The 44,290-nt window shown below is 55.8% G+C and carries 41 protein-coding genes and 5 tRNA genes; 29 read left to right on the plus strand and 17 right to left on the minus strand.

Annotated elements, in window-relative coordinates; translation table 11 throughout:
• Positions 1-92: 92 nt before the first annotated feature.
• A complete protein-coding gene (locus NE562_RS13790; RefSeq protein WP_280963017.1) occupies positions 93-968 on the minus strand; it encodes an SIR2 family NAD-dependent protein deacylase in 876 nt (291 codons plus the stop codon).
• Positions 919-1,713, minus strand: a complete 795-nt coding sequence (locus NE562_RS13795) for a protein-ADP-ribose hydrolase (RefSeq protein ID WP_280963018.1) — start codon at positions 1,711-1,713, stop codon at positions 919-921. The genes NE562_RS13790 and NE562_RS13795 overlap by 50 nt, the downstream gene beginning before the upstream one ends.
• A 132-nt stretch (positions 1,714-1,845) precedes the next feature.
• Here NE562_RS13795 and NE562_RS13800 point away from each other — a divergent pair, with 132 nt between their 5' ends.
• The 8 genes from NE562_RS13800 (at position 1,846) to NE562_RS13835 (ending at position 9,129) form a co-directional block, all read left to right on the plus strand.
• Entirely contained in the window at positions 1,846-2,184 is a 339-nt protein-coding gene (locus tag NE562_RS13800) for a winged helix-turn-helix transcriptional regulator (protein ID WP_280963019.1), read from the plus strand.
• A gap of 115 nt (positions 2,185-2,299) precedes the next feature.
• On the plus strand, positions 2,300-3,043 hold the full coding sequence (rpsB, locus tag NE562_RS13805) for a 30S ribosomal protein S2 (RefSeq protein ID WP_280963020.1): 744 nt from the start codon (positions 2,300-2,302) through the stop codon (positions 3,041-3,043).
• A 183-nt stretch (positions 3,044-3,226) separates the two neighbouring features.
• The gene (gene tsf, locus NE562_RS13810; RefSeq protein ID WP_280963021.1) at positions 3,227-4,159 is read left to right on the plus strand and encodes a translation elongation factor Ts; all 933 of its coding nucleotides are present in this window, start codon (positions 3,227-3,229) and stop codon (positions 4,157-4,159) included.
• Positions 4,160-4,263: 104 nt separating this feature from the next.
• Positions 4,264-4,800, plus strand: coding sequence for a YcxB family protein (locus NE562_RS13815; RefSeq protein ID WP_280963022.1), 537 nt, complete (start codon positions 4,264-4,266; stop codon positions 4,798-4,800).
• Positions 4,801-5,171: 371 nt separating this feature from the next.
• Positions 5,172-6,926: a threonine--tRNA ligase gene (gene thrS / locus NE562_RS13820; protein ID WP_280963024.1), complete on the plus strand. Its 1,755-nt coding sequence runs from the start codon at positions 5,172-5,174 to the stop codon at positions 6,924-6,926.
• A 23-nt stretch (positions 6,927-6,949) separates the two neighbouring features.
• A complete protein-coding gene (locus tag NE562_RS13825; protein WP_280963025.1) occupies positions 6,950-8,749 on the plus strand; it encodes an S-layer homology domain-containing protein in 1,800 nt (599 codons plus the stop codon).
• A 13-nt stretch (positions 8,750-8,762) separates the two neighbouring features.
• Complete coding sequence (locus NE562_RS13830; RefSeq protein WP_280963026.1) at positions 8,763-8,924, plus strand: hypothetical protein; 162 nt, start codon at positions 8,763-8,765, stop codon at positions 8,922-8,924.
• A gap of 25 nt (positions 8,925-8,949) precedes the next feature.
• Positions 8,950-9,129 (plus strand): hypothetical protein, encoded by a 180-nt coding sequence (locus NE562_RS13835; protein ID WP_280963027.1) that lies wholly within the window; start codon positions 8,950-8,952, stop codon positions 9,127-9,129.
• On the opposite strand, the gene NE562_RS13840 is transcribed toward NE562_RS13835, so the two are convergent.
• The gene (locus tag NE562_RS13840; RefSeq protein ID WP_280963028.1) at positions 9,126-9,428 is read right to left on the minus strand and encodes a carboxypeptidase-like regulatory domain-containing protein; all 303 of its coding nucleotides are present in this window, start codon (positions 9,426-9,428) and stop codon (positions 9,126-9,128) included. The genes NE562_RS13835 and NE562_RS13840 overlap by 4 nt on opposite strands.
• 115 nt (positions 9,429-9,543) lie before the next feature.
• On the opposite strand from NE562_RS13840, the gene proS reads away from it, so the two are divergent.
• Together proS and NE562_RS13850 are read left to right on the plus strand one after the other, a co-directional pair.
• Positions 9,544-10,983, plus strand: a complete 1,440-nt coding sequence (proS, locus tag NE562_RS13845; protein ID WP_280963029.1) for a proline--tRNA ligase — start codon at positions 9,544-9,546, stop codon at positions 10,981-10,983.
• Between the two features lie 15 nt (positions 10,984-10,998).
• Positions 10,999-11,877: a mechanosensitive ion channel family protein gene (locus tag NE562_RS13850; protein WP_280963030.1), complete on the plus strand. Its 879-nt coding sequence runs from the start codon at positions 10,999-11,001 to the stop codon at positions 11,875-11,877.
• A 187-nt stretch (positions 11,878-12,064) separates the two neighbouring features.
• Here the strand turns inward: NE562_RS13850 and NE562_RS13855 are convergent, their stop codons facing one another.
• Positions 12,065-14,416 (minus strand): M13-type metalloendopeptidase, encoded by a 2,352-nt coding sequence (locus tag NE562_RS13855; RefSeq protein WP_280963031.1) that lies wholly within the window; start codon positions 14,414-14,416, stop codon positions 12,065-12,067.
• Positions 14,417-14,691: 275 nt separating this feature from the next.
• Between NE562_RS13855 and NE562_RS13860 the strand changes: the two genes are divergently transcribed.
• A complete protein-coding gene (locus tag NE562_RS13860) occupies positions 14,692-16,065 on the plus strand; it encodes an S-layer homology domain-containing protein (protein WP_280963032.1) in 1,374 nt (457 codons plus the stop codon).
• 306 nt (positions 16,066-16,371) lie between these two features.
• On the opposite strand, the gene NE562_RS13865 is transcribed toward NE562_RS13860, so the two are convergent.
• Positions 16,372-17,322, minus strand: coding sequence for an L-lactate dehydrogenase (locus tag NE562_RS13865; protein ID WP_280963033.1), 951 nt, complete (start codon positions 17,320-17,322; stop codon positions 16,372-16,374).
• Positions 17,323-17,494: 172 nt separating this feature from the next.
• On the opposite strand from NE562_RS13865, the gene NE562_RS13870 reads away from it, so the two are divergent.
• Together NE562_RS13870 and NE562_RS13875 are read left to right on the plus strand one after the other, a co-directional pair.
• A complete protein-coding gene (locus NE562_RS13870) occupies positions 17,495-18,790 on the plus strand; it encodes an S-layer homology domain-containing protein (protein ID WP_280963034.1) in 1,296 nt (431 codons plus the stop codon).
• Between the two features lie 61 nt (positions 18,791-18,851).
• Positions 18,852-19,850, plus strand: coding sequence for a copper amine oxidase N-terminal domain-containing protein (locus tag NE562_RS13875; protein ID WP_280963035.1), 999 nt, complete (start codon positions 18,852-18,854; stop codon positions 19,848-19,850).
• A 99-nt stretch (positions 19,851-19,949) separates the two neighbouring features.
• Here NE562_RS13875 and NE562_RS13880 read toward each other — a convergent pair whose 3' ends face one another.
• The 3 genes from NE562_RS13880 to NE562_RS13890 all read right to left on the minus strand — a co-directional run bounded on the left by NE562_RS13880 (position 19,950) and on the right by NE562_RS13890 (position 20,883).
• Positions 19,950-20,267, minus strand: a complete 318-nt coding sequence (locus tag NE562_RS13880) for a hypothetical protein (protein ID WP_280963036.1) — start codon at positions 20,265-20,267, stop codon at positions 19,950-19,952.
• A gap of 5 nt (positions 20,268-20,272) precedes the next feature.
• Complete coding sequence (locus NE562_RS13885; protein ID WP_280963037.1) at positions 20,273-20,689, minus strand: hypothetical protein; 417 nt, start codon at positions 20,687-20,689, stop codon at positions 20,273-20,275.
• Between the two features lie 103 nt (positions 20,690-20,792).
• Positions 20,793-20,883: transfer RNA gene (locus NE562_RS13890), tRNA-Ser, on the minus strand.
• A gap of 201 nt (positions 20,884-21,084) precedes the next feature.
• Here NE562_RS13890 and gltX point away from each other — a divergent pair.
• On the plus strand, positions 21,085-22,743 hold the full coding sequence (gene gltX / locus NE562_RS13895; protein ID WP_280963038.1) for a glutamate--tRNA ligase: 1,659 nt from the start codon (positions 21,085-21,087) through the stop codon (positions 22,741-22,743).
• Between the two features lie 186 nt (positions 22,744-22,929).
• Entirely contained in the window at positions 22,930-24,588 is a 1,659-nt protein-coding gene (locus tag NE562_RS13900; RefSeq protein WP_280963039.1) for a glutamine--tRNA ligase/YqeY domain fusion protein, read from the plus strand.
• 291 nt (positions 24,589-24,879) lie between these two features.
• Here NE562_RS13900 and NE562_RS13905 read toward each other — a convergent pair whose 3' ends face one another.
• From NE562_RS13905 to NE562_RS13935, 7 genes are all read right to left on the minus strand, one after another.
• Positions 24,880-26,142 (minus strand): cation:proton antiporter, encoded by a 1,263-nt coding sequence (locus tag NE562_RS13905; RefSeq protein ID WP_280963040.1) that lies wholly within the window; start codon positions 26,140-26,142, stop codon positions 24,880-24,882.
• 148 nt (positions 26,143-26,290) lie between these two features.
• Entirely contained in the window at positions 26,291-27,613 is a 1,323-nt protein-coding gene (locus NE562_RS13910) for a replication-associated recombination protein A (RefSeq protein WP_280963041.1), read from the minus strand.
• Between the two features lie 117 nt (positions 27,614-27,730).
• On the minus strand, positions 27,731-29,047 hold the full coding sequence (locus NE562_RS13915; protein ID WP_280963042.1) for a hypothetical protein: 1,317 nt from the start codon (positions 29,045-29,047) through the stop codon (positions 27,731-27,733).
• Positions 29,040-29,564: an RNA polymerase sigma factor gene (locus tag NE562_RS13920; RefSeq protein ID WP_330646017.1), complete on the minus strand. Its 525-nt coding sequence runs from the start codon at positions 29,562-29,564 to the stop codon at positions 29,040-29,042. The genes NE562_RS13915 and NE562_RS13920 overlap by 8 nt, the downstream gene beginning before the upstream one ends.
• 145 nt (positions 29,565-29,709) lie before the next feature.
• Positions 29,710-30,978: a hypothetical protein gene (locus tag NE562_RS13925; protein WP_280963043.1), complete on the minus strand. Its 1,269-nt coding sequence runs from the start codon at positions 30,976-30,978 to the stop codon at positions 29,710-29,712.
• 28 nt (positions 30,979-31,006) lie between these two features.
• A complete protein-coding gene (locus tag NE562_RS13930) occupies positions 31,007-31,522 on the minus strand; it encodes an RNA polymerase sigma factor (protein ID WP_280963044.1) in 516 nt (171 codons plus the stop codon).
• A 129-nt stretch (positions 31,523-31,651) separates the two neighbouring features.
• The gene (locus NE562_RS13935) at positions 31,652-32,893 is read right to left on the minus strand and encodes a 6-phosphofructokinase (RefSeq protein ID WP_280963045.1); all 1,242 of its coding nucleotides are present in this window, start codon (positions 32,891-32,893) and stop codon (positions 31,652-31,654) included.
• A 257-nt stretch (positions 32,894-33,150) separates the two neighbouring features.
• On the opposite strand from NE562_RS13935, the gene fba reads away from it, so the two are divergent.
• Positions 33,151-34,083, plus strand: a complete 933-nt coding sequence (gene fba / locus NE562_RS13940) for a class II fructose-1,6-bisphosphate aldolase (protein WP_280963046.1) — start codon at positions 33,151-33,153, stop codon at positions 34,081-34,083.
• Positions 34,084-34,291: 208 nt separating this feature from the next.
• Here the strand turns inward: fba and NE562_RS13945 are convergent, their stop codons facing one another.
• Both NE562_RS13945 and NE562_RS13950 read right to left on the minus strand, forming a co-directional pair.
• Entirely contained in the window at positions 34,292-34,645 is a 354-nt protein-coding gene (locus tag NE562_RS13945) for a helix-turn-helix domain-containing protein (RefSeq protein WP_280963047.1), read from the minus strand.
• Positions 34,646-34,795: 150 nt separating this feature from the next.
• The gene (locus NE562_RS13950) at positions 34,796-35,176 is read right to left on the minus strand and encodes a helix-turn-helix domain-containing protein (RefSeq protein WP_280963048.1); all 381 of its coding nucleotides are present in this window, start codon (positions 35,174-35,176) and stop codon (positions 34,796-34,798) included.
• A gap of 248 nt (positions 35,177-35,424) precedes the next feature.
• On the opposite strand from NE562_RS13950, the gene NE562_RS13955 reads away from it, so the two are divergent.
• The 13 genes from NE562_RS13955 (at position 35,425) to NE562_RS14015 (ending at position 44,186) form a co-directional block, all read left to right on the plus strand.
• A complete protein-coding gene (locus NE562_RS13955) occupies positions 35,425-35,718 on the plus strand; it encodes a YerC/YecD family TrpR-related protein (RefSeq protein ID WP_280963049.1) in 294 nt (97 codons plus the stop codon).
• Positions 35,711-36,451 (plus strand): class I SAM-dependent DNA methyltransferase, encoded by a 741-nt coding sequence (locus NE562_RS13960; RefSeq protein WP_280963050.1) that lies wholly within the window; start codon positions 35,711-35,713, stop codon positions 36,449-36,451. The genes NE562_RS13955 and NE562_RS13960 overlap by 8 nt, the downstream gene beginning before the upstream one ends.
• A gap of 6 nt (positions 36,452-36,457) precedes the next feature.
• Positions 36,458-37,339, plus strand: a complete 882-nt coding sequence (gene hslO / locus NE562_RS13965) for an Hsp33 family molecular chaperone HslO (RefSeq protein ID WP_280963051.1) — start codon at positions 36,458-36,460, stop codon at positions 37,337-37,339.
• A gap of 83 nt (positions 37,340-37,422) precedes the next feature.
• Positions 37,423-37,499 (plus strand) — tRNA-Asp (locus NE562_RS13970).
• A gap of 284 nt (positions 37,500-37,783) precedes the next feature.
• A tRNA-Phe gene (locus tag NE562_RS13975) sits at positions 37,784-37,859 on the plus strand.
• A 140-nt stretch (positions 37,860-37,999) separates the two neighbouring features.
• Positions 38,000-38,075 (plus strand) — tRNA-Gly (locus tag NE562_RS13980).
• A gap of 60 nt (positions 38,076-38,135) precedes the next feature.
• Positions 38,136-38,209 (plus strand) — tRNA-Cys (locus NE562_RS13985).
• Between the two features lie 93 nt (positions 38,210-38,302).
• Positions 38,303-39,187 (plus strand): DMT family transporter, encoded by an 885-nt coding sequence (locus NE562_RS13990; RefSeq protein ID WP_280963058.1) that lies wholly within the window; start codon positions 38,303-38,305, stop codon positions 39,185-39,187.
• Between the two features lie 191 nt (positions 39,188-39,378).
• Complete coding sequence (locus NE562_RS13995) at positions 39,379-40,074, plus strand: response regulator transcription factor (RefSeq protein ID WP_280963052.1); 696 nt, start codon at positions 39,379-39,381, stop codon at positions 40,072-40,074.
• Between the two features lies 1 nt (position 40,075).
• Positions 40,076-42,178: a sensor histidine kinase gene (locus NE562_RS14000; RefSeq protein WP_280963053.1), complete on the plus strand. Its 2,103-nt coding sequence runs from the start codon at positions 40,076-40,078 to the stop codon at positions 42,176-42,178.
• Between the two features lie 135 nt (positions 42,179-42,313).
• Positions 42,314-42,691 (plus strand): GntR family transcriptional regulator, encoded by a 378-nt coding sequence (locus tag NE562_RS14005; protein WP_280963054.1) that lies wholly within the window; start codon positions 42,314-42,316, stop codon positions 42,689-42,691.
• The gene (locus NE562_RS14010; RefSeq protein ID WP_280963055.1) at positions 42,691-43,539 is read left to right on the plus strand and encodes an ABC transporter ATP-binding protein; all 849 of its coding nucleotides are present in this window, start codon (positions 42,691-42,693) and stop codon (positions 43,537-43,539) included. The genes NE562_RS14005 and NE562_RS14010 overlap by 1 nt, the downstream gene beginning before the upstream one ends.
• A complete protein-coding gene (locus tag NE562_RS14015) occupies positions 43,539-44,186 on the plus strand; it encodes an ABC-2 transporter permease (protein ID WP_280963056.1) in 648 nt (215 codons plus the stop codon). Before NE562_RS14010 ends, NE562_RS14015 begins: the two co-directional genes overlap by 1 nt.
• The last annotated feature ends 104 nt before the right edge of the window (positions 44,187-44,290 follow it).

Consider the following 44,290-nt stretch of genomic DNA (forward strand, 5'->3'; position numbering starts at 1 on the left):
CGGCAAAATTCGATTTTATGCGCGCTGCGGCGCGAGGGGTTCTTTGACACGCTGAGAAGTACGCTTTCATACCAACGAAAGCGTACTTCTTTTTATCTTGCGGCGAGCGCGGACAGGGTATCCTTCATATCGCCCGCGAGGGAAACCCCGCGTGACTTTAGCTCGTCGGGCAGCCGCGCTTCCGACAGGTTGACGCGGATGAGCGAAAAATTCTCATAGGCGAGAGCAAGGCGCTCAAACGGGTAGCGGATAATGCCGGGGGTGTTGAAGCCCACGCCAAGCTCAAGCAGCACGGTGGGCACGTCGATACAGGCGCGCAGAAAATCCTCATATCGCGCGCACGCCTCATGCCACGTATCGTCCTCCACAAAAGATTGGTCTACCCGCAGGTGGACCGCCATCTTGCCGCCGCAGACCGGGCAGCGCGGCACCAGCGCGCCGGGTACAAGGCAATCCCTTGTCGCGGCCGACAGCGCCCGGACGACCGGCTCGGCTGGGTACAGGCCGCCGTGGCAGGCGCGGGCGCATTGCAGCTCCCCATAGTCACCCTGCACGGCGAATACGCGCGCCGGGGCAAACCCCGCCTTTTGAAACTGGTGATCCACATTGGTGGTAATCACGAAATGCTCGCGCGCGCCAACAAGGCCGTATAGCTGCCGGTACAGCGGCAGGGCGGGCGGCTCGATGCGGTTGACCAGAATGTGCTGCGCCCAATAGGCCCAGCGCGCCCGCTCGTTCGGAAAGGGATAGAAGCCGGCGGAATACATGTCGGTCAAGCCGTATTTGGCAATGAAGGGCGCGAAACGCCCGGTAAAGCGCGGGCCGCTGTACAAAAGGCCCGCGGCGGCGGATAGTCCGGCCCCGCTGCCGATCACCACGCGGCGGGCGCTTTGGAAAAGCGCGGCCGCGCGGCGTATTTCAGGCGAGCAGCAGCCGGTAGAGCGTTTCGTCCCGTTCTGTGAATACATTGAAGATCACCCTTTTCAGCGTATGGTCTTTTTTTAGAAAATCGCGCACGGTTCGGACGGCGATCTCGGCGGCAGGCTCGTTTGGAAAATGAAACACGCCCGTGGAGATGCAGCAGAATGCAAGGGACGCGAGCCCGTGCTCCACGGCGCGGGTTAGGCAGGCGCGGTAGCACGCAGCAAGCGCCTCGCGGTCCTCCCGCGTCGGCTGCGGCCCTTGCACGATGGGGCCGACCGTATGCACGACATAGCGGGCGGGCAGGTTAAAGCCCGGCGTGAGCTTGGCCGCGCCGGTGGGTTCGGGCGCGCCTTGCTGTTTCATCAAATCATGACAGGCGAGCCGAAGCTGTACGCCGCTGGCCGAGTGGATGGCGTTGTCGATACACGAATGGCAGGGGATAAAGCAGCCGAGCAGCGCGTCGTTTGCCGCGTTAACGATCGCGTCCACGCGCAGCGTGGTGATATCGCCGCGCCAAAGGCCCAGCCGGTCCGGCGTAAGGGGCAGGGCGGCGGCGTCCGTCACGTCTTTGTGACAAAGCGCCGTTTGCAGGTATGCGTCCTGCACGGCCAAAAACTCCGGCCCGATCGGTGCGGGCGGGCGCACGTTCATCAGGCCGCGCAGCAGGCGGCGCTGTCCGTCCGCATCCGGCGGCACAGGCGCGTCCGCGAGCGGGCCGCCCTCTTCCTTTAAATAATGGATCAGCCACAGGCGGCGTTCCGCCTGCGTCATCACACCGTTTATATGCATGCTTTGCCGCCTTTCGTCCATACTACTCTTGCGCCTTACGCTTCTTATCTGTATAATAGGCCTGCAAGCGAAAAAAGTAAAGCAGGCACTTTTATGTGCGGTAGGTACCCAAAGGATACCAAGGAGGAAGCGATGGAGAGAAAGCTGCCGGCCTGTCCGGTTGAAACCACGCTGACGCTGATCAGCGACCGATGGAAAATTTTGATTATCCGCGACCTGATGGCGGGCACCCGGCGGTTTGGCGAACTGAAAAAATCGCTCGGCGCGATTAGCCAGAAGGTGCTTACCGCAAACCTTAGGAAAATGGAGGCGGACGGACTCGTCACGCGCACCGTTTACGCCGAGGTGCCGCCCCGTGTGGAATACGCGTTGACCGAGCTGGGACGCAGCCTTGGACCTGTGATCGACGCGATGAAGGAATGGGGAAAAGGATACCAAAAAATGATTGACAAAGAAAGCGCAAAGTGCTAAACTATTAGAGCACGAATTCACACATCCCGTGATGAAAGCGGCTGGTGACCTGTAAAGCAGGTTGCCGCTGTCAGATGACCCGGGATGGAGGAAACAACCGAGGAGGAAATTAAAAATGGCAGTAATCTCTATGAAGCAGCTGCTGGAGGCTGGCGTGCACTTTGGCCACCAGACCCGCCGCTGGAACCCGAAGATGGCGACCTACATCTTCACCGAACGCAATGGTATCTATATCATCGACCTGCAGAAGACGGTCAAGAAGCTTGAGGAAGCTTACTTCTTCGTTCGCGACATCGCCGCAGCCGGCGAGTCCATCCTGTTCGTCGGCACCAAGAAGCAGGCGCAGGACGCGATCAAGGAAGAGGCGGAGCGTTCCGGCCAGTTCTTTGTCAACGCCCGTTGGCTCGGCGGCATGCTGACCAACTTCAAGACCATGCGCACCCGTATCGCCCGTCTGAACCAGCTGCAGAAGATGCAGGCCGACGGCACCTTTGATCTGCTTCCCAAGAAGGAAGTTATCAAGCTCCAGCTCGAAATCGCCAAGCTCGAAAAGTACCTCGGCGGCGTTCGCGAGATGAAGAAGCTGCCCGGCGCGCTGTTCGTAGTCGATTCCCGCAAGGAAAAGAACGCGATCGCGGAAGCCCGCAAGCTGAATATCCCGATCGTTGCAATCGTTGATACCAACTGCGATCCGGACGAGGTCGATTATGTGATCCCCGGCAACGACGATGCGATCCGCGCAATCAAGCTGATCTCCCAGACCATGGCCAACGCCGTTCTGGAAGGCAAGCAGGGCGAGCAGCTCGAGGTTGAGGCCAAGGCCGAGACCGCCGAAGCTCCCGCAGCGCAGGCTGAATAAGATTCTTTTTAATTAGTAATTAGGAATTAGAAATTAGTAATTTGGTCGATGGCCTTTCAGCTCGCGCCTTGATGACCCCGCATGCTTGTGCGGCACAGTAATTACTAATTACTAACTACTAATTACTAATTTGTTTTACCCACCAAGCAAGGTGACTATCGATATTTGAGGAGGAATTATAAAATGGCTTTTACCGCTGCTGATGTAAAAAAGCTTCGTGAAATGACCAATGTAGGCATGATGGACTGCAAGAAGGCGCTGCAAGAGGCTGACGGCGACTTCGACAAGGCAGTCGAGCTGCTGCGTGAAAAGGGCCTTGCCAAGGCCGCTAAGAAGGCCGGCCGCATCGCGGCTGAGGGCGTTGTCTGCGCGACCGTGTGCGGCGATTGCGGCGTAGGCGCGATCATCGAAGTCAACTCCGAGACCGACTTCGTTGCCAAGAACGCTGATTTCCAGAAGTTCGTATCCGATCTGGCCGGTGTGGTCATGAAGGAGAACCCGGCTGACGTAGAGGCGCTCAAGACCTGCAAGCTGGGCGACGTGACCGTACAGGAAGCGTTGCAGGAAAAGGTGCTGACGATCGGCGAGAACATCCAGATCCGCCGCTTCGAGCGCTACGACGACTCCACCGTTAACGTAGCCTACACTCACATGGGCGGCGTTATCGGCGTGCTGGTCGGTCTGTCCGTTTCGGATAACCTGAAGGACAACGCCACCGTCAAGGAGCTGGGCAAGGATATCGGCATGCAGGCGGCCGCGATGCGTCCGTCCTTCATGGATAAGTCCGAGGTAGATGCCGCGACCCTCGACAAGGAGCGCGAAATCCTGATGGCGCAGGCGATCGAGGAGAACAAGACCGCCGCCAAGCCCAAGCCGGAGCAGATCATCGCCAAGATGGTAGAGGGCCGCGTGGGCAAGTACTACGAGGAGAACTGCCTGCTGCAGCAGGCCTTCGTCAAGGAGAACAAGCTCTCCGTTGAGAAGCACATCGAAGAGGTCGCCAAGACGCTGGGCGGCGAGATCAAGCTCGTCAAGTACGCTCGCTTTGAAAAGGGCGAGGGCATTGAAAAGAAGCAGGACGATTTCGCGGCCGAAGTCGCTTCGATGGCCAAGTAAGCGAATTTTTTACAAGAGCAGCCGTTTTCGGCTGCTCTTTTTTCTTGCTTTTGGGCGCGCCTTTCGCTACAATAGGAACAGTACGTACAAAGGAGTTTTGACAAATGGAGCTGCAATATGAAATCACAAAGGATGATTTTATCGCCTTTAATCTGGATTACTGGAGCAAAAACGCGCTGGTGCAGCGCAGCATTCTGATGACGCGCATCGCGACCGCGGTGATCGTGCTGCTTGGCGGCACGGCGCTGATGGTTTGGCTGAAATCGCTGAACGTCATATCGGTGGCGGTTTATGTGGCGCTCGCGGCGGTATGCTTTTTCGGCACGCCTTGGTATATGAAGCGCAAGGTCGTAAAAAACGTAGAACGCATTTTGAAAAATCCAAACAGCAAAAATGCCTGCGGCGAGAAGAAAATGGTGCTGGGCGACGATGAATTCCGCCTGACCGGAGAAAATGAGGATACGAGCTATCCCTATGACGCGGTGCAGCGTATCGCTACGGACGCGGGGCACTACTTCGTATTCGTCGATCAGTATTCGGCGCTGATCGTCCCGTTCCGCGCGTTCCGCGACGACGCGCAGAAAAAGGAGTTTTACGGCCGCATCACCGCCCATATCGAGGATGAAGCGCTTAAATGCTGAAAACCGCCGATTGCCGCAAAAAAGCGAATGATGGTTGACAAAGCCGCGTTTGGGGTATAAAATAGTACCATTCATAAGTAAAAAGCGATGAAGGAAATCCTGTGATTACCCTAAAGCGTTTGACAGAGAGCGGGCGACGCGGCTGAAAGCGTCCGCAGGCGCGGGGAAAGCAGCACCGATTCCAGAGCTTCGCGGCGGAACCCCTAAGTATGTCGCGACGAGTCGTTCCCGTTAAGAACTCCGAGCGGCAGGCCTTGTCATGTATGGCCTGCAAGCAGGGTGGAACCGTGGGCCTATCTATGCTCACCCCTGATTTTATGTCGGGGGTGGGCTTTTTTCGTTCTCCCCGCAATTTCAAAGGAGGAAAAATCATGTCTGAAGAAAACAAGTTCACGTTTGAAAACGAGGAATACCGCGATACCTACCGCCATACGGTGTCCCATATCCTTGCGCAGGCCGTCAAGCGTCTGTATCCGGAGGTAAAGCTCGCGATCGGTCCGTCGATCGAAAACGGCTTTTACTACGATTTTGACGCGCCGTTCTCGCTGACCGAGGAGCACCTTGCGGCGCTGGAAGCGGAAATGCGCAAGATCTGCAAGGAAAAACTAAAGCTCGAACGTTTTGAGCTGCCCCGCGCAGAGGCGATCAAATTCATGCAGGAGCGGGACGAGCCCTACAAGGTCGAACTGATTAACGATCTGCCGGAGGACGCTACGATCTCTTTCTATAAGCAGGGTGATTTCACCGATCTGTGCGCGGGCCCGCATCTGGATTCGACCGGCCGCGTCAAGGGCAACGCGATCAAGCTGCAAAACGTCACCGGCGCTTACTGGCGCGGCGATTCCAAGAACAAGATGCTCCAGCGCATCTACGGCACCGCTTTCCCGAAGAAGGAAGAGCTGGACGCTTATCTGGAGCGCTTGGAAGAAGCGAAAAAACGCGATCACCGCAAGATCGGCAAGGAGCTTGGCCTGTTTATGCTGACCGAGGAGGGCCCCGGCTTCCCGTTCTTCCTGCCAAACGGCATGACGCTCAAGAACACGCTGATCGATTACTGGCGCGAGGTGCACAAGCGGTACGGCTATGTCGAGGTTTCGACGCCGATGATCCTCAACCGTTCGCTCTGGGAACGTTCGGGGCACTGGGGCCATTACAAAAACAACATGTACACCACGGTCATCGACGAAGAGGATTATGCCATTAAGCCGATGAACTGCCCGGGCGGCATGCTGGTCTACAAGAGCCAGATGCACTCCTACCGCGACCTGCCGCTGCGCGTGGGCGAGCTCGGCCTTGTCCACCGCCACGAGCTGTCCGGCGCGCTGCACGGCCTGTTCCGCGTGCGCTGCTTCACGCAGGACGATGCGCATATCTTCATGACGCCCGACCAGATCAAGGATGAGATCAAAAACGTCGTCAAGCTCTTTGACGAGGTTTACTCCACCTTCGGCCTGACCTACGAGATCGAGCTGTCCACCATGCCCGAGGACCACATGGGCGATGAAAAGGTATGGGAATTCGCACAGGAGACGCTCAAGGACGCGATCACCGAAATGGATAAAAAGTATGTCGTCAACGAGGGCGACGGCGCGTTCTACGGCCCGAAGCTCGATTTTCATCTGGCCGATTCGCTGGGCCGCACCTGGCAGTGCGGCACCGTCCAGCTCGATTTCCAGATGCCCGAGCGGTTTGAACTGGAATACACGGGCGCGGACGGCGAAAAGCACCGTCCGGTCATGATCCACCGCGTCGTGCTCGGCTCGATCGAGCGTTTCATCGGCGTCATCACCGAGCATTTTGCCGGTGCGTTCCCGACGTGGCTCGCGCCCGAACAGGTGCGCGTCATGCCGATGACCGACCGCAATGTCGGCTGCGCAAAAATGGTGCTTGACCAGCTTAATCATGCGGGTTTCCGCGCCACGATGGATGAGCGCAACGAAAAGATCGGCTATAAGATCCGTGAAGCCCAGCTGCACAAGGTGCCTTATATGATCGTCATCGGCGACAAGGACGAGGAAGCGGGCCTGATCTCCGTGCGCGACCGCAAGACCGGCGAGACCACGCAGATGGAGCTGGCCGAATTTCAGGAAAAGCTTGCCTATGAAGTAAAGGAAAAGCTGCGGTGATTCTCTGAAAGGGGAGGGGCGGCATGAAAAAGCTGCTTTGCGCACTGGCATTCATGGCGTGTGCGACCCTGTCCGCCGCCGCGGCGGATGTGGGGACGATCCGGAACGATTACTCTGGCGACACCGAGGCGCAGGCGCAAATGCTGCATGAGCTGGGTCTGTTTAACGGTACGGAAAAAGGCTTTGAACTGGAAAAGCCGATGACCCGCGCCGAAGCCGCCGCCATGCTCACGCGCTTTTTGGGCGCGGAGCAAACGGCTCGCGTGGGCACATGGGAGCACCCCTTCACCGATGTACCCCAATGGGCCGCCCCATATGTCGGCTGGCTGTATGAGAACGGGCTGACCAAAGGCGTATCCGCGACGCGGTACGGCGCGGAGGAAAATACTTCTTGTGAGCAATTCGGCACTTTTTTAGCGCGCGCGTCTCGGAATGGTGAGGAGCCATTCTGGATCGTGGATTCGGAAGAAATTGCGGTATGCGATGCGGTGGGATTTGTGCGTGGAGATGCGGTCGCTTTAGCCGCACGAACGCTAACAACAACGGAGCGGGTTCAGGAATTATATCTAAATAGTGACGCTCATATAACTGTGGCACAACGGCTTATCGATGAGGGTATATTTACTGAGGAAATGCTGAAAACGGCTGCTTGGAGGGTATTGCCGCGTCTTTATGATTGTGTACCCACACGTCAGGACGACAAATCAGAGGAACGCCTATCCTGCGTGATTGCAGGCGTTACGGTTATGAGAAACGAGCATTCGGATGTAAAGCCGCTAAATTACGATCAAGGTTTTGCTAATTCAATATATGGTCTTGCGCCTAACGCGCAAGGGAAAAACATGCTCCATACCATTGATACGGAAACACTTGCAACAAAAGAAATTGCGCGTCTTGACGGTATTGTGGATCTGTTTGTTCTTGGAAAATCGGGTCTAACGGATTATATTAAAGGATCCCATAATGGGAAACAATACGTGCTTATCGTTACCGAGGATAAGCAAGTACGTGTGCTAGAAACGCCGCCTGCATTATTAGAAGACGGAGTATTTTCTTATTATCTGGATGAGAACGCTTTGGTATTTGAGGCTGCGGAGATGCTTTGCATTATACAGGGAAGTGAGATGCAAACGCTGGCTTTGTCCTCAAATGAAAAGTTGTTTGTCATAAATAACAATTTGATCATCACACAGCGCGTAACGAATGAACAAACTACAGTGACCGCATGGACACTGAAAGGCAAGGTGATCAATCAGTATACGCTTCAAAACGATGATCCGTTACAAGATGAACGCCAAAAGTTTGAGAATGTGGTTTGGTTTCACGCACCGCATCTGGAGAACCAAAGTGAAAATTTTCTTTGGGGCAGCGCGGGTCTGTATCAAATGGAAAATGACGAACTCAAACAGATTACAGGCAGGCCGGTATATGATTACGCCTTTGACCCAGCCGATGGCAGCTATGTGCTGATTACGCACGACGCGGGTAAGCGGGTGGAATACACCGAATACGCCGTGCAGGCGCAGACCGGCGATACGCTTGTTCGTTTGAACGCGGACGGTACCGAAACCGCGCTACTGCCCGAACTGCCCGACGGCAGCCTGCTGCTGGGCGAGGTGCTAAGCACAATGAACGGTAGGGTAGAGTTTACGACTTTAAAGGCCGCGGAGCCGCATTTCATGAGCCGGTTTACCTGCGTGCTGGAAAACGGCCGCATAAAGGTAACAGACGCGGACGCGGGCATCACAATGATCTACGGCGAAAACGCTGTGGAAGAGGAGCAGCGTCGCCTCGATGCCCTAGGCGCGGGCGTGGGTGCATGATGGAGGGGATATCATGAAAAAGCTGTTATCTGCCTGTATCGCGGCCGCGCCGCCCATGAGCATCGCGGCCGCATACGAAGTGCCGAACGCGGGAACGTATTATCCGAATACAGTCTATCTATGCAGCGACCGGATCAACAACGACCCGGCATTGCAGGCAGATTTTCTCCATTGATTATATCGATCTGACAGCGATCACAGTGACTGCGCCGGAGGGCATATATCTCATCCGCACGGACGATGCAACGCCTTTACTGCTCGATACTGACGACGATAGGGAAACCGTATCGCAGAGCGAGCCGGATACCGGCACGGCGGACGAAGACACGATGTGCGCCGCCGAGCAGGCACGGCTGCAAGCGCTAGGAAACAGGACTTAAGTATTTTGCTCGAGCGCGCGAATATTGTCCGAGCGCTTGAATACCTTGACATGGTAAAGCTTGCCGGGTTCGAGCGGACCGAAGGAGAAGCGGCCGAGTTCGTCTGTGTACAGCGCGCCGATGGGCGAGTCCGGCGCGTCCGCGCGGTAAAAGGTGACGAGCGCGGCCTCCACCGGTTTGTCATCCCCCGAAACGACCGTGCCGATGAGCGCGGGCCGCTGATCGGCCGAAAGTGAGACCGTGGTTTGCACCACTTCGTGGCTGGCGGGCTTGACATAGAAGGATTGCGTATAATTCATGGCAAAAACCCTTTCAGGAAATCAAAATTAGTTAAGGCAGCGCCGTGGGCGCAACGGTGCGGTGGTGCCTTAAAATAATCTATGAAATACAAAAAGAAAAGGTGAGTGTTCACAAATGGCAGACAAGAAGAAGCTGGTAAGCGAGATTACGTCCATGGACGTGGATTTTGCGCAGTGGTATACCGACATTGTAAAAAAGGCGGAAATGATCGATTATTCCTCGGTCAAGGGCTGCATCATCATGCGCCCGTACGCGCAGGCGCTGTGGGAGAACATCCAGTCGGCGCTGGACGGCATGTTTAAGGAGACCGGACATGAAAACGTGGCCATGCCGCTGTTTATCCCGGAAAGCCTGCTTCAAAAGGAGAAGGACCATGTGGAGGGCTTTGCGCCCGAGGTCGCGTGGGTAACGCACGGCGGCAGCGAAAAGCTGGAGGAGCGCCTTTGCGTGCGCCCCACCTCGGAAACGCTGTTCTGCGAGCATTACGCAAAGATCGTCCGTTCCTGGCGCGACCTGCCCAAGCTGTATAACCAGTGGTGCAGCGTGGTACGCTGGGAAAAGACGACCCGCCCGTTCCTCCGCTCGCGCGAGTTCTGGTGGCAGGAAGGCCACACCGTGCACGCGACTTCGGAAGAGGCCATGCAGGAGACCCTGCAAATGCTGAACATTTACGCGCAGTTTGCCGAGGAGTGGCTTGCCATTCCGGTTATCAAGGGCGAAAAGACCGCTAAGGAGCGCTTTGCGGGCGCGGAAAAAACCTATACGATCGAAGCCATGATGCACGACGGCAAGGCGCTGCAATCCGGCACCAGCCATTACTTCGGCGATGGATTCGCCCGTGCGTTCGGCATGCAGTACACCGATAAGAATAATACGCTGCAGTATATGTACCAAACCTCGTGGGGCATGTCCACCCGTATGATCGGCGCCATCATCATGACGCACGGCGATAACGAAGGTCTGGTGTTGCCGCCCCGCATCGCGCCCACGCAGCTGGTCGTTATTCCGGTCGCTTCGCACAAGCCGGGCGTGACAGAAAAGGCGGAGGAGCTGTTAGGGCTTGTTAAGAACGCGGGCGTGCGCGCCAAGATTGATCTTTCCGAGAACAGCCCCGGCTGGAAGTTCGCGGAGTACGAGATGAAGGGCGTGCCGCTTCGTCTGGAAGTCGGCCCCCGCGATATCGAGCAGGGCCAGTGCGTGCTGGTGCGCCGCGACAGCCGCGAAAAGACCGTGGTCAAATTCGAGGAGCTGGCAGCAGTCGTTCCGCAGCTGCTGGAAGAGATTCAGCAAGCGCTTTACAACAAGGCGCTGAAAAACCGCGAGGAGCACACCTACACCGCAAAATCTCTGGATGAGATGCAGGAGATATTGAAGGAAAACATCGGCTTTGTCAAGTCCATGTGGTGCGGCGATCTGGCCTGCGAGGAGAAGATCAAGGAAGTCACGGGTATGCCGTCCCGCTGTATTCCGTTCGAGCAGGAGAACATCGGCGACGTATGCCCCGTTTGCGGCAAGCCCGCGCACCAGATGGTCGTTTGGGGCATCGCTTACTAAGCAAAAGGAGCTTTTATGGCGGATTTTTCTGAGCAGGTCAGAGCTTTTTTCTCGACAGACGCGGGCAGGCTGATCGGCACGGTGTGGCTGATCGTGGTGGTCGTGCTGCTTACACTATGGGGCGCGCGGCTGGTGAGCCGCTTTATGCGGCGCATGATCGAGCTGCAAAAACAGAAAAACAGCGCGAATGCAACGGTTTTGGCCTTTTTCCGCTATGTGGCGATCGCCGCGGTCTATTTTGCAGGCTTCGCGGTGATCGTATCCAACATTCCGTTTTTAAGCGCGGGCCTGAACAAGGTGCTGGCCGCCGGCGGCGTGATCGCGGTGGTCGCGGGCTTTGCCGCGCAGGAAGCGCTGGGCAGCGTGGTCAGCGGTATGATGATCCTAGCGTTCAAGCCCTTTGTCATCGGCGACGTGGTGCGGTATCTGGATAACGATATTTCCGGCGTGATCGAAGAGATCACGCTGCACCATACCACCATCCGCACGTGGGAAAACAAGCGCGTCATCATCCCCAACAGCAAAATGAACAGCGCCATTATAGAGAACGCCGACTATGCGGACAGCCGCGTGTGCGTGTTTCTGGAGATCGGTATCACGTATGAATCCGATGTGGATCTGGCCAAAAAGCTGCTGGCGGAGGAGGTCGCGCGCAATCCGGAATTTCTGGATGTACGGACTCCGGCGCAGCGTGCGGCGGACGCGCCGGAGGTGCCGGTCGTCGTGCTGGAGTTGGCCGCGAGCGCGGTCAAACTGCGCGCCTCGCTATGGGCCAAGGACAATGGCAGCGCGTTTGCCCTAAAGTGCGCGGTGCAGGAAAACATCCTAAAGCAATACGCGCAAAACGGCGTGGATATTGCGTATCCGCACCTTGTTATAGTAGAAAAAAACTAAAAAATTAGGAAGTAGTAAGTAGTAATTAGTAATTATAGAACCGCACAGGTGGGGGATCGGATGATCGGCCACCGTGCCGTGTCTCAACTACTAATCGCTAGATGCTACTTCCTAATTTTATTTTTGCTGCTTAACGTTTATTTCAAAATTACTAATTACTACTTCCTAATTGCTAATTACTCTGTCGTTACCAGATCCGAACACGGTTTTCGGGGGCGAGCCACATGCCGTCGCCTTCCTTGATATCGAAGGTGGTATAGAAATCATCCATCGATTGCAGCACGCGGCTGCCGCGCAGCTTGGCGGGTGCGTGTACATCGATCGTCGCGGCGTACTGCTCGTATTCGCGCGTCGCGGTCGAAGCCCAAGTTTCGGCCATGGTGCGGAACAGCAGTGCGAGGTCGGGGGCCTTTTCGCGCTTCGCCGTCTCCAGAATGCACGCGGCCGCGCCAAGGTCGGCAATGTTCTCCGAAAGAGTCAGCGTGCCGTTGCAAACGATGCCGGGCGCGGATTCCACGCCGTCGTAGTAAGAGATAGCCTTTTCGCACAGCTTTTGGAACGCGGCGTAATCCGCGGACGTCCACCAGTCGGCGGCGTTGCCGTTTTGATCGAATTTGGCGCCGTTGTTATCAAAAGCGTGCGTGATCTCGTGAGCAATAACGTAGCCGATCGCACCCAGATTTTTTTCGCGCGGGGCCTTTACATCGTACATCGGCGCTTGCAGGATGCCGGCGGGGAAGACAATCTCGTTGTTCTGCGGCACATAGCAGGCGTTCACGGTGAACACGCTCATCGCCCACAGGCCCTTATTCACCGGCTTACTCTGCCAGCTTTGCAGAAGCTTTTTCTGCGCCTTTTGAATGGTCAGCATGTTGTCGAAATAGCTGCCGCCATCGGCCTTGGATTTGAGGGTCACATCCTTCAAAAGGTCGTTCCACTGGCCCTCGTCTGGGTAACCGACCTTGATGCCCATGGTATCCAGCTTGGCGATCGCCTTTTGCTTGGTTGTGTCGCTCATCCAGTCTATTTTTTTGATGCGCTCTTCATAGATGGAAATAAAATCGCGCACCATGTCGGTCACGTCGGCTTTGGCTTCCGCGGAAAAGTATTTTTCCACATACAGCCGGCCGAGCTCGTCGGAGAGCAGCGCCATCACGATGTTAGTCGCGCGCTCCTTGTCGGACAGCGTGCCGCTGATGCCGAGGAATGCCTGCTGGTATTCGTTGGCGGCGTCCTCAAAGGCGCGGCCCAGATAACTGCCGAAGCTCGAGATTACGGCGAGCTGCGTGTAGGCCTTGAGCATGGGAACGTGCGCGTCGTCGAAATAAGCGGCCTGCGCCTTTAAAAGCCCCGGGTCAATGACGATGATCTGGTCGCTTTTCGTCAGGCCGGACTGCGCGTATACCTTGTCCAGATCGACGTGCGGGAACAAGGCCTGAAGCTGATCCATCGTGTACGGGTTGTAGATCTTATCAACATTGCTGTAATCCTGCCGGTCCAGCATATGGGGGGCAAGCGCCTTCTCAAACTGCCAGACAAGCGACGCGTTTTCTTTAGCGGTGGCCTCGTCATAGCCGCCGAGGGTGAAAAGCTTTTGCACATAAGCGATATAAGCGTCCTTCTGGCTGCCGCTGTCCGCCGCGTAGATCTCCTTGGTCAACGAAACGCCGGGCCCTGAGAGGGCGACCGTGTAGCGGTTGGAATCCTTCATGTCCGTTGTGAGCGAGAAGGTGAGCAGAAGCGAGCCGCCTACCTCGTCGGAGAGCTTTTGCTGTACGTCCATCAAATCGGATAGCGTTTTTGCGTTATCGAGGGCGGTGAGATACGGCTTGATCGGTTCGATGCCGAGCGCGTCGCGCGCGTCATAATCCAAAAAGTTATTGTAGAGCGCGGCAATGCGCCTCGCGTCCTCGTTCGTCGGATTCTTGGCCGCTTGTTCGATCAGCTCGGTCAGCGGTTCGGTGTTGGTCATCATTTCATTCAGCGTGCCGTTCGACGTGTAGCCGGGCTTGATGGCCGAACTGTCCAGCCAAGATTTGTTGACCGTCGCGTAAAAATCATCTTTTTCATTTGTGCCGAATAGGGCATAGGTGCGGCGGATGAATTTATTCATCTGCTCCATGGTGACAAATTCCTCGGGCGAAAAGGTGGTGGCCGAGGTGCCCGCCACGATGCCCGCGTCGAATACATTTTGTAATTCATCCTTGGCCCAGTTCGGGATATCGGTAAAATTCGCGGCCGGGTAAGCTTTGCGCGCATTATCGCCCACGGGCGCGGGCAGCGTGCCGAAGGCCCGCTGCAGCATCACCAGCGCCTCCGCGCGGGTGACGGGTGCCTGTTCGCGCAGGTCTCCGTTGGGGTCGCCGTGCATGATGTCGCTTTTGGTCACGGCCGGGTTGTAGTCATCCGCCGCCTGAATCAGTGCGGCGCATACCTCGCCGCGGGTAGCGGCGTTGGGCTCCGCGGCAAGCGCCGTGGGCAGCGTACCGGCCAGCATGGCGCTGCTAAGCAGCGCGGCCAACAATCGTTTGGTTTTCATAAGATTGTCCTTTCTCACTGTGTGTTGGTTGGAATCGTGCATGGACGACGAAATGGTGGAATGTCTCGTCTGCAATATGTGCATATTGAATATATACAACATAGCGCGAACCACCGCGATTGTCAATAGGCAGACCGCGCTTTCTTAAAATATTTTAAAGATCGCGACGGCAGGCAATTTGTCGTTTACTTCCGATGGATTCGGTGCTACAATAAGGGACATATAGTGGGGTGATTGTATTTTATCAAACACCTTATAAAAATGGAGGAGTCATTATGAAAAGATTGCTGAAAACCCTTTCCGCATCACTGCTGATCGTCGTATCGCTGGCTGTTTCGGCTGCTGCGGCGAGTTTTGACCATTGTGCGGATACGCTCAAGGATCTGGGCTTGTTTCAGGGCACGGCGCAGGGCTACGAGCTGGACCGCGCGCCGACACGCGGCGAAGCGGCCGCCATGCTGGTGCGGCTGCTCGGCAAGGAAGCGGAGGCAAAAACGCTTACCTATTCCGCGCCCTTTACCGATCTGGACGGCTGGCAGAAGCCCTATGTGCAATACCTGTATGATAACAAGCTGACGAGCGGCGCGAGCGCGACCACCTTTGAGCCGGAAGAAGCCTGCACGGCGAACATGTACGCCGCGTTCCTGCTGCGCGCGCTCGGCTACAGCGAGACTGAGGACGGCTACACCTACAAGCAAGCGGTGGAAAAGGCGTATTCGATCGGCCTTGCCGACTTTGCCAACTGTGATATCAACGCCCCCTTCCTGCGCGACAACGTCGCCGCGATGAGCTACACCGCGCTGGCCTGCCCGCCCAAGGGCGAGACCGAGACGGTGCTACTCGAAAAGCTGGTAGAGGACGGCTCTGTGGACAGCGCCAAGGCAGCGCCGGTACTCAAAACATTTGAGACCGTTGCCGAATATGCAGCCGACGCATACCTGACCAGCCAACAGACCAAGGTCGATATGGACGCTGATATTTCCATGAACCTTTCCATGAACGATCAGAAGCTGATGAGCCTTTCCATGCCCATGAACATGAAGATGGATATGAATCTGGCGAACATGGATCAGTCTAAAATGTCCATGAAGGGCACGATGAAGGCCGTGCTTGATCCCTCACTGGTAGAGGAAGGCGCAAGCAACACGCAGGAAGCCGCGATCGAGTATTACTACGCGGACGGCGTGTATTACATGAACGGCATGGGCGAGAAAATCAAGATGGATATGTCCTTTGAAGATTCGCTGGGCGGCATGACGGAAATGACCCAGATGCAGAACAACCCGATCAGCATGATCAAGAGCATTGAAAAATCTGGCGATACCTACACCGTGACCTATGCGAGCGGCGCGCTTGGCTCCATGGTCAATTCGATCTTGGGCGCGACCGGCATGGGCGACGCAGTGGCCGATCTCTCGTTCAATATCGACGAGATGACCGCGAAGGAAACGGTAAAGAACGGCCAGCTTTCCGCAATGGATATGACCATGCGCCTGTCCGTTACCGTGTCGGACGTTAAGGCGTCGATGGATATGACCATGAAATGCAAGGTGAATGCGACGGGCGATAGCGTCAAGGTTACGCTGCCGACCGATCTGAGCACTTATCAGGAGATGACCGGTACCCTTCCGACAACCCCGGCAGCCTAAAACATAGCTTGAAAAGGAACCGAAACTGTTTTGTTTCGGTTCCTTTAGACTGTCAAAAAACTATTTTTGACAGTCTGTCGATCGAAACAAAGCCCCATTTCGATCGAGAATTCCGACTTCTGCGCGCGCCTTACAGGCACACTTGAAGCCGGTTTGTATAAAAAACCACGCACATGTCGCGGCTTTTTATGGATTTTGCCGCAAGCGGCAAAATCCTATTTTATGCGCGCTGCGGCGCGAAGGGGTTCTTTGACAAGCTTAAGGAACCGAAACTGTTTTGTTTCGGTTCCTTTTTTCGGTCTCTTGTCAGCCTATGGTCTCCAATTCGCCGATCAGTTCGCCGAGCTTGTCCGCCGAGGTTTGCAGCTGCCGCAGCTCGTCGTAGGAGAGCGGGATGTCCAGCACCGATTCCACGCCGCCCCGGCCCACGACCGAGGGCAGGCCCAAACAAAGACCGTTTACGCCGTAATGGCCGCTAATCAGGGAAGAGACCGGCAGTACCGAGTGCTCGTCCCGCACGATGGCCTCCGCGATGCGGCGCACCGCCATGCCGATGCCGTAATACGTCGCGCCCTTGCCGTCTATGATCGAGTACGCCGCGTCGCGTACATTTTCATAGATGCGCTGCATTGCGCCAAAGGAATAATCCTTGCCCGTGATGCGGCAGTAATCGGCAAGGTCGACGCCGGAGATGTTGGCCGAGGACCAAACGGCAAGCTCACTGTCGCCGTGCTCGCCAATGATAAAAGCGTGCACGTTGCGCATATCGACGCCAAGGTGCTGACCCAGCAGGTACTTTAGGCGCGAGGTGTCCAGCACCGTGCCCGAGCCGAGCACGCGCCCCGCGGGCAGCCCGGAGATCTTGTGCGCCATATAGGTGAGCACGTCCACCGGGTTGGATACGATCAGCAGGATCGCGTCCTGATTGACATTCATAATTTCGTTAATAATAGAGGACATGATCGCTTGGTTGCGGCCCAGCAGCTCGACGCGGGTCTCGCCCGGTTTTTGGTTTGCGCCCGCCGCTATGATGATCAGCCCGCAATCCTTCAGTTCGGCGTAGCCGCCCGCGCGCACGTGGCAGGGCCGGGCAAAGGAAATGCCGTGGTTGATATCGGCCGCCTCGCCCTCGGCCTTTTTCTGGTTCATATCGACAAGGGTGATCTCGGAAAACAGGCCGCTTGTCGCAAGGGTAAAGGCCGAGGTCGCGCCGACGAAGCCCACGCCGATCACACCGCATTTTTGAATACTGCTCATGGCAAAGACACCTCTTTTTTAATTCGTTTGGTTTAGTATGCCCGTAAATCACAAATCCTTTCGGTTGGCAAGGCACAGAGAATATGCTATAATGATGGCACGGATTTGACTATTTTCTATAAAAAACGCGCGCCGGCGCGCGAGTCTTTGCGACAGATAAGGAGAAAAAACGATGAAAAAAATGTTTCGTATCGCGTGCGCGGGCGCAGCGCTCTGCGCCGCGCTTTCCACAGCCGCTCTGGCGGCTGATTTTACCCAAAGCGCGGACCGTTTGCACGAACTGGGCCTGTTTCAGGGCACGGAAGACGGCTACGAGCTGGACCGCGCGCCCACACGGGCTGAAGCGGCCGCTATGCTGACCCGTCTGCTCGGTAAGGAGAGCGAGGCAAAGAGCCTGACCTATTCCGCGCCCTTTACCGATCTGCAAAACTGGGAAAAGCCTTATGTGCAGTACTTATATGAAAACGGCCTGACCACCGGCGCGACGGCTACTACCTATGAGCCCGAAGCGCCGCTGACCGCGAATATGTATGCTGCTTTTCTGCTGCGGGCGCTCGGCTATAGCGATACGGCGGGCGATTTTACCTATCGCGGCGCTTCCGACTATGCGGAAGAACTCGGCGTGTACGATGAAACCATTGTGGATGCCGGCCATTTTTTGCGCGACCATGTGGCCGCGGCGAGCTATACCGCGCTGGCCGCGCAGCCCAAGGGCAGCGACAAAACGTTATTGCGCACACTGACCGAGCAGGGCGCGGTGGATAAAACGGCGGCCGAGCCTTATCTTGCGCAGTTCGCGGTCTATCAGGAATACCGCGAGGCGACCGCCGGAATGGACGATCTAAAAGCGCTGGAGGTGACGCACACCTTGACCGGCTCGATCAGCGCTTCGTGGGAGAACCGCGAAAAAGATAAGCTGTTCGACCTGACCAGCGCGGAGACCTTAAAGCTTGACCGCGTTTCGCCCGCCCTGCTTTCGGAGCGCACCGTTACCATGCGCGCGCCGGACGGAACGGAAAAGACCTTTATCGCCGAAAGCTATACGGCGGACGGCATGCGGTATGTTTCGCAGAACGGTGTGAAAGCCCGCACCGCGCAGACGGCCGAGCAGATGCATGCGCTCACCGGCTCCTACGCCCGCGTGCCGGCGGCTTTGGTGGAGAATATCGCGAAAAGCGGCAACGGCGGCTATGTCATTACCTATAATAAGGCTGGCCTGAACCGCCTCGACGGCGCGCTGGGCGCCGCCGCGGATGCGGTGGGCCGGCTGGGCGATATGACGATCTACTCCGTTTTCGTCAAGCACAACGTGTCCGGCGGCCGCATCGTATCGCAGGGCACCACGGTGGAGTTCGACGGCGGCACGGTGGCCGGTACGCTGTTTAGCGAAATGGAGCTGGTCGCGGTGGACGACAAAGTCGTTTTGACGCCGCCGGAAAATTTATCTCAATATCCCCTCGCAAAATAGGAACAAAAGGAGACCCCTGCCGTCTAAGATTGCAGAAGCCTATTAAAGGAGGATATTGATTATGAAAAAGAGATTTTTAGCAGCAGTGCTTGGCGCTGCCATGCTGGGCGCTACCGCCTTTGCCGCCGACCCGGCGGCGCCTGAGGACACGACCCCGGCCGAACCCGGCAACTACCCCTATACGATCGGCGAGGAAGCCACCGTGCTTGAAATGCAGCAGGGCTCCGGCGAGTATGCGGATATGCTGGTTAAAACCGATACGCATGAGGAACTGGTACTGCATTTTTCCGAAAACACGCTGCTCATGGATACGCAGACCGGATTTTTGGCCAATGAAACCGACCTGAACAAGGGCGACAAGGTATACGTTTACTACGGCGCCGCGATGACCCGCAGCCTGCCGCCGCAGGTCACGGCCGAAGCCGTGCTGGTCAATCTGGACGATAAGCATTCGCCCGCGCACCTGCTGACCGCGGAAGAGGTCGTGCGCAATCAGGACGGCAGCGTTACCATTCTGGCCGAATCCGGCAGCATGTTCGTGACCATTCCGGCTGAGACCGACATCCGCCCGCTGGCTACCAAGAATATTGTTTCCTTGGAAGATATCCACATGGGCACCCAGCTGTTCGCTTGGTATGATTTTATGGCGCTTTCCATGCCCGGTCAGGCCACTGCGACCAAGGTCGTGCTGCCGCCCCAGCAGGATCGCGCATTCACCATGATCCATGAAGGCGACATCGCGATCGGCGAGGGCAAGGTGGAAAACGGTATCGCGATGGTGCCGCTGCGCGCCGCCGCCGAAGCCAAGGGCTTTACCGTTACTTGGAACGGCAAGGATCAGAGCGTTCAGCTCTCGAACGGCGAGATCCAGACCACGGTAACGCTGGGCGAGGATCTGTACTACTATGCCTCTGCCAAGGCTGTCGGCATGTCCAAGCCGAGCCCGCTCGGCGCTGCCTCCTATGAGCAGGACGGCACGACTTGGGCTCCGGCTCAACTCATAACCCTGCTGTGCGGCGAAAATTCCGCCGTGCTGATGGGCAGCGTAATGTATCTGTAAAGATCAAAACATGAAAAAAGAGCTTTCCCCAAGTTTTTGGGGAAAGCTCTTTTTTTATGCCCTTATAGGGCTTGTTCATGCCGCCCCGCTTTGGGGTGGTCATGACTTTCGTCCCGTAAGGGCGGCTCGTACAACACCCTTGGGGTCGCGGATCAGCAGAGAGACCACCCAAATGACCAGCCCCAGCGCGACAGCGGAAAGGCCAAGGTACAGATCGTTCAGCATGTCCGGCAGGGCGGGGGTGAAAAAGGCCGCGCCCTGTTCCGCGTATGAAAAGATCGCGTCCACCAGCCACATCAGGGAAGCGCCCCAATACATCCAGCACAGAATGCCGACGCGCAGATCGTTATTCGGCGCGTTTTTATACCAAACAGCGGTGCTGATGACCGCGGCAAAAACGGTGATAAGTAAGGTCATCCGGTTTACCTCTGTTCGGAGGCAGGCTCCGGCAGCCGGGCCTTTTTCTCCATGGCGTTCGTAACCAGCACCATGGCGCCCCAGACCGCCGTGACGAGCAGCGCCATGCTAACGCCCACCGTGGCCATTTCATGCATCATCACGGAAGCGTCCGCGGGGTTCGCGGCCGCGGTGAGGAAGGGAAACCACGGCACGATTTCACCGTGCCAAAGGTGCTCGAACGCAAGCAGGACCGAACCGCCCCAGAGCAGGCTCGAAAGCCACTTCAGCTTGCGCGAGAAGGGAATTTTCGTCTGTGTTTCCGCGTGCGCGAGCTCCGCGCCGCCTATGCGCACGGACGCTTCCTTTTCCTTCGATTTCATGATGCGCGCGGCGATCGTGGTAACGACGGCCTCGGCGACAGGAACGACAAAACATGCCATGATAAATCCCCCTTATTTCAATGATCCTTAAAAAATAGTACAAACCTAGATAATAAAGAAAAGTTGACAGATTTCCCAAAACGGCAACCTGTCAACTTCTTCTTGGCGGAGAAGGTGGGATTCGAACCCACGTGCCGTGTTACCGGCAACTCGATTTCGAGTCGAGCTCGTTATGACCACTTCGATACTTCTCCGGATGCTGGGTGGTCACACCTGTTCTCACAAGTGCCTATATAGTTTATCATAGATTTTAGCGGGATACAAGAGGCTGGAACAAAAAAAATCGTCTAAATTTGTCGAATTATGTCGACAACCTTGCAAGGGGCAGGTTTACGTGATAAAATATCAATATCGCGGAAAAATATGCCCGCAGACACGTTTTTGGAGTGAAAAGAATGGATCATACTATACTGGCGGAACGACTGTTTCCGCATATTACGGAAACGCCCGAACAGGTAGAAGCGCGCTATCCCCAAAGAGAGTTGCCCGAAGGCGCTAAGGTGACCCGCATGGGCCCCAGCCCGACCGGCTTTATGCATTTGGGCAACCTATTTGGCGCGCTGGTGGACGAACGGCTGGCGCACCAATCCGGCGGCGTGTTCTACCTTCGCATCGAAGATACCGATAAAAAGCGCGAGGTCGAAGGCGGCGTGCAGACCATTCTTTCCGCTTTTTCGTCCTTTGGCCTGCCGTTCGACGAAGGCGCGACCCTGACGGGAGACAATGGCGCTTACGGGCCCTACAGACAGAGCCAGCGCGCCGAGATCTACCAGACCTTTGTAAAAAGTTTGGTGCAGCGCGGCCTTGCATATCCGTGCTTTTGCACCGAGGACGAGCTTGCCGCCGCGCACGCGCGACAGGAGCAGAATAAAGAAAACTTCGGCTATTACGGTTCCTACGCGGTCTGGCGCGACCGGCCGATGGAGGATATCGAGGCGGCGCTCGCGCAGGGCTTACCCTATGTGATCCGCTTCCGTTCAGAGGGCTCAATCGAAAACAAGGTGCGCCACGAGGATCTGGTCAAGGGCAAAATGGAACTGACCGAGAACGATCAAGATATCGTGATCCTGAAATCGGACGGCATACCGACCTACCATTTCGCCCATGTGGTGGACGACCACCTGATGGGCACGACCGTGGTCGTGCGCGGCGAAGAGTGGCTCGCCACGCTGCCCGTTCATTTACAGCTGTTTCGCGCCATGGGCTGGAAGGCGCCCAAGTACGCGCACACCGCGCAGTTGATGAAGATTGACCCGGAGACCGGCGGCAAGCGCAAGCTGTCCAAGCGCAAGGACCCGGAGCTAGCGCTCGATTTCTATTACGCGGAGGGTTACCCGGTGCCCGCCGTGCTCGAATACCTAATGACGCTTCTCAATTCCAACTTTGAGGAATGGCGACGCGCCAACCCGGATCTGCCGATGAACGATTTCCCGTTCACAACCAAGAAGATGAGCGGCTCCGGCGCGCTGTTCGATATCGAAAAGCTGCGCGACGTGTCGAAAAACGTCATCTCCCGCATGTCGGCTGAGACCGTGTACGACTATGTGGCCGATTGGAGCCGCGATCACGACGCCGCGTTCCACGCCCTTTTCACGCAGGAGCCGGAAAAGAGCAAGGCTTATCTCGCCATTGGACGCGGCGGCAAGAAGCCGCGCAAGGATCTGGCGCTTTGGTCGGACGTCAAACCCTATATGGACTTTTTGTTTGACGAGCTGTTCCAGCCCGATTACACCATGCCGGAGCGCGTTTCGGCAGAGGATGCGAAGGCCATTCTGGCAGCCTATGCCGCGGAATTTGATGGTAGCGACACGCCGGACGCCTTCTTTGAAAAAATGAAGAAGCTGGCCGACCGGTTTGGCTTTGCCAGCGATACCAAGGCCTACAAGGAAAACCCGGATCAGTTCAAGGGCCCGGTGGGCGACGTTTCAATGGTCATCCGTGTTGCGGTGGCGGGGCGGCAGAATGCGCCCGACCTGCAATCGGTCATGGGCATTATGGGGCGCGAAGCCGTATTAAAGCGGCTGAAGAAATGCGAAAGAGCAATTAGTAATTAGTAATTAGTAATTATGGAGTCCGGCGGAGCCGGACATCTTGAGAATTTTTAGGAGGTAGGAGTTAGGAAGTAGGAAGTAGGAGTTAGGAAAGCGGTATTTGCGCGCAGCGCATTAATTTCATGCCGGCTATGCCGGCGTTCCGCAATTTCTAATTTCTAATTTCTAAATCCTAATTTAAAAGAGAAAATGTTGGAAAACGTAAACAACTTTTTGACTGAGATCATCGACGAGGATCTCGCGGCGGGCCTTGCCGAAAGGATACACACCCGCTTCCCGCCGGAGCCGAACGGCTATCTGCACATCGGCTCGGCCAAGGCGATTTTTATCAACTGGTCGATCGCCAAGAAGTACGGCGGCCTGTTCAACCTGCGTTACGACGATACCAACCCGGTCAAAGAGGATACGGAGTACGTCGATTCGATCTGGGAGGATATCAAGTGGCTGACCGGCGAAGAGCCGAACGGCGGCGTTTACTACGGTTCGGACTATTTCGAGACTTGCTATGAATGCGCCGTGCAGCTCATCCGCGACGGGAAGGCCTTTGTGTGCGACCTGACGCAGGAGGAAATGCGCGCCTACCGCGGCTCGCTTAAAGCGCCGGGGAAAGAAAGCCCCTACCGTGACCGTTCGGTCGAAGAAAACCTGCGCCTTTTTGAAGAGATGCGCGCGGGCAAGTATCCGGACGGTTCTAAAACGCTGCGCGCCAAGATCGACATGGCGAGCCGCAACATGAACCTGCGCGACCCCGCGATCTACCGTATCGTACGGGCGCATCACCACCGGCAGGGGGATGCGTGGTGCATTTATCCGCTGTACGATTTCGCGCACCCGATCCAAGACGCGATCGAGGGCATCACGCATTCGATGTGTTCGATCGAGTTTGAAAACCACCGGCCGCTGTATGAGTGGGTCGTGGACAACTGTCCGTTGCCGCACCACCCCAAGCAGCGCGAATTTGCCCGCCTGAATGTGACCAATACGGTCATGAGCAAGCGCTACCTGCGCGAGCTGGTAGAGACCGGCCGCGTCGAGGGCTGGGACGATCCGCGCATGCCCACTCTTTCCGCGCTGCGCCGCCGTGGCTATACGCCCTCCGCGATTTTGGACTTTGTGCAGCGCGCGGGCATCGCCAAGGCGAATAGTCTGGTCGATATCAAGCTGCTGGAACACTGTATCCGCGAGGAGCTGAACAAGACCGCGCTGCGCCGCATGGCCGTGCTGGAGCCGATCAAGCTGACAATTACCAACTATCCGGAGGACAAGCAGGAGTCGTTCGAGATCGCGAACAATCCACAGGATGAAGCCACCGGCACCCGCATGGTGCCGTTCACGCGCGAGCTTTATATTGAAAAAAGCGACTTTGCCGAGGTGCCGCCTCCGAAGTTCCAGCGCCTCAAGCCGGACGGCGAGGTCCGCCTGATGGGCGCGTATATCGTGAAGTGCAACGAGATCGTTAAGGATGAGAACGGCGAGGTCGTTGAGCTGCGCTGCACGGCCGATCTGGAAACCGGCAACGGCATGCCGGCGGATGGCCGCAAGGTGCGCGGCACGATCCATTGGGTATCCGCGCCGACCGCGATCGACGCGGAGGTCTATCTGTATGAAAACCTCTTCACGCTGGAAAACACGGCGGACGTACCGGAAGGCACCAATTACCTCGATTTCCTTAACCCGGATTCGCTGAAAAAGCTGTCCGGCTGCAAGCTGGAGCCGTCTGTTGCCGAAGTGGAAACGGGCGCGCACATGCAGTTTGTCCGTATGGGCTATTTCGTAAAAGATCGTGAACCCGGCCGCTTCAACCGTGTCGTCACGCTTAAGGATAGCTTTGCGAAAACATTAAAATAATGCATAAAAAGCGCCTTGCAGTTTTCTGCAAGGCGCTTTTAGGCTGTCAAAAACGGGTTTTTGACAGCCTTCGATCGAAACAAAGCCCCATTTCGATCGAGTATTCCGGCTTCTGCGCGCGCCTTACAGGCACACTGGAAGTCGGTTTGTATAAAAACTCACGCACATGTCGCGAGTTTTTATGGCTTTGCCGCAAGTGGCAAAAGCCTATTTTATGCACGCTGCGGCGTGAGGACTGTTTTAACAGGCTAAGGCGTCTCTTGCAGTATTCCGCAAGGCACTTTGGGTATTTTAGGGAGTTTCTTCGTCGTCTGTTTCGTCCGGCGAATGGGGGGGCGGGTTTTTCAGATGCTCCTTGGGGATCGCGCCGGAGAGGGTGAGCGCCAGCTTGGCGCAGGCCGGGCCGATCAGTTCGTATAGCACGGACGAGGCTAGAATGATCGTCAGCAGCATGTTGCCGACGGCGGGCGGCAGCAGCCGCTGGCCAAGGAACGCAAGGCCGATCGCAACACCCGCCTGCGGGATCAGGGCAAGGCCGAGGTATTTGCGGATCTCCGGCGGGGCGTGCGTTGCTCGCGCGCCCAGATAAGCGCCGCCGTATTTGCCCAGAATACGGATGAAGAAATAGGAAACGCCGATGATGCCCACCGTGCCAAGCAGGCGAATGTCCAGATTCATACCGGACACGATGAAGAAAATACTCATCACGGGCGGCGTGAAGCCGTTTAGTTGGTGGAACAGCGCCTTGTCGCGCGTCAGGTTGATGTAGGATGCGCCAAACACCATGCAGGAGAGCAGGGGAGAGATATCGACCAGCGCGCACAGGCCGGAAAGACCGAGCAGCATGGCCACCACCAAAATGAGCCGGTTGTCGCGCGAGCGGGTCGTCGGGCGAAGCAGCCGCGCGAGCAGCCAGCCGCAAACAAAACCGAGGCAGATGGCGAGCAGGTTGTAAACAATGGGTAAAACAATATCGAGTACCGCCGTTACGCCGGTATCGTGGCTGTTGACAAGCGCGGAAGCAACGCTAAAGGCCAGTAGGCAAACAACATCGTCCAGCGCGGCCACTTGCAGCAACGTATCGACAAATTCGCCCTTCGCGTGGTATTGGTTGATGGTCATCATCGTGCTGGCGGGCGCGGTGGCGGTCGCGATCGCGCCGAGCAGCAGGGAAAAAGCGCTGGGCAGGCCGAAAATGAAGTACATTGCCAACGAAATGAGCACGCCTGCCAGCAACGATTCCATCACAGTAATGACGATAACGCCCCAGCCGGTCTTTTTCAGCGTTTTCTTACGGAAAAACTTGCCCACGCCAAATGCGATAAAGGCCAAAGCAATATCGCTGACAAAGCCCATACGGTCGACGATTTGATGGGGCACGAGGCCGAGCGCATGTGGGCCGATGATCATACCGGCCAGAATAAAGCCGCTTACATTGGGCAGATGCAGCCGCTTGGTCAGGCGTGTGAGAAGAAAGCCTGAAAAAAGGATCAGGCTGAGTGCGATCAGGACAGAAGTATTTTCTGTCAAAGGTTCATAAAGTGCAGATAACATGCCGCTCACCTCCTATTGAATATTAAAATATTACTATCATGATATACTGTTCTGTGGTTAAAAGCAAATAAATCGTGAAAAAAACAACAAACACGCAGGAAAAACCGGCCGATTATCCAAAAATAACGGCCGGTTTTTGATAAATATGCTATTTATCGCGGTGCGCTTTTTTCCATGCTTTAATCTGTTCCAAACGCTGTTTGTACTTGGCTTCGGAGCCCTGATCGGTGGGGCGGTAGTAGGTGCGGCCCTCCAGCGAATCGGGCAGGCACTGCATGTTGGTCAGCTTTTCCTCGGTATCGTGCGCGTATTGGTAGCCCGCGCCGTAGTGCAGTTCCTTCATCAGCCTCGTGGGCGCGTTGCGGATGACAAGGGGGACCGGCTCGGCAAGCTGTTGCAGCGCATCTTTCTTCGCGCTTTCGTAAGCCATATAGAGGGCGTTCGACTTAGGCGCGAGCGATAAATACGTGACCGCGTGCGCTAAATGCACGGTGCATTCCGGCATGCCGATGAAGTGGCACGCCTGATAGGCGGCAACGGCGACTTCCAACCCGCGCGAATCGGCCATGCCGACATCCTCGCTTGCAAAGCGGACAACGCGGCGGGCGACGTACAGCGGGTCTTCTCCGGCTTCCAGCATGCGGGCAAGCCAGTAAACGGCGGCGTCCGGATCGGAGTTGCGCATGGACTTATGCAGCGCGGAGATGATGTTATAGTGCTCCTCACCGTTTTTATCATATAAAAGCGATTTTTTGGAAATGCACTGTTCCAGCGTTTCTGGGCGCACAGTGACCACGCCGCCCTCCGTATCGCCGTTTAAAACGACCATTTCAAGGGTGGAGAGCGCGGTGCGCGCGTCACCGTTCGCGAAGGCGGCGATCATACCGAGCATGTCGTCCTCCATGTGGATCTGCTGGCCGCCAAAGCCGCGCTTGCTCGTCAGCGCGCGACGAAGCAGACCGGTCAGCTCGTCCGCGGAGAGCGATTGCAGCACAAACACCTTACAGCGGGATAATAGCGCGCCGTTTACCTCGAACGAAGGGTTTTCAGTCGTCGCGCCGATCAGGATGATGCTGCCCTTTTCCACAAAGGGGAGGAAGGCGTCCTGCTGGGCTTTATTGAAACGGTGTATCTCGTCGACAAATACAATGGTCCGCTCGCCAAAACGGCGGTTGTCCTCCGCGCTCTTCATGACCTCGCGTATCTCCTTGATGCCGCTGGTGACGGCGGAAAAATCGATAAAAGAGGACTTGGTGCGGTTTGCGATAATGCGGGCGAGCGTCGTTTTACCAACGCCGGGCGGGCCCCAGAAGATCATGGAGGATACCTGATCGTTTTCGATCAGCCGTCGCAGAACCTTGCCTTCGCCAAGCAAATGCGTTTGGCCAAAAAAATCGTCCAGCGTTTGCGGGCGCAGCCGGTCGGCCAAGGGCCTTGTCGCATCGCCGCCGAACAGGGTCTGCTGTTCCATCCTTTCACCACCATTTCTGTTTTATCTGTATTATAACACCGAACAAATGTTCTGGCAAGATGGATAAAGAAAAATCCCCTTTCTCGTTGCCGTCAGGCTGAGAAAGGGGAACTGCTGCTATTGCAGCGGCACGGTCACGCCGTCAAAGTTCATGGATACGATTTCGGCTGGGTCGATCGGCTGATCGAAGGTCCATTGGTCGTAGGCCTTATCCTCGGTATGCAGACCACCGATGGAGTTGTTGCTCAGGATTAGCTTGGTGCCGTCTCGGAGCATAGCGTAGGTGGGACGACCGCCAAGCACCGTGGCCTTGCTCTCGGAAATAGCGCGAACAGACAACTGGGACACCTTGATTTCTTGAACAAGTGCGCCGCCTACCTGAACGGCTGTGGAATAGGAAATGGATTCAACCGGCTGAATGGTAATGTCGGCCGACCAGTCTCCCCTTACCGGATCGCAAAGGCTGTATTTTCCTTTTAGGCCGTCGAAGGTCGCGTAGGGAAGTTCATCGGGCGATATCTCAAACATATTGTCGCAATACCACGTACCGTTATAAAAGAAACAAATTGTTTGACTATTGGCTAACCGTTCCTCACGGAAGGGAGCCTGCATAAAGGAAGTCAGATGGCTGCCTTCATGGTTCGCATCACCGATAAAGGCCGTTTGAATATGCAATTTACCATCTGTACCAAAACCGACCGAGGATAACCGCGCGTATTCGGTATCGAGCGCAAGCGGCGTTTGTTCAGGAACCAACACAAAATCGGGATCGATATCGAACAGACCCGAGATTTCAGGACGGCCGACCATCGTTTGCAGGCTGGTTTTTTGTAGCAGCTCGTGTGGAAAAGCTAGATCCGTTTGCTCAATATATTCGCGTGGATGAAAGCTGTGCAAGCGGATCGTTGCAGGGGTGTCCTCCGCCAATTCATTGCCTGTTTCGGACAGCTCAATTAATGCGGTATGAGTTTGCTCGTCATAAGAAATTATTTGATTGCCGATAACTTTTGCGCCTACGTTTGGGAGATCCTCAATGCTGCCTCCTACGGTCATATCGCCGCTCAACCGGTCGCCGGTCTTATCCTGCACTTCGCAGTAAACCTTGATCATGCCACTGTCCGACAGGGCGGAAACGGGGCGCACCTCGATACCGTCGTCCTCAACGGCAACGCCGCTGATCGGCTGGCTTTGCTCGGTGAAGCTGCCAAGCGCTTTGGCAAGCGCCTCTCTCAGTGCGGGGCTGACGGCGGCAAAGGCCGAAACCGTTAAAACGATCGTCAAAGCCGCGGCCAGTACGATCTTGCCAGCAGTCCAGCGCATGGACGGGCGGCGTCTCTTTACGCCCTGTCGCAGGATATCGGCGCGGCGCGCGGGTGAAAGCGTTAAGTTTTCGAGCGTCATGTCAAGCTCCTTCCTCATATTACGTTCATGCATCGTAATACCATCCTTTCAAGCTCTCGCGCAGCTTTGCACGCGCGCGGGACAGTCGGGCGGTGACGGTGGGCACGGATATGTTCAGCGCCTCGGCGATCTCGCGCACTTTCAGCTCCTGATAGTAATACAAGAGGATGACCTCACGGTAGGGCCGTGAAAGAGCCATAATGGCGCGGGGCAGCGTATCGTCTACCTGCGGACGGTCTGGCGGCGCGAGCAGCGCGTCGAGCTCCTCCGCCGGGGCGCGCCGGCGTTTCCAAGGCGAACGCAGATAGCTTTTGCACACGTTCACCGCAATCCGCGTGATCCATGTCGTTTCGCTGCTTTCGCCGCGAAAGCGTCCGGCGGCTTGCCACGCGCGCAGAAGGGTCTCCTGAACAGCGTCCTCCGCTAAGTGCGCGTCCCGCAGATACAGCGCGCATAAGCGCAGCAGGCGGTCGCCCCAATCATCCATAAGGCGCACAAGGCCTGCTTCGTTTTCCAAATACGAAACGGGTACATGCTCGGTCTGCTCCACGGCGAAATCACTTCCTCTCTATGGTTTGACGCAATGAAACGGCAAAATGCTGCAAAAAAAATTTGAGCCCGCAAAACAGGCTCAAACTTTTCTAATTTGGTTCATTATAACACGGTATGGACGCTAAAACAAGCGGAATGGAAAACTATTGCAACGGGACGGTCACGCCGTCAAAGTTCATGGATACGATATCGGCGGGGTCGATCGGCTGGTCGAAGGTCCATTGGTCGTAGGATACCGCCCCAGTCCCCATGGACTGCACACAATTATTGGTCAGGATCAACTTAGTACCATCGCGCAGGGTGGCATAGGTAGGACGATAGCCCAGTCTGGTGCGCTTGCTGTCCGAAATGACGAGCACGGAAATGGCAGATACCTTGACCTGCTTTACGCGCGCACCGCCCACCTGCGTGTTTGCCTGAAGTGTGATCGAGGGTGCGGGCTCGATTGTGATGTCAAGCGACCAATCCCCCTCAACCGGCGGTTTTACATACATACGTCCGTACAGGTCGTCGAACGCAAGGTCTTCAAGATCGTCCGGTGTGACGCTGTAGGAAGCGTCCGCGTACCAAATGCCATTTTGCTGGAACGTGGCGCCGGTAAGGTTTTGATTATAGATGATATCGTCTTTTCCGGAACGGCTGCGCGCGGTGGTGAGCACACGATTGTTTTCACGATTGGCACATCCCAAATAAGCGTATTGAATATGCAGGCGTCCATCGCTCCCAAAGCCGAAAGAAGATAGACGGATATACGCCGCGCCATCCAGCGCGCTAGGGGTTTGCTCCGGTACGAGAACGGTTTCGCCTTTTTCTGTTTGCATCGTTTCCAGTGTAGCTGTGGTCAGAATATCCGTAGGCACAGATACGGCGCCGTCCTTTATAGATTCCTCTGCCTGAAATTTTTGGAAGTGTATGGTCGCGGGCGTATCGCCCTCTAATACAGCGCCGGACTGTAGCAGTTCGACCAGCGCGGTACGTGTTTCCGCGTCATATGCGATCAACTGCGTCCCGCCGCTGGAAGAATCCTCGGCCCAAGGCAGGCCGTCGATCCATCCGCTAATCCTCATTTCAGAGCCGAGCCGGTCGCCGGTTTTGTCCTGCACCTCGCAGAAAATGCGAGTCATAGAGCTGTCTGACAGTGCGGAGACCACACGGATCTCAATCCCGTCCTGCTCAACGGCGACGCCGGTGATCGGCTGGCTTTGCGCGAGGAAGCTGCCAAGTGCATTGGCGAGCGCTTCTCGTATCATGGGGCTGACGGCGGCAAAGGCCGAGACCGTCAGCACGGCGGCCAGAACCGCCGCCAGCAGGATCTTACCGGCAGTCCAATGGATGGGGCGTCGTTTGGCTTCCAGACCGCGTAAGATCGCATCGCGTTTGGCGGAGGTTAGCGTTATATTAGCCATGGTCATGTCAAGATCACTCCTCATGTTCCGGTGGTTATTCTTCATCGTAGTACCACCCTTTCAGTGTGTGCCGCAGCTGCTCCCGCGCGCGGGAGAGACGCGCGGTAACAGTGGAAATGGGCAGGTGAAGCATATCGGCGATCTCCCTCGCCTTCAGCTCTTGATAGTAGTACAGGATGACGACTTCGCGGAGGGGACGGGAAAGACTCATGACGGCATGCGGCAGGGTATCGTCTACTTGTGGATCGTCCGCCGGGGCGAATAACGTATCCAGCTCCTCGGCCGGGGCGCGCCTGCGCTTCCAAGGCGAGCGCAGATAATCCCTGCATACGTTGACCGCGATATGGGTGATCCAGGTCGCGGCGCCACTGTCGCCGCGGAAGGTATCGCGCGCGCGCCAAGCGCGCAGCATGGTATCCTGCAACGCGTCCTCCGCGAGATGGATATCCCGCAGATAGAGCGTGCACAGGCGCAGCAGCCGATCGCCGTACGTATCAAGCAGCTGGGGGATCATTTCGGGATCCGGCCGCTGCGATCGGTCCTCTGCCATTAGTCCTTCACATCCCTTCCTAATGAATTGACGGTGCAGCGCCCGTTTTTGCCGCATAAAAAAGAATTTTTTTCAAAAAAAACGCCCCCACGAATTTCGTGGGGGCGTAAAGGGACTTGCTAGAAAACCTTACGGCTTGGCAATGATCTTCTTGAGCTGGGCGAAGCGCGGCAGGCCGTTTACCTTGGGGCCTACGTTTTCGCCGTTTACCAGCGGCAGTGCGTATTCGATAAACTTCTCGGTCACGCCGTTGCCTTCCTCGTTGATCCACTCGCGCGGAACCTTCTTTTCGGTGTTTGCAACCTCGGAGAGGGGCAGAAGCTCGATCTCGCACTTGTAGCCGTTCGCGTCACGGGTGCACTTGAAGCCGGGCATAAAGTCGGTCTTGCCTGCAACGGCGTTCTCGACAGCAGCCTTACCGGCCATATAGGACTCGTCCACGTCGGTCTTGGAAGCGCAGTGCGCGGCGCAGCGCTGCAGCAGAGAAAGCTCGATGCCGCGAACCTTGCAGCCGAGTTCGTTCTTAACAGTGTCAGCCAGCATGGCGGCCAGACCGCCCAGCTGCGCGTGGCCGAAGCCGTCGGTAGCGGAGGTTTTCGCTTCGGAAACGAAGGTGCCGTCGGCATAGTGAATGCCTTCGGAAACGGCGACAAGGCAGTTGCCCTTTTCGTCGTAAATGCGCTTTACGTCCGCGAGGAACTTCTTCATGTCGAAGTCGGTCTCGGGGAGGTAGATCAGGTCGGGACCTGCGCCCTGCGCGGTCGCAAGACCGGCGGCGGCGGTCAGCCAGCCGGCGTGACGGCCCATGATCTCAACAACGCAAACCATGCCGATGTCGTATACGCGCGCGTCCTGATAGATCTCCATGCAGGAGGTAGCGATATACTTGGCGGCGGAGGAGAAGCCGGGGCAGTGGTCGGTGCCGAACAGGTCGTTGTCGATCGTCTTCGGGATACCCATGACGCGGCACTCGTAGCCGGACTTCATCATATACTTGGAAACCTTGTTGCAGGTATCCATCGAATCGTTGCCGCCGTTGTAGAAGAAATAGCGGATATCATACTTTTTGAAGATTTCGAGGATGCGCTTGTAATCGGTATCGTCGATATCGGGATCGGCCAGCTTATAGCGGCAGGAGCCGAGGGCCGAGGACGGGGTATAACGCAGCAGCGCGAGTTCGTCGCGATCTTCCTTGTCGATGTCGTACAGTTCGTCATTCAACAGGCCCTTGATGCCGTGGGCCATACCGAACACGCGGGTGATGGACGGATTGTCCAGCGCAGTCTCCAGTGCGCCGAGAACGGAAGAGTTGATCACCGAGGTCGGGCCGCCGGACTGGCCGATGACGCATGCGCCTTTCAGTTCACTCATGATTTTGAAAACCTCCTAACAAATTAAAACACATTGGTTTGTTACCTTGCCACTGCATTTTCTTTCACTTTAAAGGTTACCATAAAAACGGAATAAAATCAATGGAATTTTGGGTTTTTTGGGCAGGGGGCGGCGAATAGCCGAGAAAAGCAAAAAATGGGGGGCATTTGGATTATGGACTTGATTTTAGGCCGACATACTGGTAGAATAGTGGTGGAATTCTTTATTAATTTCATTTATAGAAAGGAAGTTTATCCATGTCATTAGTTACTTCTGCAGAGATGTTCAAGAAAGCTTATCACGGCGGCTACGCTGTCGGCGCTTTCAATGTGAACAACATGGAGATCGTGCAGGGCATTACCGAAGCTTGTCAGGAGCAGAAGGCTCCCGTTATCCTTCAGGTATCCAAGGGCGCCCGTGCATATGCAAACCACACCTACCTCGTTAAGATGGTAGAGGCCGCTGTCAAGGAGTGCCCGGATATTCCGATCGCGCTGCATCTGGACCACGGCTCTGATTTTGAAATTTGCAAGTCCTGCATCGACGGCGGCTTTACCTCCGTTATGTTCGACGGTTCCGCCATGCCGTACGATGAGAACGTTAAGGTTGCCAAGCAGGTTGTTGAATACGCGCACGCGCACGGCGTTGTCGTAGAGGCCGAGCTCGGCCAGCTCGCCGGCGTTGAGGACGACGTTGTCGCTGAGGATCACCAGTACACTGATCCGGCGCAGGTTGAGGATTTCGTTACCAAGACCGGCGTTGACTCTCTGGCAATCGCGATCGGCACCTCGCACGGCGCTTACAAGTTTAAGCCCGGCCAGAACCCGCAGCTCCGCTTCGACATTCTGGCGGAAGTTTCCCGCCGTCTGCCGGAGTTCCCGATCGTGCTGCACGGTTCCTCCTCTGTTCCGCAGGACATGGTTGCTAAGGTCAACCAGTACGGCGGCGCTATGCCGGACGCTATCGGTATCCCGGAGGAAATGCTCCGCGAGGCTGCCAAGGGCGCGGTCTGCAAGATCAACATCGACTCCGACATCCGTCTGGCCATGACCGCCGCGATCCGCGAGCACATGGCGCTGCATCCGGCGGATTTCGATCCCCGCCAGTACCTGAAGCCTGCCCGTCAGGCCGTCAAGGACATGGTTGCGCACAAGCTCGTCAACGTGCTTGGCTGCAACGGCAAGGCCTAAAAGTAGATATGAAAGAAAGCGCGCCGGATTTTCCGGCGCGCTTTTTGCATTCGCGTTTGAATGCGCGGCGGGGTGAGGTCACCCCGCCCTACGTATAAAGAAAACAGCCGACCTCCATGTAGGGCGGCGTGACCGCACGCCGCCGAACTCATTTCGTTCACAAAATTGCCCGTTGCATACGAGAACTGCAACGGGCACTTTTCTTATATTATTCTTTCATGTGAGCTAAGGCATGAATGATCTTCGCTATAAATTCCCTATCTTCTGCTGATAGTTGAAGCAAATCGTTTAACAAGGATTCATAAGCCGCATCCATTGCGGCATCGTCTGTTTTGGAAACTACTTTGCTCCACGGCGTCTGAATGGCAGTCATTTCAAGCAGGTAATCGGTGCTAACGTTATAAAGCTGAGCAAAGAATTTTATGCTGGCAATAGAGGGCTCGTTAATATTCGTTTCATAAGCTCCTATAGCAGCACTGGTTAAATTCATTTTATCGGCAACTTCTTTTTGTGTTAACCCAATATCTTTTCTAAGCTCTTGCAATAATTCGCCTATAGCCATTTTATCACCTCTTGTTTACTTAAATATAGTGCAAACGAGCACGGAATCTTTGAAATACAACAAAACATATGCGAAAGCAATGTTTAGTTGATTACGCTGGTGATTCGTTGCTTATTACACGCGGCGGTCGCCCGTGTCAAGGAAAGTATATCACATAAACGCCAATGCGCCGCGGATCATGGCGGTAATCAATTCGATTTGATGAGGGGAAGCGGCCAGCCAAAGATCGGAGAGTATGGAGAAATCGCTTAGCTCATGAACAGCCAGCGAATCTTGCAACACGTAAGTGGGAGATACCGAAAGTTCGTTACATAACGTGATAAAAACCGGTAGGCTGGGCATTTTGCGCCCGGCTTCGATCTGCCGCAGATAAGTCGCATTGATGTGGCATCGTTCAGCCAGCCGTTCGCCGGTCAATTCCTTATCTTTGCGCGCGGCTTTAAGGCGTTGTCCCATATATCTATGAAAACATATTTGCGGAATCTGCGCGTTGGCACCTTCTGCCGCCGCCGGACTGTTATGAGCTTTCATTTAAAAATACCTCCGTTACCCTTAGTGTTGATGCGAATATTATAATCACACCAAACTGGATGATGGTGAAGATGAGCAAAAACAACTCGCTTTATTAACAAATTGCAGAAAGCAGATTAGTGAAAATACTATATATGGATAGGGAAAAACCACCCTTGGGAGTTTGAACTTGTTACACTTTACATTATGAAAGCGGTGTGATATAATGTTTGTATCATAAGAAGAATTTTGAATAGGGAGGGAGTATCTTGAACAAAAAACTGAAGGATGAGGATATGGACATCCTCTTTCAGGGCATTTTGAAGCTGCAATCCGTGGAAGAGTGCTATGATTTTTTTGAGGACCTGTGTACGATCGCTGAGCTGCGCGCGATGGTACAGCGCTTTCAGGTGGCCCGCATGCTGGACGAAGGCCGTATTTATTCCGACATCGTGCAGGAGACCGGCGCTTCCACCGCGACGATCAGCCGCGTTAACAAGTGCCTTGTTTACGGCTCGGACGGCTACCGTACGCTGCTAGACCGGCTGAAGGAAGATGAATAGCTATCAGGCGCTTTCCGCATACTACGACCGGTTTACGGAGGACGTGGGCTATGCGGAATGGGCGGACTTTTTTCAGGCGCTGTTCCGGCGCGAGGCGCTTTCGCCAAAGCTGATCCTTGATCTGGCGTGCGGCACCGGGCGGCTGACCAGATTGATGACCGAGCGCGGCTATGAAATGATCGGCGCGGACGCTTCTCCGGAAATGCTGATGCAAGCCATGGAAAGCACGATGGAGCTATCGCCACGGCCGTTGTTTTTGAACCAGCGCATGGAGGAGCTTGACCTATACGGCACGGTTGACGCGTGTCTGTGCTGCTTGGATTCGGTCAATTATGTGACCGAGCCCGCGGCCTTGCGCGAAGCGTTTCGCCGCGTACACCTGTTTTTAGAACCAAAGACCGGGCTTTTCGTGTTCGATGTGAACACTCCGGAGAAATTCGCCCGGATCGATGGACAGAGCTATGTCCGCGAGGAAGCGGACGTGTTCTGCGTGTGGCAGGCTGCCGTGGAGGACGAGCTGTGCGCCTATCAGTTTGATATTTTCTCGCGCGAGAACGGCCTGTGGCGCCGCGCGCAGGAAACGCACGAGGAACGCGTTTATCCGCTGGAAACGCTGCGGCAAATGCTGGCCGAAGCGGGCTTTGCCGATATCCATACATACGGCGATTTTGCCTTTTCGCCCGTTCGGGGCGGGGAGGACCGCGTATTTTTTACCGCAAGAAAGAGAGATTAACGAACTATGAGCGATACTTTATTGCGCGCTTTGACCCGCAACGCGGGCATTCAGATCGTTGCCGCCCGCACGACCGGGCTGGTGGAGCGCGCGCGCGAAATACATGGGACCCTGCCGCTGGGCTCTGCGGCGCTTGGCCGCACGCTGACCGCTTCCGCTATGCTGGGCAGCCAGCTCAAGGTGGAGGACGGCTCGGTGACCGTGCAGATCAGAGGCAACGGCCCGCTGGGCGCGATCGTCTGCGTGGGCGATTCGGACGGGTTTGTGCGCGGCTATCTGCAAAATCCGGCCTGCGACCTACCCCTGCGGGAGGATGGCAAGCTGGACGTGGGCGGCGGCGTGGGCCGCGGCTATCTGATGGTCATTAAGGATATTGGGCTAAAGGACCCTGTGACCGGCACGGTCGCGCTGACAAACGGCGAGATCGCCGCCGACCTGACGCGCTACTTTGCGGAGAGCGAGCAGATCCCCTCCGCCTGCGCGCTGGGCGTTTTGGTGGATACCGATCAGTCGATCAAGGCGGCGGGCGGTTATTTGGTGCAGCTGATGCCCGGTGTGCGGAACGAGGACATCGACCGGCTGGAAAAAAACCTTGCGCAGATCCGCCCGGTCAGCTCGCTGCTTGCAGAAGGACAGACGCTCGAGCAGATCATAGAGCAAGTGTTGGACGGCTTTGACGTGGAGTTTTTACAGACAAGTGAAATCGGCTATCGTTGTGGGTGCAGCAGGCATAAAGTAGAACGCGCGCTTATCAGCATGGGCCGTGACGAACTGAAAAAAATGGCGGACGAACAGGAAAAAAGTGAGGTTACCTGCCAATTTTGCGATAAAATCTATGCCTTTACGCGGGAAGAATTGCAAGATTTGCTGACGCAGGCAGAAAGCTGAAAAAAGAAGAAAAAAACTGTTGACAGAATGATGGTTTTTAGATATAATAATTACTGCCGCTGGTAATAAAGCGGCAGCAAATTGGCCCGGTAGCTCAGTTGGTTAGAGCGCTAGCCTGTCACGCTAGAGGCCGTGGGTTCAAGTCCCATCCGGGTCGCCACTTCCAGTTTCATCAGGTCGCTTACGAAAGTAGGCGACCCGGATGGGACTTGAAAGAGCGGCGGCGTAGCCGTAAAAAATATGCCGGTGGCATGTTTTTTAGCTCGTGGGTGTCAACGCAAAGGTGATAACCCCGCGGCTAGGCGCCACTAGCCCCTAAAATAGCAACCACAGGGTCGCCCAAAACGCACCCGCCCTTTCCAGCGTCCCGCCGTTAGGCGATTTATCGAAAAACCAGCGAAGCGAAGTTTTTCACGCATCCCGCCGTTAGGCGATTTATGACACGCCTCTGTAGCTCAGTCGGTAGAGCAGGGGACTGAAAATCCCCGTGTCGGTGGTTCGATTCCGCCCGGAGGCACCATTTTTCATATCGCACCCTATGGTGCGATATGAAAAATCCATGCTTTTGCCCCAGCAAAAGCGATTTCGCCCGGAGGCACCGGTTTTCCCGCGGAAAACGATCATACCCGACATGACAGCACAAACGGCAATAAAATATATGCGGCTGTAGCTCATCTGGTAGAGCGCCACCTTGCCAAGGTGGAGGTAGCGAGTTCGAGCCTCGTCAGCCGCTCCAATTTTTTTCTTCACTTTTTAGGAATGCCGTTTCATTTTCCGCATATCTTAAATATGGTATGGTACCATAGCCAAGCGGTAAGGCGTGGGACTGCAACTCCCTGATCCCCAGTTCGATTCTGGGTGGTACCTCCAGAAAAAAAGACCATCGGCTTTTCGCCGATGGTCTTTTGCGTTTTTATCACATAATAAGCGTACAGGAATGAAGGAAGGAATCGGGTGATCAGAATGTTATCAAAGAAAAGCAAGGCTATTGGTTTTATCCTGCTGTCCGCTTTTGGGTTTGCCGCGATGAACGCGCTGGTCCGTCTGGCGGGCGACCTGCCGTTTACGCAAAAGGCGTTTTTCCGCAACTGCGTTGCGATGATATTCGCGGGCTTCGTGCTGAAACGCAACGGCGTGGGGTTCCGCTGGGAAAAAGGCAATCTTCCGCTGCTGACCTTGCGCGCCGTGTGCGGTACGCTCGGCATTTTCTGCAATTTCTACGCGGTGGACCATCTGCTGTTGGCGGATGCCAATATTCTAAATAAAATGTCGCCCTTTTTCGCCATCCTGTTTTCGCTGGCGCTGCTGCGGGAGCGCGCGAATTTGGTGCAGTACGGCGCGGTGCTCGCGGCTTTTGGGGGCGCGCTGCTGATCATTAAGCCCGGTTTTTCCTCGGCGGTATTCCCGGCGCTGGTCGGTCTGGCGGGCGGTATGGCGGCGGGCGCGGCCTATACGGCAGTACGCGCGCTGTCGGGGCGGGGCGAAAAGAGCGCGCGGATCGTGTTTTTCTTTTCTGCCTTTTCTACGCTGGCAACGCTGCCGTTTTTGATATTCGACTATCACCCGATGACGCTTTGGCAAACGGCCTGCCTGCTCGGCGCGGGCCTTGCCGCGACATTGGGACAGTTCGGCGTAACGCTGGCCTACGCGCACGCCCCGGCCAAGGAAATATCGGTGTTTGATTATACGCAGGTGCTGTTTGCGGCGCTGCTGGGCTTTATGCTGTTCGGGCAGATACCGGACCTGCTGAGCGCGATCGGCTATGTGGTGATCTGCGGCGTATCGGTCCTGATGTTTTTCTATAACCGCATGCTGGAAAGCCAGACAGAAGCGCGCGAAAAGGGATAACAACAAAAGACGCTTTGTGACAAGCGTCTTTTTTGCTGCCCGGCGCGGCGGTGTGACAGGCGGCGCGGGGTATGCTATAATCGAAACGGGCGCTTTGCCGCCTTGGTGCAATCTCAAGAAATTCTTAATAAATTCGTGAATAAAACCAACAGAAACCTTTGTTATGATAGTACCTGTAAGGAGGGGGAAGCATGGAGAAATTAAAGATCCTGATCGTGGACGACGATCACGAGATCGTCGATAGCATTGCGATCTTTTTGCAGGCGGACGGCTACGAGATCGAAAAGGCATATAACGGGCTGGAAGCGCTGGACATCATCATGACCAGACCGGTGCATTTGCTGCTGCTTGATATCATGATGCCGGAGCTGGACGGCATCAAAACGCTGCTCAAGGTGCGGGAAAGCAAAAATATTCCGATCATTCTGATCTCCGCAAAATCGGAGGACGCGGATAAGATCTTAGGGCTGACCGCCGGAGCGGACGATTACATCACAAAACCCTTTAATCCGTCCGAATTGGTCGCGCGGGTCAAGAGCCAGCTGCGCCGCTATACCCAGCTTGGCGCAATGCAGGTGACGGAAAAACAGATCGCCATTCGAGGCCTTGTGCTGGATACGGAAAGTAAAACGGCCTCGGTGGATGGGGAAGAGGTGCGGCTGACGCCGCTGGAATACAAAATTTTGGAGCTGCTCTGCCGCCACCCCGGGCGCGTGTTCTCAACCGAGGAGATTTACCGGCAGGTGTGGAACGAGGAAGCGGTTTCCGACAACGCGATCGCGGTGCACATCCGCCATATTCGTGAGAAGATCGAGATCAACCCCAAGGAGCCCCGCTACTTAAAGGTCGTCTGGGGCGTCGGCTACAAGATAGAGAGGAACGAGTGAGATGAAAAAAGTAACAAGGTCGCCTATCCTCAAGGCGGTCGCCTTTATTCTTTGTCTGGTGTGCGTCGGTTTAGCCACCATGACCGGAGGTAAAACGCTGGAATGGTTTCTGGATCAACAAAGAAACGGACAGGACGGCGAAGTAGGCGTCTATACCTTTGAAGCGGACTTTAACGAATCCTATATCCTGAACAACCCTTTCAGCAGTGCGTCCGGCATTTTAGACCGGATGCTACGCGGCGGAGGAGAGTCGGATCGGGATATGCGCCAGCTGAAAGATAACTTTGCGGGTGATTATTACGCGAAGCTGGGCGGGACTGTGATTAAAAATGCCGATCTGACGCAGGAAGAGGTGGAAAACTCCGCCTATTATGTGGTAATCCGCCCGGATGAAGTGTACACCAATGTGCGGCTTTGGTATAACGGCGTGCTGGAACGCTGGAACCCGGACTATAATTATGCCTTTGATAATGCGGCGCACAACCAGACCGTGGAGAACGCAAGGAATATTCTGCAACCGGGCGACTGCATCATGCTCCGCATGACCGAGCAGCAAGTTTCCCCCTTGTACCAGCGCTGGCAGGAGGGCAAACAGACCTTTGAAGGCGCCTTGCGGCGCGTGCTGATGCTGTTTGCGGTCGCGATAGTATCCTTCCTTTACCTGCTCTTTGTCACCGGCCGTAAGCCGGAGGACGAGGAGGTGCATTTGGTGCTGATCGACCGTCTGTTCGTTGAACTCAACCTTGCGCTGATCGCGGGTATCGTGGGGCTTAGCATTGCGCTGTCCTTTGTCGCGATCGAAGAACTGAGCTATGGTAACGGCTCGGGCGTCGCGGTCATTTTCCAACTGCTCACGCTGCTGCTCGTGTGTTCGTTTGCCATGGTGATGGAGCTGATCCTATCCCTTGTCCGCAATTTGAAAAACCGCAGCTTCGTTGCCCGTTCGTTCATCCTGCGCGCCTGTAAGTGGTGCTGGAAAGTCGTTAAAAAGCTGTGGTTCTGGTTTATCCGTATGTGCAAAAAGGCTTGGCACGCGCTGGGCTACGGCAAGGATACGCTGTGGAACGGTCTTTCCAAAAACTATAAAACGCGCAATGTGGCGCTGATCTTCTTCGGCTATACGGCCGTGCTTGCCATACTCGCCATGATCTTCGGCTTCTCGATGGACTATGGCGACGGCGCGCTGGCGTTTGTGCTCGGCGTGGTCTGGTTTGGCGTGGCGGCGGTATTCCTTGTGAACCGCGTCGCGGGGTTCGATAAAATCGTGGAGGGTCTCAAGCGCCTGCGTGCGGGCGAACTGTCCTATAAGGTGACCGACGCGCCGGCGGGTGTGTTTGCCGCCATGGCGGATGATATCAACTCCGTGGGCGACGGCTTGCAGGCCGCGCTGCAAAACGAGATTAAGGCCGAGCGCATGAAGTCCGAGCTGATCACCAATGTATCGCACGATTTGAAAACGCCGCTGACCAGTATCATCAACTATTCCGACTTGCTTTGCAAGGAGCATCTCAGCCCGGAGGAAGCGAATGATTACGCGAAGATCATTTACCAGAAATCAAACCGGCTGAAAAATTTGACGAGCGATCTGTTTGATATCTCCAAGGTGCAGTCCGGCGCGGAAACCATCGCCTCGGAAAAGCTCGATGTGTGCACGCTCGTGCGGCAGGCGCTGGCCGAGCAGGAGCACGCGATCGCGGACGGCGCGCTTGTCATGAAAGTGACCATGCCCGAGCGCGAGGTGCCGGTTCTGGCGGACGGCAAAAAGCTTTCCCGCGTGCTGGAAAACCTGCTGGGCAACTGCGTGAAATATGCGATGCACGGCACGCGCGTGTTCATCACCGTGGCGCAGCGCGAGCGCGACGCGCTGATCGAGATTAAAAACATTGCCAACTACGCCATGGAGTTTGACAGCGAGGAGATCACCGAGCGCTTCGTGCGCGGTGACGCGGCCCGCACGACCGAGGGCTCCGGTCTTGGTCTGGCGATCGCCAAAAGCTATGTGACTGCCTGCGGCGGTTCGCTCAAGGTGGATGTGGACGGCGACCTGTTCAAGGTCACCATCACGTTCCCGCTTTATGGAATCGAACCTGTCGGCAATACCTGACGCGCCCTTGTGAAAAATCGCCCTCGCGGGAGCAATCCTGCTTGGGCGGTTTTTTTATGTTTTCTTTCTTGAGGCTATTGACAGGGTGAATATATTGTGTATAATGAGTATATACGATATGGAAGGGAGAACACCATGGAGATCATCCTGTCGAATATGGACGGCGCACCGATCTATGAACAGATTTTCCGACAGATCAAGACCAAGATCGTATCGGGCGAACTGCGTGCGGGAGAAGCGCTGCCTTCCATGCGCCTGCTGGCAAAGGAACTGCGTATCAGTGTGATCACGACCAAGCGGGCCTATGAGGAACTGGAGCGAAACGGATTTATCGTAACGCAGACCGGGCGCGGCAGCTTTGTCGCCTCGTGCAGTACCGAACGGCTGCGCGAAGAACAGCTGCGCGTGGTGGAGGAACATTTGTCGAACGCGGTGCAGGCCGCACGGATTGGGCAGCTGCCTGAAAATGAATTTTTGGATATTGCCAAGACTCTGTTCGAGGAGGAAACATAATGGAAAACGCATTGGAGATAACGGGCCTGTGCAAGCAGTACGCGGGGTTCGCGCTGCAAGACGTCGGCTTTACGCTGCCACGCGGCAGCGTGATGGGGTTCATCGGGGAAAACGGCGCGGGCAAGACCACCACGATCAAGGCGATCCTAAACCTGATTCGCCCGGACAGCGGCGATATCCGCGTGCTTGGGCTGGACAACCGAAAGGACGAGCGGGCGTTTAAGGAACGCATCGGCGTTGTTTTGGAGGATGGCAGCTTCTTAAACACGCTCAACGCCTGCCATGTCGATACGCTGCTGGGCAAGGCTTACCAAAACTGGCATTCGGATCAGTTCTTCGGCTTTATGAAGCGCTTTCATATCGATGAAAAGAAGCCGATCAAGGATTACTCCAAGGGAATGCGGATGAAGGTGGCGATCGCGTCCGCGCTGTCGCACGACGCTGAATTGCTGATCATGGACGAACCGACCAGCGGCCTTGATCCGATCGTGCGCGACGAGGTGCTCGATGTGTTTTACGATTTTATGCAAGATGAACGGCACGCGATTCTGCTGTCCAGCCACATCACAAGCGATCTGGACAAAATAGCCGATTTCATCACCTTTATACACAATGGGCAGATCGCACTGTCTGAGCCGCGCGACGAACTGCTGGATACCTACGGCGTGCTGCGCTGCACCGCCGATCAAATGGCCGCGCTGTCGCCGGAGGCGGTGCGTGCAAAGCGCGCGGGCGCATTCGGCTGCGAGGCGCTGGTGCGGCGCGGTCAGGTGCCCGCGAACTGGCCGGTGGAAACGGTTAATATCGAACAAATCATGCTGTTTTTAACAAGAGGGGAGACTTTCTGATGAAAGCGATGCTGTATGCCGACTGGATGAGCTTTAAACAGTCGCTCAAGTCACTGCTGTTCGTCCTTGCGGTTTTTGCGCTGACCGGTTTGTTTATAAGCGGACCATCCTTTTTTTCCATGATCATCGTGATGCTCAGCATCATGACGCCGATCACGCTCTGCTCGGTCGATAAGGCCTACGGCTGGGATCGGCTGAGCCTGTCCATGCCGATCCTGCGGCGCGACGTGGTGGGCAGTAAATTCGTACTGAGTCTGTCCTCCAGTCTCGCTATGCTGGCAATCAGCACGGTGCTGGCGGCGGTGTATAACGTGTTGCATCCGGAAGAGGACTTGATCAGCAATCTTGCGGGCCTGATCCTCTGCGAGGCGATGTCGCTGATCCTGATGGGCGTTATTTTGGTGGCTACCGTCAAGTGGGGCATTGAAAAGGCGCGGTATGTGATGATCGCCTGCGTCTGGGTGCCCATCCTCTTTGTGTTTCTGGTAAAGAAGGTGGGCGTGCCCATGCCTGACTTGAGCTGGCTGGAATCGCTCAGCGGCGCCACGCTGTGCTCATACGCGGTCGCGCTGACGGCCGTTGGCCTGATCGTTTATCTGATCTGCTATGCGTTAGCAGTAAAGGTTTATCAAAAGACCGAGCTATAAGAAAACAGAAAAAGGGCTGTAAAAAACTGTTGCAAAATAGAAGAGTACTCAAATGTCATTCTGAACGAAGTGAAGAATCTCGCGCGAACGCGCGTTCCCAGCGT

The organism is Butyricicoccus faecihominis, assembly GCF_024462775.1.
Lineage (GTDB): Bacteria > Bacillota > Clostridia > Oscillospirales > Butyricicoccaceae > Agathobaculum > Agathobaculum faecihominis_A.

Excerpts from the sequence above, each read along its gene's own strand:
- NE562_RS13790 (WP_280963017.1), bottom strand. The coding sequence starts at position 968 with ATGTATTCACAGAACGGGACGAAACGCTCTACCGGCTGCTGCTCGCCT.
- NE562_RS13795 (WP_280963018.1), bottom strand. The coding sequence starts at position 1,713 with ATGCATATAAACGGTGTGATGACGCAGGCGGAACGCCGCCTGTGGCTG.
- NE562_RS13800 (WP_280963019.1), top strand. The coding sequence starts at position 1,846 with ATGGAGAGAAAGCTGCCGGCCTGTCCGGTTGAAACCACGCTGACGCTG.
- rpsB (WP_280963020.1), top strand. The coding sequence starts at position 2,300 with ATGGCAGTAATCTCTATGAAGCAGCTGCTGGAGGCTGGCGTGCACTTT.
- tsf (WP_280963021.1), top strand. The coding sequence starts at position 3,227 with ATGGCTTTTACCGCTGCTGATGTAAAAAAGCTTCGTGAAATGACCAAT.
- NE562_RS13815 (WP_280963022.1), top strand. The coding sequence starts at position 4,264 with ATGGAGCTGCAATATGAAATCACAAAGGATGATTTTATCGCCTTTAAT.
- thrS (WP_280963024.1), top strand. The coding sequence starts at position 5,172 with ATGTCTGAAGAAAACAAGTTCACGTTTGAAAACGAGGAATACCGCGAT.
- NE562_RS13825 (WP_280963025.1), top strand. The coding sequence starts at position 6,950 with ATGAAAAAGCTGCTTTGCGCACTGGCATTCATGGCGTGTGCGACCCTG.
- NE562_RS13830 (WP_280963026.1), top strand. The coding sequence starts at position 8,763 with ATGAAAAAGCTGTTATCTGCCTGTATCGCGGCCGCGCCGCCCATGAGC.
- NE562_RS13840 (WP_280963028.1), bottom strand. The coding sequence starts at position 9,428 with ATGAATTATACGCAATCCTTCTATGTCAAGCCCGCCAGCCACGAAGTG.
- proS (WP_280963029.1), top strand. The coding sequence starts at position 9,544 with ATGGCAGACAAGAAGAAGCTGGTAAGCGAGATTACGTCCATGGACGTG.
- NE562_RS13850 (WP_280963030.1), top strand. The coding sequence starts at position 10,999 with ATGGCGGATTTTTCTGAGCAGGTCAGAGCTTTTTTCTCGACAGACGCG.
- NE562_RS13855 (WP_280963031.1), bottom strand. The coding sequence starts at position 14,416 with ATGAAAACCAAACGATTGTTGGCCGCGCTGCTTAGCAGCGCCATGCTG.
- NE562_RS13860 (WP_280963032.1), top strand. The coding sequence starts at position 14,692 with ATGAAAAGATTGCTGAAAACCCTTTCCGCATCACTGCTGATCGTCGTA.
- NE562_RS13865 (WP_280963033.1), bottom strand. The coding sequence starts at position 17,322 with ATGAGCAGTATTCAAAAATGCGGTGTGATCGGCGTGGGCTTCGTCGGC.
- NE562_RS13870 (WP_280963034.1), top strand. The coding sequence starts at position 17,495 with ATGAAAAAAATGTTTCGTATCGCGTGCGCGGGCGCAGCGCTCTGCGCC.
- NE562_RS13875 (WP_280963035.1), top strand. The coding sequence starts at position 18,852 with ATGAAAAAGAGATTTTTAGCAGCAGTGCTTGGCGCTGCCATGCTGGGC.
- NE562_RS13880 (WP_280963036.1), bottom strand. The coding sequence starts at position 20,267 with ATGACCTTACTTATCACCGTTTTTGCCGCGGTCATCAGCACCGCTGTT.
- NE562_RS13885 (WP_280963037.1), bottom strand. The coding sequence starts at position 20,689 with ATGGCATGTTTTGTCGTTCCTGTCGCCGAGGCCGTCGTTACCACGATC.
- gltX (WP_280963038.1), top strand. The coding sequence starts at position 21,085 with ATGGATCATACTATACTGGCGGAACGACTGTTTCCGCATATTACGGAA.
- NE562_RS13900 (WP_280963039.1), top strand. The coding sequence starts at position 22,930 with ATGTTGGAAAACGTAAACAACTTTTTGACTGAGATCATCGACGAGGAT.
- NE562_RS13905 (WP_280963040.1), bottom strand. The coding sequence starts at position 26,142 with ATGTTATCTGCACTTTATGAACCTTTGACAGAAAATACTTCTGTCCTG.
- NE562_RS13910 (WP_280963041.1), bottom strand. The coding sequence starts at position 27,613 with ATGGAACAGCAGACCCTGTTCGGCGGCGATGCGACAAGGCCCTTGGCC.
- NE562_RS13915 (WP_280963042.1), bottom strand. The coding sequence starts at position 29,047 with ATGCATGAACGTAATATGAGGAAGGAGCTTGACATGACGCTCGAAAAC.
- NE562_RS13925 (WP_280963043.1), bottom strand. The coding sequence starts at position 30,978 with ATGACCATGGCTAATATAACGCTAACCTCCGCCAAACGCGATGCGATC.
- NE562_RS13930 (WP_280963044.1), bottom strand. The coding sequence starts at position 31,522 with ATGGCAGAGGACCGATCGCAGCGGCCGGATCCCGAAATGATCCCCCAG.
- NE562_RS13935 (WP_280963045.1), bottom strand. The coding sequence starts at position 32,893 with ATGAGTGAACTGAAAGGCGCATGCGTCATCGGCCAGTCCGGCGGCCCG.
- fba (WP_280963046.1), top strand. The coding sequence starts at position 33,151 with ATGTCATTAGTTACTTCTGCAGAGATGTTCAAGAAAGCTTATCACGGC.
- NE562_RS13945 (WP_280963047.1), bottom strand. The coding sequence starts at position 34,645 with ATGGCTATAGGCGAATTATTGCAAGAGCTTAGAAAAGATATTGGGTTA.
- NE562_RS13950 (WP_280963048.1), bottom strand. The coding sequence starts at position 35,176 with ATGAAAGCTCATAACAGTCCGGCGGCGGCAGAAGGTGCCAACGCGCAG.
- NE562_RS13960 (WP_280963050.1), top strand. The coding sequence starts at position 35,711 with ATGAATAGCTATCAGGCGCTTTCCGCATACTACGACCGGTTTACGGAG.
- hslO (WP_280963051.1), top strand. The coding sequence starts at position 36,458 with ATGAGCGATACTTTATTGCGCGCTTTGACCCGCAACGCGGGCATTCAG.
- NE562_RS13990 (WP_280963058.1), top strand. The coding sequence starts at position 38,303 with ATGTTATCAAAGAAAAGCAAGGCTATTGGTTTTATCCTGCTGTCCGCT.
- NE562_RS13995 (WP_280963052.1), top strand. The coding sequence starts at position 39,379 with ATGGAGAAATTAAAGATCCTGATCGTGGACGACGATCACGAGATCGTC.
- NE562_RS14000 (WP_280963053.1), top strand. The coding sequence starts at position 40,076 with ATGAAAAAAGTAACAAGGTCGCCTATCCTCAAGGCGGTCGCCTTTATT.
- NE562_RS14005 (WP_280963054.1), top strand. The coding sequence starts at position 42,314 with ATGGAGATCATCCTGTCGAATATGGACGGCGCACCGATCTATGAACAG.
- NE562_RS14010 (WP_280963055.1), top strand. The coding sequence starts at position 42,691 with ATGGAAAACGCATTGGAGATAACGGGCCTGTGCAAGCAGTACGCGGGG.
- NE562_RS14015 (WP_280963056.1), top strand. The coding sequence starts at position 43,539 with ATGAAAGCGATGCTGTATGCCGACTGGATGAGCTTTAAACAGTCGCTC.